The following is a 45,479-nucleotide window of genomic DNA, read 5'->3' as shown; positions in this document are numbered from 1 at the left end:
CGGGAGGGGCCGCGGGTCGTGCGACGGACTAGCTCGGGCTGGCTGTCGCCGACGCCGTCGGGCTCGCCGTGGGGCTCGGCGACGGGCAGGTCTGGAGCAGCGACGGGCTGCAGCTGGGTGACGGGCTCGGCGCAGCAGTCGCCCCGTCGGTGGTCAGGTAGCCGACCACGTCGACGATCAGGTGCGCTGTCGGTGTGCCGGAGCCGCCGACGAACAGCGTCACCTGCCGGTTGCTGCCCAGCGCACTGGTCACCTCGTTGGCCTGCGTCCCCGCCGACGCCGGCTGCGTCGCCGTCGCCTGCCGCTCGGCCCGGAAGTTGACGTTGGACGTGTCCGGGCGGGTGCTGCCGGTCGGGTAGACCGTCACGAAGCCGGGGCGGGTGCCGTTGGTGGCCGTGACGTTGAGGATCACGCCGGTGGCGTTCGACGGGACCGTGGACGGCATCGTGACCTGGACGTCCCCGTTGCGTCGCGACCCGTTGTCGTCGCGGGTGTTCAGGGCGCGGGTCGGCTGCTGCAGCGGCGTGAAGACCTGGGTGCCGGATGCGGAGCCGGGAGTGACCGCCCCGACGACGTCGACGATCAGGGCTGCCGACGCCGAGTCGACGAACAGCGAGACCTGGCCGGCCTTGCTGCCGGTGCCCACGCGGGTGACCACCTCGTTGGCCTGCGTCTGACCCAGCTCGAAGTTGACGTTGCTGGTCTCCGGTCGCTCGGTGCCGGTCGGGTAGACCACGACGAAGCCGCGGGCACTCGGCCCGGTGACGGTGACGTTGAGGATCGCGTCGGTGCTGCCCTCCGGGAGCCGGTCGGACAGGTCGACGACGACCTCGCCCGTGCGCCGCTTGACCGTCTTCTCACGGGTGTCGAGCTCCCGCACCGGCGCGCTGGTGGTGACCCGGCCGGTGTCCGCCGCGTCCGTCGTGGTGAAGAAGCCGACCAGGTCCACGATCACGTGGGCCTTGGCCGAGTCGACGAACAGCGAGACCCGCTTGTCCACCGGCAGGCCGACGACGACCTCGTTGGCCTGCGTCTGCGCCGGGTCGAAGTTGACGTTGCTGGTCCCGGGCTTGGTGTTGCCCTTCGGGTAGACGACGACGAAGCCGCGGGCCGAGGGGTTGGTCACCGTGACGTTCAGCACCGCGGCGGTGGCGTTCGGATCGGTGATCCGGGTCGACAGGTCGAGGACGATCTCACCTGTACGCGGGGAGCCGCGGTCGTCGCGGGTGTCCAGCGCGCGCACCGGGCTGCTCAGGCCGGCGTAGCGGGCGTTGCTGCGCAGTCCGTCGGCCGGGGCGCTCGGCGACGGCGAACCGGAGGCGGTGACCGTCAGGCAGCCGCTGCAGACCGGACCGGACCTGCCGTCCGTCGTGACCGGCGTGACGTCGCGCTTGCCCGGGGCGGCCGCGGCGGTGGTCTGCAGGTTCACCGTCGCCCCGGTGTCGCTGACGACGTCGACGGACGCGACCGTGACGCCCGAGCCGGACACCGCGAACTCGATGCCCTCGGAGAAGTGGGTGCCCTTGATCGTGACGGTGCGGGAATCGCTCTGGCTGATGGTGTCCGGGTCCAGGCTGGCGACCGTCGCCGGCTGCGGCTGCGCGATCGAGAAGCGGCAGTCGCAGGCGTTCAGGCTGCCGTCGTCCTGCGTGAGCGTCGGCTGGTAGGCCTTGGAGCCGGGCGCGGCGTTGCGGACGTCGTAGTCAGCGGTGACGCTGTTCGGCCCGTAGCTGACGTTCGTCCCGACGATGGTGAGGTCGCTCCGGCTAGCGCTGCCGGGGCTCTCCGCGACGTAGACCAGGCTCGGCGTCCCGGACTTGGGCACCGCCGGGCCGGTGAAGGTGAGCGTGACCGTCGGTGTCGCCGAGGGGCTGTTGCTCGCGACATTGGGGTCGACGCCGGTCAACGCCGCGCCGTTGACGGTGAAGCAGTCGGTGCAGGTGGCCGTGCTGCCGTCGGTGTTGGTGACGCGCAGGCCTCGGGGGCCGGTCACGGCCGCCGTCTTGACCTGGAAGCGCCGCAGCATCTCGGTGGCGGTGGTGCGCTCCGCGACCTCGATCGTGCAGCCGGGCGCTTCCTGGCGCGCCGCACACTGCTCAGCTGTGCCGGTGGTCGTGGGGGCGGCGATCGTGACGTTGGGATCCACCGCGCCGTCCAGCAGCACCTCGAGGCGCGTGCCGCGGGCGAAGCCGGTGCCCGCCACGGTGATGTTGGCCTCCCCGCCCTGGGCCACGGCGTTCGGCGTGGTCGACGAGACGGTCAGCGCCTGTGACGAGATGACTGTGAAGCAGCTCTGGCAGGAGTCACTCGCGCCGCTCTTCGGGTCGGTGATCGTCGCGTTGTAGACGCCGGGGTTGGCCGGGCCGTCGTTCGCCCCGCTGCCGGTGTCCGCGAAGTTGAACTCGGCCCGGGACTGCGTCAGCACGCTCGTGCCGGTCGTGTTGGCGGTCAACGTGTCCGTGGTGTTGGGGCGCGTCAACTCGACCCTCGAGTCCGGGGTGAAGGAGCTCTGCGTGGTCAGCGTCAGGACCTCGCTGGGGTCGTTGTTGATCGCAAAGTTCGGATCGATGTCCACGATGTTCGCGGCGCTGGCCGCCGGCGCGATCAGGAGACCGGCCAGCAGGGCTGAGGTCGTGGCGAGGACACCCACCGCGAGGCGGCGGCGTGTGGCGATCTTCATGGGACTCCTGTGTGGGTCGCGTGGGGTCGCGGCACCGTAGGCGGGGGCGGCTCGCACCGCGGTGGAGGAGGGCTTACTGCTCAGGACGCCCGAACCTACTCAGGGTTCGCCGCCCGGCCGCAGGTTCCTGCCCCGGCGCCCGAGACCCGGGCGCACCCGGCGCAGCGGCCGAACACCGCGAAGTGCCCCACGTCGACCTGGAAGCCGCGGGTGGCCGCGAGCTCCTGCACGATCGGCGACACCAGCTCCGGGGGCGCCTCGTCGATCCCGCCGCAGTCCCGGCAGACCAGGTGCACGTGGTCGTCGTCGCTGGCCACCGAATACGTCGGCGCACCGTGCCCGAGGTGCGTGTGCTGCACCAGGCCCAGCTCCTCGAGCAGCTCGAGGGTGCGGTAGACGGTCGAGATGTTCACCCCGCTCGCGGTCTGCCGCACCGCGGTGACGATGTCCTCCGGGGTCGCGTGGCCGAGCCGCCCCACGGCCTCGAGCACGAGCTGCCGCTGCGGTGTCAGCCGGTAGCCGCGGGCACGCAGCTGTGCCTGCCAGTCGCCCTGGACCGCCCCGCCCTTGCCCATCCCCGGACAGTAGCCTCCGACGGGTGACCTCCCCGGTGCTCGCCCTGCTCGGCGACCCGCCGCGCCTGGTCGACCCGGCGACACCCGTCCTGCGCGCGGACGACCTCGGCGTCGCCCGCGGCGAGGCGGTCTTCGAGACGCTGCGGATCGCCGCGGGCCGACCCGCCTTCCTCGACCTGCACCTGGCCCGGCTGCAGCGTTCGGCCGAACGGGTCGCGATCGCGCTGCCGGGTGGCTGGGTCGAGCTGGCGCAGACGGCGACCCGGGCGTACGGCGACGGCGACGGCGACGGGATGCTGCGGCTGACCTGTTCCAAGGGGGCCCCCGGCGCCGGCCCCGTCGGCTTCGCCGTCGCCGGTCCGGTCCCCGTGGAGGTGGTGCGTGGCCGCGAGCACGGCGTCACCGCCGTCACGCTCGACCTCGGCATCCCTGCCGACCTGCGGGCCGCCGCCCCGTGGCTGCTCGGCGGGGTCAAGAGCACGTCGTACGCCGTGAACATGGCCAGCCTGCGCGCCGCCGAGGCACAGGGGGCGCAGGAGGCGATCTGGGTGAGCGGCGACGGTCAGGTGCTCGAGGCGCCGACCGCCACGGTGGCCTGGGTGCGGGACGGCGTACTCGTCACGCCACCCGCCGACGAGGTCGGGACGCTGCCGGGTACGACCGCGCATGTCGCCCTGGCGCGCAGCCCGGTGCCGGTGGAGGTTCGGCGGGGCACCGTGGCGGAGCTGCGGGGCGCCGAGGAGGTACTGTTGCTGTCCAGCGTCCGCGGGGTGGCGCCGGTGGTCCGGCTGGACGGCCGCGACCTGCCGGTCGGTCCGGTCACCGCCGCCCTCCGGGCCGCCTTCGAGTCGGCGGTGCGGGAGTAGGCCCGGGCGTCGGCGGTCAGCTGCTTGCGGCCTGTTCGTCGAGCGTCTGCTGCAGGGCGGCCAGTGTCTCGGCACGTGACCCCTGCGCCACGGCGACACCCTCCACGGCCAGCAGGTCCTGAGCCGCCCAGATGTCCAGCGCCAGCGCGCGCGCGAACTCCCGCAGGGTCAGCCGTCCGGCACGGTAGGCGTCCAGCGCCTCTCGCTTGTCCAACTCGCGCAAGGCCAGGTCGACGAGCTGCCGGATCGCCGTGGACCGGTCCTCGAGTCGCGACTGCGCAAAGGCATCGATCCGGGCCAGCAGATCGGTGTCCAGGGTGGCGTTGACGCGGACGGTCTCGCTCACGACAGCTCCTCCACATAGGCGTCGGCCAGTGCTGCCGTCAGGCGCCCGGCATCTCGCAGGGCCACGATGACGGCACGTGCAGCAGGGGCATCGAGCCGGCCCGAGCGGTGTGCCAGCACGACGAGATCAGCGGTACGAAGCCACCGGACTCCGACGTTGCGCGCGCGCCGACCCAGGGCCAGGTCGTTGGTCAGGAGCAGCCCCACCGAGGCTGCTGCGCGCAGCACCCTGGCGTCGACGCTACCGATCGGATCGACGGGATTCAGCTCATGACCGGCAACAGCCGCCTCGATCGCGGCCGCGTCAGCATGGCCCCCAGCACGGCCCGCGTCCACTGCCTCCGCATGCACGACGTCGAGCAACACCGGCGTCAACCCGCTGAGCTCCAGGATGCCCAGATGGCCTGCGCGCGCGAGGGAGACCAAGGTGGAGGTGTCCACGACCGCACGCATTTGACCAGCGTAGTGCACACGCTGTGTGCACTACGCCGCTATGCCGGCTGGGAGACCTCCGGCCGCGGCGCCGGAATCTCGGTCGCGAACAGCTCCTCGCTGCGCGGGCCCAGGACCAGGTCGAGCAACAGCGACAGCGGGACGCCCCTGTGCAGCAGCGACATCGCCGCCTGGGACGGGCAGCGGGTGGCGACGAGCGATGCCGTGCTCACGGTTCCTCCTGAGGGCACTTCGACTGACATGCAAGGGTGATCGTCCGGGCGTGTGGTCCGCACGACAGCCGGACGGGTGAACGGTCCGGCCGTCGCGCAGTACCGCGATCTTGACCGCCGGGCCACGCCCCGTCCGGAAGGCGCGCCGAGAACTCGCCGGCAAACGCGGTGACAACTTCCCGATGGCGACCTACTCTTGTCCGCACACTGGAGAGGAGGTGGTCCGAGGCTTGAGTATTCATCGGACAAGTGAGGTGGCTGTCCGCTAGGACGCCGTAGCAAGGACCGTTCGCTGGTCTTCGATCGCGCGCCTTTCTGCGGCGTACGGCGAATCCAGAACAGGCACCCGACCCCGGGCCGCCGGCCGTGTCCAGCCGGCCCACTTCCCGCCGCTCGCGGCAGGACAGTGGAAGTGGCCCGGGGTCTGCCATGCCCGGACGCGGCCGACGCGCACGGTTACGCTCCCCGCTGATGACTTCAGCCTGTGTGGTCGGCCTCGGCTACGTCGGGCTGCCGCTCGCCGTCGCGCTGGCCGAGGCCGGCGTCGCCGTCGTGGGCTACGACGTCGACCCGCTTCGGGTCGCCGAGCTGCGCTCCGGCCGCAGCGGCATCGAGGACGTCCCGGACGCCGCCGTCGCCGGGATCGGGTTCACCGCCGACCCGTCCGACACGGCCGGCTGCTCGACGTACGTCCTGTGTGTCCCCACGCCGCTGCGCGAGGGGATGCCGGATCTCGGTGCGGTGCAGGCCGCCGCGCGCGCGGTCGCGACCGTCCTGTCACCCGGCGACCTGGTGGTGCTGGAGTCGACGACCTACCCGGGCACCACCGAGGAGGTCGTTGCCCCGCTGCTGGACGCCGGCTCCGGGCTGGCCGCCGGCCGCGACTACCTGCTGGCCTACTCGCCGGAGCGGATCGATCCCGGCAACCCGACGTACGGCATCCGCAACACCCCGAAGGTCGTCGGCGGCCTGGATGATCCGTCGACGAAGGCAGCGGTGCGGTTCTACGAGCAGATCTGCGACACGGTGGTGCAGGTCGACGGCACCCGTGAGGCCGAGATGGCCAAGCTGCTGGAGAACACCTTCCGGCACGTCAACATCGCGCTGGTCAACGAGATGGCCGTGTTCTGCCGCGAGCTGGGCATCGACCTGTGGCAGGTCATCGAGGCCGCCCGCACCAAGCCGTTCGGCTTCATGCCGTTCTACCCGGGGCCCGGCGTCGGCGGGCACTGCATCCCGGTCGACCCGTCCTACCTGTCCTGGCGGGTCCGCAAGCTCGGCTTCAGCTTCCGCTTCGTCGAGCTCGCCCAAGAGATCAACGCACAGATGCCGAGCTACGTCGTCACGCGCCTGGCCGACCTGCTCAACGAGGCGGGCCTCGCGCTGTCCCGGTCGCGGGTGCTGTGCCTGGGCGCCGCCTACAAGCCGGGGGTGGCCGACGTGCGGGAGTCGCCGGCGATCGAGGTGATGCGGCAGCTGCGCCGCAAGGGCGCGACGGTGTCCTACGCCGATCCGCACGTCGCCGACCTGGTCCTCGACGCCGAGCGACTCTCGGCGGTGTCCCTGGACGCCGCGACGCTCGACGCCGTCGATGCGGTGGTGGTCCTGACACCCCACGCCGGCTTCGACCTCGAGCTCGTACGCGCGCAGGCGCCCCTGGTGCTGGACACCCGCGCCGCCGTTCCGGCCGGAGACAACGTCTTCCGGCTGTGAGGCGGCGCGGCGGACGCGCGACGCGGAGCGGCGAGCCGCCGTCGTCGACTCCCTGGCCCGCTGGTCGTTGATCAGCGTCACGGAGTCGAACGATTCGGACCCTGCCAGGACGGCGACGTCGAGGTCCCGCGCCTCAGGCACGGCGCACGCCGCGCTGCCGAAGACGGTCAGCGGCTGGATCCCGTGCCGCTCGCACAACACGTCGAGCCCGCCACTCGCCGCCGCGTCCCGCAGCCGCGCCAATCCCTCCGCCGGAGTCGCCACCTCCGCATCGTGGCACGCAGCCGCTCCGCGGGATCCGACCGCCGCCGGCCGCTGCGTGATCTTGGTGCCGTGCGGGAGCGCGAGCCGGGCGGTGGCGGCACCAAGATCAGTCGAGGTGGCTCCGTGTTCAGCAGCGGGGTGTCCGGCGCCGCTGCTGCACCAGCCTCAGGGCACCAGCAGGCTGAGCGCCCCGCGGAGATCCGCGCTACCCGCCAGGCTCCTCCTGGATCGTCACCTCGGCGCTCGCGAACTGGGACTCCAACGATGACCTCCATGCCGGAAGATCACTGGCCAGCGTGAGCCACGTCAGCTCGCGGTTGATCTCGTCGTACTGGTGGATGATGAAGTTGCGGTTCGCGACAGCCAATGCCCGGTCGACCCCATCAGGTGCAAGGGCGCCGAGTCGCGCCAGCCGGTTGGCTGCCTTCGCCCTGCCTCCGCTGGCGTCGGGATGCTGCGACGGCCTACCGACCGAGCCGCGGCCGGAACAGGTACGCCCGCGGCGCCCGCCCGGCCGTCCACTGCTCGTGCTCGACCACTGCCTCGGCCTTCTCCCGGATGCCCGCCAGGCCGTGCCAGCGCTGCTGCCGTTCGTGTACGCGCACACGGTCTTATACGCCCTGCTCGGCGTCAGCAAGAGCCTCGGAGTGCTCCCCCGGTCTGCGGGCGCGCCATCAGGCGTGGCCGCGGCGTTCAAGCCTTCACGCTGTCGTTGCCGTCGCTGGTGAGGGTACGGGCAGTGCGCAGCACGTCGACGAGCGAGCCCGCGAATAAGGCCCGCCATCGAGATCTCGACCTCCAGTCCGTTGACAACGCGATGATCCAAGGGCCCGGTGGAGCACTCGTCCTGTCCTTGCTCAACCGGCTGGGCTACCCGGTTGACGACGGCGCCTACGTCGAGGTCTGGATCAGTGCGCTGACGCTCGCGGCCACGCAGTGGGCCGTGCAGCGCTGCTTGGACACCTTCACGTGGAGCGGACGCCGCGGACAGTGCCGGACCGACACCGGCCTGTGCTGTCAGGCGGTGTACACCACAGGTCAACAATCTGAAAATGTTGATCTGTGGTGTACAGCCGCTGTGCGGCACATGGCCGCCGCGGCCGGACAAGGCACCGCTGGCCCGGGCGTGGAAGATCCATGGGGCGTCGAGCCGCCGGACCAGGGCGGGCTGGCCGCCGTCGACGGCACCGGTGTGCTCAGTCCACCCGGCTCAGCCGGGCGGACAGGTGCGGCTGTAGCCCCTGGTCGACCGCCGCCATGTCGATCGCGTACGCCAGGTCGCCCTCCACCAGGCCGTAGAGCCGGTGCAGGGCGTTGACCGGCTTCGCGGTCTCCGTACGCGCCACGACGTCGGTCTGCAGCTCGATCTTGGTGAAGACGACCTCGCCGACGTAGACCTCCACGATGCCGGTCGGGTGGGACAACATCACCTCGACGTCACGCGGCTCCTTGCCGGGTCGCCACCAGCCGGCCTCGCGGGCGCTGCTCTTCACCCGCGCGCCGTCGGCGTCCAGGATCCAGGCCCGCGAGCTGTACTCCAGGAAAGGCCGGCCGTCGTGGGCGAAGACGACCTCCTGCTCGTAGCGCTGCTCCTCGATCGTCGGGTAGCCCACGACGCCGAGGCCGCTCCAGGTGCCGACGAGGAAGGCCAGCGGCTCGAGCCGCTCGTGCAGGTCAGGAGAGGTCACCCGGCCATTGTGCCGGTGGCCGACCGGAACGTCACCGCACCCGCGGGTGGTCGCGCAGCCAGGACCAGATCGTGCGGGTGGCGTCGACGCCGTGCTCGTCCCGGGTCATCCAGTGGTGGCCGGCCCGCGGCACGACCTGCAGCCGCACCTCGCCGCCGGCCCGCCGGAACGGCTCGAGCGAGGAGTCGACGGGCGGGAAGGTGACGTCCAGCTTCTCGTTGCGGCCGCCGTTCAGCGGAACGATGCTGTCGCCGGCGCCGTGCAGTACGAGCACCGGCACCGGCAGGATTGGGGCGCAGGGCGCGAGGAGCGGGCCGGCGACCACCGCGACCGCCGCGACGGTCTCGGACCGCTCGCAGGCGTAGCGCAGCGCCATCATGGCGCCGTTGGAGCCGCCGGTGACGTAGATGCGGGCGGGGTCGATGAGCGCCTTCGTACGGCTGATCGCGACGACCTCGTCCAGGAAGGCGACGTCGTCGACGCCGACCACGCTGCCGGGAAAGCAACACCCGCCGGCGTTCCAGGAACCCGACGCGCCCTCGGGGAAGGCGACGACGAAGCCCTGCTCGTCGGCCAGCGCCTCGAGCCGGCTGTAGGCGCGGATGGCGTCGGGCTTCTGACTGTGGGCGTGCAGCGCGACGACCAGGGGTGCGGGGGCCGGCAGGCCGTCCGGGACGTGCAGGACGAACGGGCGGGGCTCGCCCTCGTACGACCTCGTGGTCGGCACCGTGACAGAGTCGGGAAGCATGACGTCGGCGGGCGGGACAGCCCCGACATCGGAGGCGACAGCGGCGGACTGCACCTGGGCCGGGACGGCCGCGCGCTCGGCGCCGAGCGCGCCAGGGAGTCCAGCCACCAGGCACAGCAACGCCCCGGCGCCGACGAGCAGGGGGCGGCGCAGGTCCATCCGGCTAACGCTGGCCCTGATACAGCTTGTAGACGACGTAGACCGAGAACCAGCCGATGACGGCGAACGCCGACACGAGGATGCCGGCGAAGACGAACTCGAGCACGGGGGACCTTCCGGGTCGGCGGGGCGGGAGCAGCCTACCGGTCGGGCTGCCTCCGGCACCGGGTGGTCACGGCGACGAGCGCCGGTTGTGGCGGCGGGTCAGCAGGACGACGCCGAGCGACACCACCACCGCAGCGAGCAGCCCGGCCGCGACCGGGACGACGATCCGCGGGTTCTGGACCAGCGGGACCGCGGTCACCGGATCAGCCGCCGAACCGGCGGCGTCCGGGAAGGTGATCGTGCCCTCGACCGTCCGCTCCAGGCGACCGCTGCGCAGCGTGAGCACGGCCCGCCACGGACCGCCCTGGATGGCCTCCTCCAGGACGACGTCCACCGCACTGCTGTCACCCGGAGCCAGCGTCGTCCCCAGCTCGGCGGGGAAGGGCCCGGCGGACAGCCCGCCCGGTCCCTCGGACAGCTCGAGCGTCCCGCTCATGTCCAGCGCGCGGTCACCGGTGTTGCGTACCTGCGCGGTGACGGCCGGGCGGCCGTCCGGCCGGCGTACCGCCTGCAGGGTGCTGATCTCGAGGTCGCTGGCCGGCTCGGCCGGGCCGCCCACGCTGAGGTAGACCCGGACGCCGACCCGGCTGGCCACCGCGATGCCGGGGGCGGCCGACCTGGTCGTCATCTCGGCCATCAGCGCGGCGTAGCGCTCACCACCCCCTGCTCCGGCCGGTACGTCGATCTCGACCGTCGCCACGCCCTTCTGCCCGGGCGCCAGGTCCAGGGTCGCCGGCGTGACCCGCATCCAGCCGGTGAGGTCGTTCTCGCCCCGCCCCGGCCGTACACCGAAGGAGCCCTCCGCGATCTCGGCCGCCGCCGGATAGAGCGCGACCTGCCCCGCACTCGCCGTGCCGTTCACGACCTCGACCCGCCGGGACAGCGAGGCTTTCGGCTGGACATGGTCGACGATGTAGACCTGCGCCCGCGGGTCGTCGCGCCGGTCGCCCGGTGCGTCCAGCAGCCGGATCCCCAGCCCACTGGTGGCAGGGTCGGACGGCGTGCTCTGCGCCGTCGCCGGCACCGCACCCCCGCCGAGCAGCACGGCCAGGATCAGCCATCCGAACCGCATCACGCTCCCTGCCCTCCGGACACGACGGTACGGGGCAGGCCAGTGGCCTGCCCCGTATGGGTTGATCCGGATCAGACGACGGTGTGGGTGATCGTCGCGCTGTAGGTGCCGGCCACGACGTCGCTGTCGATGGTGACCTGGACCTCCGGCGTGTACTCCACCGAGTTGCTCGCCGTCGTCGTGGCCGTCACGAACGTCTGGGCGGTGCCGCTCAGCACGATGCCGGTGGAGGGGTCGACCGCGGTGGTGGCCGGTACGGCGGACAGCTCCGCCGAGGTCAGCGTCGGGCCGTTGCCGGCCGGGATGTAGGCCTTCGCCTTGGCCGCGGCGATGGTCTCGGTCACGCCGTCGACCGTCGCGGTGAAGTCGGTGGAGGCGACCTCGCTGGTCCAGCCGGCGGTCGACCCGCGGTCGTCGGTCACCGTCACCTTCGGTAGTACACCGGTGAGGGTGCTACCGGTCGAGCTGGAGGTGGCGGTGCCCAGACTGGCGCTGGTGGCGGCCGAGGCCACGGACAGGGTGCCCCCCTCCACCGTGAGGGTGGTGGCCACGCTGTCAGCGGCGGCCGGAGCTGCGGCGGCGACCACGGCGAGCAGGGACACCGCAGCGGTGCCGAGGGCGAGGGCGTGGGGGGTGCGCATGGGATGTCCTCTCGATTCTGCAGGCTCGCTGCCGGCGTGAGACACCGTCCACGAGATAACTGTCAGTAGTTTGTCCGTGACGGGGCGTTCGCGCATGACCAGGACTAGTCATTTCCGCACTAGTTCCTTCGTGCGGGGGACAGCAGCGACCGGCGCAGCGGACCGGCCGCGCAGCACGACGGCCCGGCCCCCGAACGGGGATCGGGCCGTACGCGCTGCAGCGTTTCCTGCTTCAGGTGGGCACTCGACTCAGGCGGGCACCTCGACGGCCGCCTCGACGGCCGTGCCCTTGGCCGCCTGTACGGCGGTGTCGACCGATCCGCCCGGGTAGAGCGTGCGCAGCGTCCACTCGCCGTCGGCGGCGTAGAAGCGGAAGTAGCCGGTGGCGGAGGCCTGCACCTCGGCGGTGAAGTCGCCGGTCGAGCCGAGCAGCCGGACATAGGCGCCGGGCAGCGGTGAGCCGTCCCGCCGCACGAAGCCGTGGATGACCGCCTCGTTCTGCGACACCTCGAGCGCGGGGAGCGTGTCCTGGTCAGGCGCGCCGCACATCAGACGTCCTTCTGGATCGGCACGCCGATGAGCGAGCCGTACTCGGCCCAGCTGCCGTCGTAGTTCTTCACGTCGCCCTTGCCGAGGATCTCGTGCAGCACGAACCAGGTGTGCGAGGAGCGCTCGCCGATGCGGCAGTACGCGATCGTCGGGGTCCCGTCCTTGAAGCCCTCGTCGCCGTAGAGCTTGGCCAGCTCCTCGTCGCCGCGGAAGGTGCCGTCGTCGGCGGCGGCCTTGCTCCACGGAATATTGATCGCGGACGGCACGTGGCCGGCCCGCTGGCTCTGCTCCTGCGGCAGGTGCGCCGGCGCCTTGATCTTGCCGCTGAACTCGTCCGGGCTGCGCACGTCGACAAGGTTCTTGCTGCCGATGCTGGCCACGACCTCGTCCCGGAACGCCCGGATCGACAGGTCGGGGGCCTTGGCCCGGTAGCCGGTGGTCGCGCGCTGCGGCACGTCCTTCACCAGCTCGCGGCCGTCGAGCTCCCACTTCTTGCGCCCGCCGTCGAGCAGCTGGACGCTCTGGTGCCCGTACAGCTTGAACTGCCAGTAGGCGTAGGCGGCGAACCAGTTGTTGTTGCCGCCGTAGAGCACGACGGTGTCGTCGTTGCCGATGCCCTTGGCGCTCATCAGCTTCGAGAAGTCGTCCTGGTCGATCAGGTCGCGGGCCTCCGGCTGCTGGAGCTCGGTCGTCCAGTCCAGCCGGACGGCGTTCTTGATGTGCCCGCCGTCGTAGGCGGACACGTCCTCGTCGACTTCGACGAACACCACCTTCGGGTCGTCCAGGTGGGCCTCGGCCCAGTCGGCATCGACGAGCACGTCGGCGCGGCTCATGCGGTAGCTCCTTCACGGTTGGTGGTGCGCTTGACGAGCAGATACATCTCGCAGCCCAGGCAGATGCCGAAGGCCGCGTTGAGGAAGGCCGCAGCCAGCGCCGCGCCGGTCGCGAGCAGCCCGACGACGGTCGCGCCGGCGGCGAAGCCGACGAGGGCCACGAGGGCGAACACGAGCCCGACCGCCTGGGCGAACCGCGGCGGCGTTGCCGGCTCGAGCTCGGCCGGCGGCGTGCGGTGCACGCCGAGCCTCGGCAGGCCGTGCTTCCAGAACAGGGCGTACGGATTGCGGCCAGCTGCGCCCAGCGCGAAGACGACCGCCTGTGCGGCGAGCAGGTACGCGTTGCCGGTGATCAGCACCGCGGCGAGCACGAACGTGGTGATCCAGGCCGCGAAGCGCGGCCCTCTCGGGTCGATCATGGGTCTCTCCTGAGTGTGTCGGTCCTCCGGCCAGGTCAGGAGGACGGACACAGGCAGCTGTCGACGCGGCAGAAGTCCACCACGCGACGCTTGACCAGGACCAGCATGGTGCTCACGGTAGCGCGGAACCGAGCGCGGCGAGCACGTCGGCCTTGCGGGGCTGCCCGGAGGCCCGCCGGATCTCGACGGCTGCCGCGTCCAGGACAAGGGTGGTAGGGGTTTTCAGGACCCCGAGCCGGCGCACCAGGTCCAGGTGCTGCTCGGCGTCGACCTCGACGTGGGTCACGCCGGGCACGAGCTCGGTCACCTCGGTGAGGACCCGGCGGGTCGCCCGGCAGGGGGCGCAGAACGCGCTGGAGAACTGCAGCAGGGTGGCCCGCCGGCCCGGTTCGGCGCCCAGCCCGGCCAGGACGCTGCGCAGGCTGGCCTCCGATGCCCGGTCGAGGCGCATCCGCCCGCTGCGGGCCCGGTGCACGAGCCCGACGGCGGTGCTCAGCACGAGCACGCCCGCGAGGATCTCCAGACCGGTCACGCTGTTGCGCAACGCTCGCCCACCCGGGGCGCTTCCCGTACCGGAACGGCGACCAGGTCACGGCCGGCTGGCTCAGCCACCCGCGGGTGCATACATGCAGATCCTTGCGTATGCTGATCTGCATGAGGACCACGCTGAACCTGCCCGACGGGCTCGTGGAGGCCGCGAAGAGCCGCGCAGCCCGAGAGGGCCGCACGTTCACCAGTCTCGTCGAGGAAGGACTGCGCGCGGTGCTACGTCCCTCCGCGTCGCCCGCCCCCGTCCAGCTCCCGGCGCACGGCACGGGCGGCGGCCGGGTGCTCGTCGACCTCGACGACCGCGAGGCTCTCGCGGGGGCGATGGAGTGATCCTGCTGGACGTCAACGTGCTGGTCGAGGCCGGGCACCGGGACGCTGCGAGGCATGCCGCGTCCGCGCGGTGGTTGCAGGAGGTTCTTGCAGGCCCGCGGCCAGTCGGTCTTGCCGATGTCGTGCTCACCGGCTGTCTACGCGTCCTGACGCACCGGCGGGTGTTCTCCGACCCGGCACCGCCTGCCGTCGCGCTCGACTTCGTCGAGGCCGTTCGCCGGGCGCCAGCGGCCGTACAGGTGCCGGCCACCGCTGCCACCTGGCAGACCTTCGGAGCCTTGCTGCGCGACGACGACGGGCTGCGCGGAAACCTGGTTCCGGATGCCTGGCTGGCGGCACTCGCGCTGTCCCACGGCGCCTGGCTCGCCACCCGCGACCGCGGCTGCGCTCGCTTCCCGGGGCTGTCGCTCATGGCGCCGCCGTGACCGCCTCGGGCGCCGGTGGGGGTGCGGGAGATGCGGCAGAACCTGCGGCGCGTCTTCAGCGCCCGCGCAACACCGTCGGGCCCGAGCTGGCGAGGAAGACCAGGCCCTCCGCCTGCACCTCGACACCGGTGACCTGCAGGCCGTACGGCAGCCCGGTCACCGGTATCCGCAGGTCCAGCCGGCCGCGCAGAGCTCGGGTGAGCAGCTCGTCCACCGCCTCGTGACCGACCTCGAAGGACTGAGCACTCACCACCAGGTCGCCCTCCACGACCTCGACGTCGGACAGGGCGGTGGCCGATACCTCGCGCCCGAGCACCTGGACGCTGCCAGTCACCCGCAGCTGCCCACCGGCCGGGGAGACGACCAGTTGCCGGTCACCCGAGCGCCGGGACAGCTCGTCGTAGCCCACGACCGCCCGGGCCCGGATGCCGTCGACGGGCACCTGCTCGACCGAGCCGGACAGCGCGTCGGACAGCGGTACCTGCGCGCCGTCCAGCGTCGCCTCCAGGCGGTTCAGGGTGATCTCGCCGGCGGTCACCACGTCCGCACGGACCTCCACCCGGGTGTATCTCCCGGCCAGCGCCTGCGTGAGGAACGGGAAGCCGCCGACGTCGACGTCGGGCTCCGACCGCAGCCCGGCAGCGGCCTGCGCCTGCGCCGCGACGGCCTGCGCCGCGAAAGCCGCAGCGGCCCGGTCGGCGACGAGGAGCAGCCCGAGCAGGACGACGAGGGAGATCGCGATGCGCTTCACGGCAGGACCAACCGACCGGCGAGCAGGGCGATCGGCCCGAGCACGGCGTACGGGAGCAGGAGCGCGGTCGGGCGCAGAGCGGCTACGCGGCGGGCGTCGCGCCAGCCGGCCCGAAGCTCGGCCGCGCCGAGGTCGACGGCGAGATCGGCTGTGGCGACGGTGGAGGCGATCACGAGACCGAGCAGGGCAGCCGAATGCAGCGGCAAGTTCCCGTCGCCCAGGCCGGCATCCGCGACGGCGACGGCGACCGCCATCCCGGCGCCGAGGCCGAGGAGCAGCCCCGGCCAGCCGCGGGTCGAGCCGACGGCGAGCATCGGACGCGGCGCAATCCAGTCGCCGATCCGGCCGAGCAGCAACACCCCGCCGGCCGCGGCCAGGCTGACCAGCAGGACCTGCTCACCACCGTCCACCTGGCGTAGGGCGAGCAGGCAGGCGGCGGCCACCGAGACGACGAGGACAACCAGGGTGTCGGCCAGGGACTCGGTGACCCGGCTGCGTCCCCTGCGGACCAGCTGGTGCACCAGCGAGGCCACCAGCCCGAGTCCGACCACGCCGGCCAGCCCCGTGATCCGGCCGTCGCCGGTGAGCACGACCACGTCGGCGGCCACGGTCGTGGCGGTCGCGACGAGGAAGGCGCCACCGGAGGCGGGTGCGTCGAGCAGGGCGAGGGCGCCGAGGACGAGGAAGACCTGCAGGCCCAGCACCGCGACCGCGAGCGGCAGCAGCCCGAAGACGGTGGCGGCGAGCAGCGCGCCGGCCAGCAGCGCCGGCCACAGGCCCTGGACGACCATGGCCGGCCGCCGGGGCGGCCCGGTCGCGCGGACGACCGACCGCGGCCCCGATCCGCCGGTTGCCGATCGGTTGGTTGCCGATCCGCCGGTTGCCGATCCGTTGCGTGGCCCAGCCGACGCGCCCACCGGCCCGATCGTGGTGTCCGCTGGGGACGTCGTGGTGCCCACGGCCGAGTCGCCGGCGCCCCGACCGCCTGTGGCCTCGCCGGCCGGAGCGACGCCGGTACCGGGGCCGGCAGCGACATCGGGCCCGGCGGAGTACTCCGGCGGCTCGGGCTCATTGCTGCCGACCCAGTCGCGGGCGGTCCGGTCTGCGCCGGTACCACCGCGACGGGCGGCATTCGCCGGGGTGCGCTGCTCCTCGCTCACCGGGGCGATCCTGCCAGAGTGCCGGCGCGGCGCGAGGAGGCGGCGGGCCTGTGTCCGGTCAGCGAGGTGTGCAGGAGAGGTCAAGAATCGCGCGGATATGACCTCTCCTGCACAACGCGCTGCGGAAGAGTGCCGACCAGCGGGCGGCTGCACCGCGCACTGCAGAAGAGAGTCACCCAGCGGAGGCCTGCACCGCGCTTCCGGGACAGCGCGCTGCGGTCAACCGCCGGCGAACGGCGGCAGCACGTCGACCAGGCCACCGTCGGCCAGCGGCACCGCGGCGGGGTCACGCATCCCGACAGGGTCGCCGTCGACGACGAACGAACAGACATCGAGCACCGTCGAGAACCGCTCGCCGCGGCCCGAACGCGCCAGCAGCAGCGCCTCGGCCAACGTGTCGGCGGACGTCTGCTCGGAGGCGACACCCGCAGCCGCGCGGGCGCCCGCCCAGTACCGGATCGTCGTGCTCATCCGAGTGCCAGTGAAGCGGGCGAGCCGCCGCGGGCGGTGGCGCCCGGGACGTCCGGCAGCGAGGGCGACCCGCCCCGGGCGGTGGCGCGCAGGAGACTTAGGGATACGAGCACGGCCCCATCCTGCATCAGGGTCTACCCTGCGCTGACGAGGCAACGGCGCCTCTCCCACGAGGGCCGCTCGGGCGGGCCAGAGGAGGATGCCCGTGTCCACGCTGCTGCTGCTGACCAACGCGCTGACCCCCTCCTCCGAGGTGCTCCCGGCGCTGGCCCTGCTCGGCCATCCGGTACGCGTCGCGCCCGCCGAGGTCTCCGCCCTGCTGAGCGCCCCCCCGTCCGACGCCGTGCTGGTCGACGCCCGCAAGGATCTGGCCGCCGCCCGCTCGCTGTGCCGCCTGCTGCGCACGACCGGGCTGACCGCACCGCTGCTCGCTGTGCTCACCGAGGGCGGCCTGATCGCGTTGACGGCCGAGTGGGGAGTCGACGACGTGCTGCTCGACAGCGCCGGTCCGGCCGAGGTCGACGCCCGGCTGCGGCTGGCCACCGGGCGCAAGACCGAGGCGGCGCCGGCCAGTGACCCCGGGGTCGTGCGCGCCGGGGAGCTGACCATCGACGAGGGGACCTACACTTGCCGGCTGCGCGGGCGGGTGCTGGACCTGACGTTCAAGGAGTTCGAGCTGCTGAAGTACCTCGCGCAGCACCCGGGGCGGGTCTTCACCCGGGCGCAGCTGCTGCAGGAGGTGTGGGGCTACGACTACTACGGCGGCACCCGTACGGTCGACGTGCACGTCCGGCGGTTGCGCGCGAAGCTGGGTGCCGAGCACGAGCAGCTGATCGGTACGGTCCGGCACGTGGGCTACAAGTTCGTGACACCGCCGATCTCGGCGCTGGCCGAGGACGAGCCCGCGCTGGTGTAGCCCGACGTCTCAGCTGAGTGCGACGCTCGCGGAACCCTTGCTGGTGCCGTCCTGGCTCACTCCTCGATCTCGAAGACCCGGCGCAGGCCGGTCAGCGACAGCAGCCGCAGCACCCTGGGCGAGCAGCCGCACAGGACCAGCACGCCGCCGGCCCGCCAGACCCGGCGGTGCACGTCGACCAGCATCGTCAGGGCGCTGGCGTCGATGAACGGGCAGTCACTCAGGTCCACCACCAGGCGCGCCGGCTTGCAGCTCAGCGCGTCGTGCAGCCGCTCCCGCACCCGGGCCACCGAGGCCAGGTCCAGGTCGCCGCGTACCTGCACCGTCACGGTGGCGTTCTGCAGCGGGGTGGCGGCGGTCATGCGGGCCTGCCGATCGTCCGGTCCGGCGGTGCGGATTCCCGCCGGCAGAGCCCACCGTGCCGGGAGCAGGTGGCGGTCACCGGTCCCTCCTGTGACGGTCCGGTGACGGTCCGCGCGCACCCCGTCGCCGTCATCCAACCGTCACACGACGGCACCCGCTCCGTCGCACGGCGCAGCAACTATCTGCGCCGTGTTCACCCTCGCGCTCGATGCACCCGCCGCCGGCGCTGCCCGGCTCCGCCTGTCCGGTCACCTCGACGACTCGGCAGCCCGCGACGTCCTGCACGCCGCGGCCGACGTCGTGAAGTGCGGCTGCTCGCGCCTGGTCGTCGACCTGGGCGGGCTGATCTCCTACGACGACGAGGCGGCGTTCGCCGTGGTCGGCTGTCACCGGCTGGCCCGCTTCCTGCCCGACGGAGTCGACGTCGTGGCGCCCGACGGTCCCGGCTCGACCCTGGCGGAGACCGCCGGTGTGGCCGCCGGCGTGTCCGCCGGTGTGGCCGCCCAGCCCGCGGCGGCGCACGCACCTGGCAGCATGGCCCCGTGCCCCGCCTGCTGATCATCGAGGACGACGACCGGATCCGCCTGTCCCTGCGTCTCGCCCTCGAGGACGAGGGCTACACGGTGCGGGACATGGCGACAGCCGAGGAAGGCCTGGCCGAGCACCGGGCGAATCCCGCAGACCTCGTGCTGGTCGACCTGATGCTTCCTGGCATGGACGGCTTCGACTGCATCCGCTCGCTGCGCCGCCTGGGCGACGTGCCGGTCGTCGTGGTGAGTGCCCGGGACGACACGCACGACGTGGTGGCAGCGCTCGAGGCCGGCGCCGACGACTACGTCGTGAAGCCGGTTGCGGTCAAGGAGCTGTCCGCCCGGCTCCGGGCGCTACGCCGACGCGCGAGCGGCAGCGGCGAGGACGCCCCGAAGGTGCTGAGCTTCGGCGAGATCGAGCTGCGGCCCGAGGCCGGCGAGGTGTTGCTCGGCGAGGAGCAGGTGCACCTGACCCGTACCGAGTTCCGGTTGCTCTGCGAGCTGGCCGATCAGAGCGGTCGGGTGCTGAGCCGCCAGCAGCTGCTCGACCGGGTGTGGGGCTACGACGTCTACGGCGACGAACGGCTGGTCGACGTGCACATGGGCCGACTGCGCCGCAAGGTCGAGCGCGACCCGGCCAACCCCACCCACCTGGTGACCGTCCGGGGCCTGGGCTACAAGCTCAGCCCGTGAGGCACAGCGGTGGTGACCGCAGCCGGGTGACCGGGGCCCGGTGAGGCGCACCGGCCTGCGGGCCCGGATCACCGCCGTCTTCGGCGTCGGCGCGCTGGTGCTGTCGACGTCGCTGGCTGTCGCGACCTACTCCCTGACCCGCGAGGCGCTGCTGGACGAGCGGGAGCGCGGCGCGGTGCGCGCGGCCTATCTCGACGCGGCCTACATCCGGCCGGACCTGGGCGGGGACAACCCCGACATCGAGGTGGCCCTGCGCAATCTCGACACCGGCGACGTGCGCCGGCCGCTGGTGCGCCGCGACGGGCAGTGGTACTCCCGCGGCGCCGACAACGGCCTCACCGGCGCGATCCCGCCGGCGCTGCAGCGGATGGTCGATGACGGCACACCGGCCGTCCAGCGCGTTCCGCTGCGCGAGAGCCACGCGCTGGTCGTCGGTGTCCCCCTGCCGACGGTGTACGCGTCGTACTACGAGGTCAACCCGCTGACCGAACTCGAACGCACCCTGCGGGTGCTCGCGACGATCTTGGGGCTGGTCGCCCTCGCCACCACCGTTGCCGGCGCGTCGGTCGGCTGGTGGATCAGCCGGCGGGTGCTCAGCCCGCTGGCCTCCGCCGCCGCGGCGGCCGGCAGTATCGCCTCCGGCGACTTCACGGCACGGGTCGCCCGGGAGACCGACCCTGATCTGGACAAGCTGGCGCGGGCCTTCAACCGGATGGTCGACGAGGTGTCCGCGCGCTCGGAGGCCGACCGGCGCTTCGCGGCCGACGTCAGCCACGAGCTGCGCTCCCCGTTGCAGACGCTGTCGGCGGCGACCAGCGTGCTCGACCGCCGCCGCAGCGAGCTGGACGGGCGGAGCGCGGCCGCGGTGGACCTGCTGAGTGCGGAGGTGGCCCGCTTCGAGTCGCTGGTGACCGACCTGCTCGAGCTGGCCCGCTCCGACCGCCCGGCCGAGCGCCGGCCGACCGACGTCGTCGCCCTGACCCAGGCGCTGCTCGCCGTGCACCGGCTGCCCCCGGAGGTGCTGGACACCGGTGGCACCGCCGAGGTTCTCGACGTCGACCCGCGGAGGTACGAACAGGTGCTCGCCAACCTCGTCGAGAACGCCGCGAAGCACGGCGGGGGCGTGGTCCGGGTCGGGCTGGACATCCGGGACGACACGCTGGTGCTCGAGGTGGACGACGAGGGGGCGGGCGTCCCGCTGGACGAGCGCGAGCTGGTCTTCGACCGGTTCGCCCGTGGGCGCGCCTCGAGCATGCGTGGCGGCAGCGAGGGGACCGGCCTCGGGCTGGCCCTGGTGGCCCAGCACGTGCAGGCCCATCGCGGCACCGTCGAGGTGCTCGACCGGCCCGGCGGTGGTGCCCGCTTCCGGGTCACCCTCCCCGGGGAGCCGTCATGAGGCAGCTCACACCGGTCGTCGCGCTGGCGCTCCTGCTGGCCGGCTGCGGCGTCTCCGAGGACGAGGGACCGCGCGCCCTGGACCCGGCCGCGGCGCCCTTCAACTTCTACCGCTCACAGGAGCCGGAGCCGCCACGAGGGGACGGGCTGGTGCCGCTCTACTTCGTCCGCGACGGCCAGGTGGTGTTCACCACCCGCGCCGTCGAGCGCCGGCCGTCGATCGACGAGCTGCTCGCCCTGCTGCTGGAGGGTCCGACCCAGGAACAGATCGCCGAGGGCACCGGCACCCGGCTGCCCGGCAGCTTCACGGTCGAGGACGTCGAGGTCGGGCCGAGCGGAACCGCCGTGGTGACCCTCGGCGAGACGGCGACCCAGAACACCACGCCGCCGCTGGGGTACGCCCAGATCGTGACGACCCTCACCGCGCCCGGGCGCGCCCGGGCGGTGCGCTTCCGGGCCGACGGGGTGGACCTGCAGGTGCCTCGCGGCGACGGCCTGCTGTCCTTCGGCCCCTTCACCCGCAAGGATTACGAGGAGCTGCTCGCGCTGCCCCCACCGGCTCCACCGGCTCCGCCGGCCACCCCCACCGGCTCCGGCTGAGCCTGCGACTAGCGTCGCCCCATGTCCACGAGCTGCGAGGTGCTCGGACGCCTCACCCCCGAGGACGTCCGGGCCGTCCACCAGCTCGTCGCGCAGGCCGAGGCAGCGGACGGCATGCCCCCGCTGTCCGAGCACGTGCTGCTGCACCTGCCGTACGGCGGCGACGAGGAGGTGCGCAACCTGCTGGTCCGCAAGGGCGGGGAGGTGCTCGCGTACGCCCATCTGGACGTCACCGACCAGGTGGAGGGCCCGAGTGCCGAGCTGGTGGTCGCCCCCGCCGCCCGTGGCCGCGGGCTGGGGCGGGCGCTGGTGACGGCGCTGAGCGGGCAGACGCCCGACGGCCGGCTGCGACTGTGGGCGCACGGCGACCTGCCGGCGGCGGCGACGCTGGCGAGCGGTCTGGGTTTCGCGCGCAGCCGGGTGCTGCTGCAGATGCGCCGGCCGCTCACGACGCCGCTGCCCGAGCCGGTGCTCCCCGCCGGTGTCACGGTGCGGGCCTTCGCACCCGGGCGGGACGAGCAGGCGTGGACGGAGCTGAACAACCGGGCCTTCGCGGAGCACCCGGACCAGGGCGGGTGGGGGCTGCACGAGGTCGAGCTGCGCGAGAAGGAGCCGTGGTTCGACCCTGAGGGCTTCTTCCTCGCGGAGCGGGTGGTCGACGGTCAGCACCGGCTGGTCGGCTTCCACTGGACCAAGGTGCACGGGGGGCACGACGGTGGTGCACCGCACCAGCACGACCGCGAGCCCGAGGGCGGGCAGTCCCACCCGCATCCGGCCCACCAGCACCACGACCACCCGCCGATCGGCGAGGTCTACATCGTCGGCGTCGACCCCTCCGAGCAGGGCCGCGGGCTCGGCCCGGCGCTCACGCTGGTCGGCCTGCACTCGCTGCGCAACCGTGGGCTGGCCTCGGTGCTGCTCTACGTGGACGAGTCCAACGCCCCCGCCGTCCGGACGTACGAGCGGCTGGGCTTCCGCCGGCACGCCGTCGACGTGCTGTACAGCCGGGGCTGAGGGGCGGGCGCGCTGGGTCAGCCGAAACGGCCGGTGATGTAGCCCTCGGTGCGGGCGTCGTCGGGGTTGCTGAACAGCTTGCGGGTGTTGTTGACCTCCACGAGCAGGCCGGTGCGCTGGCCGGTCGTCGGGTCGGCCTCGGCGGTGAAGAAGGCGGTGCGGTCCGAGACGCGGGCGGCCTGCTGCATGTTGTGGGTCACGATGATGATCGTGTAGTCGCGCTTGAGCTCCTCCATGAGGTCCTCGATCTTCGCCGTGGCGATCGGGTCGAGGGCCGAGCAGGGCTCATCCATCAGGATGACCTCGGGCTTGGTGGCGATCGCGCGGGCGATGCACAGCCGCTGCTGCTGCCCGCCGGACAGGCCGTAGGCGTTGCTCTTGAGCTTGTCCTTCACCTCCTCCCAGAGGGCTGCCCGGATCAGGCTCTCCTCGACGATGTCGTCGAGGAGAGCCTTCCGCACCCCGTTGACCTTGGGACCGAACGCGATGTTCTCCCAGATCGACTTCGGGAACGGGTTCGGCTTCTGGAAGACCATGCCGATCCGGCGGCGCACCTCGATGGCGTCCACGTCCGGCGCGTAGATGTCCTGGTCGTGGTAGGTCACCGAACCCGACACGCGGGCGGACGGGATCAGGTCGTTCATCCGGTTCAGGCAACGCAGCACGGTGCTCTTGCCACAGCCGGACGGACCGATCAGCGCGGTGATCTCGAAGCGGGCCATGTCCAGGGTGACGTCGCGCACCGCGAGGGCCGTCCCGTAGTGGACGTTGAGGTTCTTCACCGACAGCACCGGGTCGGGCACGGTGGCCGTGCCCGACCAGGTGCCGTCCGGCGTCGGCGCGGCCACGTCCTCGACGTGTGACCGGTGCGGGCCGACGGAGACGCCCAGAGCGGGCAGCGGAGTCTCGGTGGGGGCAGCGGAGGGATCCGGCACGTCATTCGCCTCGGAGTCGTCGGTCATGGTTCAGGACTCTGCCAGGTGCCCCGGACGCGGGGACTACCACCTGCGTTGGTACTTGTTGCGGATCAGGATGGCGGCGGTGTTCATCAACAGAAGGATGACCAGCAGCACCAGAATTCCCGCTGCCGCGACGGTACGGAACTCGTCCTGCGGCCGGCTCACGTAGTTGAAGATCTGGATCGGGAGCACCGTCGCCTGGCTGAGCAGGTCGGTGGGGTTGCGGGTCAGGAAGATCAACCCGCTGGCGGCGATCAGGACCGGCGCGGCCTCACCGATCGCCCGGGACAGCGCGAGGATGGAGCCGGTGGCCGTGCCGGGCACGGCGTTGGGCAGGATCTGCCGGCGCACCGTCTGCAGCCGGGTGGCGCCCAGGGCGAGCGAGCCCTCACGGATGCTGGTCGGGATGGCCCGGATCGCCTCGCGGCACGAGATGATCACGATGGGCAGCACCAGCAGCGAGAGCGTGAGCGCGATCGTCAGCACCGAGCCCTTGAAGCCGGCCGCGCGGTTGAAGAAGGCCAGCCCGAGGATGCCGTAGACGACGCTCGGCACAGCCGCGAGGTTCTGGATGTTCAGCTCGATCGCCCGGTTGTACCAGCGGGACTTGTCGGCGTACTCCTCCAGGTAGACCGCCGCGGCGATGCCCAGCGGCAGCGTGATGACGGCGACAGTGGCGATCACCCAGATGGTGCCCATCATCGCCGACTGGATCCCGGCCCGGGCCGGTCGACCGGACGGCATGTTCTGGATCAGCGCCAGGTTGAAGCGCGGCCAGCCGTCGCGGACCACGTCCAGGAGCAGCACCGCGAGCACCAGCACGCCGAAGGCCAGGCAGCTGAGGAGCAGGAGCTCGAACAGCTTGCCGGACAGGCGCTCCGATGCGCGGGCGCGGCCGAGCATGCTGGCCTCGCGGTCGCCGCGGGCGGCCTCGACCCCGGCGTCGATCCCGTTACGGGCGGTCACTCGTACACCTCACGGAAGCGGCGGACCAGGCGGATGCTGAGCACGTTGACGAGCAGGGTGATGAGGAACAGCAGCGCCCCGACGGCGAAGAGGGTGTTGTAGCCGAGCGAGCCGGTCGGCTGGTCGCCGGACGCGGCCTGGGCGATGAAGGCGGTCATCGTTTGCATCGGCTCGCGCGGGTCGGCGGTCAGCTGGGCGATCGAGCCGGCGGCGATGACGACCACCATCGTCTCGCCGATCGCCCGGGACAGGGCGAGGACGAAGGAGGCCGTGACGCCGGACAGGGCGGCCGGCAGGACGACCTTGCGCGCAACACGGGTGCGGGTCGCGCCCAGCGCCAGCGCCCCGTCACGCATCGCCTGCGGTACGGCCGACAGCGCGTCCTCCGACAGGGAGGCGATGATCGGGATGATCAGCACGCCGATGACCAGCCCGGCCGACAGCGCGTTGGTGATGCCGATGTCCTCGGCCCCGAAGATCGGCCGCAGCAGGCTCGGAGTGACGAAGCTGATGGCGAAGAAGCCGTAGACGACCGTGGGAATGCCGGCCAGCACCTCGAGGACCGGCTTGAGGATCTTGCGGGAGCGCTCGCCTGCGTACTCCGAGAGGTAGAGGGCGGCACCCAGCCCCAACGGGGCGGCCACCACGATCGCGATGCCGGTGATGAGCAGCGTCGCCGACAGGATCGGCAGGACCCCGAACTCGCCGTTGGCGAACAGCGGGGTCCAGACGGTGCCGAACAGGAAGTCGGTGAGCGGGATCTCGCGCAGGAAGTCGACGGTCCCTTGCAGCAGCGAGAGCACGATGCCGATCGTGGTGAGCACCGACAGCGCGGCCGCCAGGAAGAGCAGCCCCTCCACGAGACGCTCGCCGTGGCGCGGCGAGCTCCGCTTCAGCGACCGGGCCAGCTCGGCCGTGCTCGGTCCCGGCGAGCTGCCGGCGTACGGGAGGGATGTCACGTGCGCTCCGGGGTTGCAGGGTCGTCGAGCAGTCTGGCGGATGCCGTGCAGGTCGCACGACCCGGGCACCGCCGACGGCCCGGCCTGCGCCCTCGGCGGGCGGGGCCGGGCCGGTCAGCGGTCAGCCCTTGAGCGTCTCGATCTTGGCCAGCGCCTCGGACTTCTGCTCGTCCGAGAGCGGGACGAACAGCGCCTGCTCGGTGATCGCGTCGTTCTCCGAGATGTAGAACTCCAGGAAGGCCAGGCCCTCCGGACGCGCCACCGTCTCGGTCGTCGCGTAGATGAACAGCGGCCGGCCCAGCGGCGTGTACGTGCCGTCGAGCACCGTCTCGACGCTCGGTTCGACGCAGCCCGCGCCGCCGTCGATCGCGATCGCCTTCACGGCGTCGGCGTTCTCCTCGACGTAGGACAGGCCGAAGAAGCCGAGACCACCGGGGTTGCCCTGCACGCCCTGGACGGTGACGTTGTCGTCCTCCGAGGGCTGGTAGTCGGTGCGGATGGCGCCGGTCTCGCCGTTGATCTCCTCGGTGAAGTAGTCGAAGGTGCCGGAGTCGGTGCCCGCGCCGAAGAGCTTGATCTGCTGGTCGGGGAAGGAGGGGTCGAGCTCTTTGAAGTTGCTCACCTTCGAGCCCGGGGCCCACAGCTTGGTGAGCTGCTCGACGGTCATGCACTCGATCGGGTTGTCCGGGTTGACGACGACGGCCAGGCCGTCGTTGGCGACCTGAATCTCCTCGTACTGCACACCGTTGGACTCGCAGGCCGCGGCCTCCTCCTCCTTGATCGGGCGGGAGGCGTTGGAGATGTCGGTCTCGCCGACGCAGAACTTCTCGAAGCCGCCACCGGTGCCGGAGGTGCCGACCGCCACGGTCACTCCGCTGTGCTCGTCCTGGAAGCCTTCGGCGGCAGCCTCGGACAGCGGGGCGACGGTGCTCGACCCGTCGATCTGGATGGTGCCGGACAAACCACCGTCCTCGCCGCCGGAGCCGCCGCCGCCGCAGGCGGCCAGGGTGAGGGAGCAGCCGACAGCAGCGGCCGCGAGGCGGCTGCGCTTGGTCAGGGAGAACACAGGGGGTTCCTCTTTCGGTCCGTGGAAGCGCGTCGGGAGGCACGCTAGGCAGCCAGAACGACCCACAGCCGGCCTCCTGGTGAACGGGACATGAATGCATCATCGCGCCCGGATCACGCTCCGGAGTGAGGCAGATGAACGGACGATGAACGGGCGCGCGGGGTCCCGCTCCTCAGGAACAACAGTCCGCGGGAAGATCTAGATTCAACGTGTGCTGATGTCAACGACGCCTGATGCGTTACGCCTGCTGGCCGATCCGCTGCGCTCCCGGATCGTCGAGCTGCTGGCCCGCGAGCAGCTGTGCACCTGCCACCTCGCCGACGCGCTGACCGCCAAGCAGCCGCTGATCAGCTATCACCTCAAGGTGTTGCACGAGGCAGGGCTGATCGAGAGAGAACCGTGCGGCCGCTTCACCTACTACCGCTTGCGACCCGAGGCTCTCGAGGCGGCGGCCGCCGGGTTGACGGCGCTGGCCGACGAGGCCCGCCGCGCCGTCAAGCGGGCCTGTTGATGAGCGACGTCGTCACCGAGCAGCCGGTCGCCGGTAGGACCGTCGCCACCCGGCTGTCCACCCTCGACCGCTTCCTGCCGGTGTGGATCGTGCTCGCGATGGCGGCCGGTCTGCTGCTCGGCCGCGGGGTCGACGGGCTGGACGGGGCGCTCGAGGCCGTGCAGGTCAAGGGCGTCTCGCTGCCGATCGCCCTCGGCCTGCTCGTGATGATGTACCCGGTGCTGGCCAAGGTCCGCTACGGGGAGCTGGGTGCGGTGACCTCCGACCGGCGGCTGCTGGTCGCGTCGCTGGTCCTCAACTGGGTGCTCGGCCCGGCGCTGATGTTCGCGCTGGCCTGGCTGCTGCTGCCGGACCTGCCGGAGTACCGCACCGGTCTGATCATCGTCGGCCTGGCCCGCTGCATCGCGATGGTGCTGATCTGGAACGACCTGTCCTGCGGCGACCGGGAGGCCGCCGCCGTGCTCGTGGCGGTCAACTCGCTCTTCCAGATCGTCGCCTTCGCGGCACTGGGCTGGTTCTACCTGGAGGTGCTCCCGGGCTGGCTCGGCCTGCCGTCCGACGGCATCGACGTCACGGTGTGGTCGATCGCCGGTTCGGTGCTGGTCTTCCTCGGGATCCCCCTGTTGGCCGGCTACCTCACTCGCCGCCTCGGTGAGCAGGCGCGCGGCCGGCAGTGGTACGAGGAACACCTGCTGCCCCGGCTCGGCCCCTTCGCGCTCTACGGACTGCTGTTCACGATCGTCGTGCTCTTCGCCATGCAGGGCGAGGCCATCACCTCGGCCCCTGCCGACGTCGCCCGGATCGCGCTGCCGCTGCTGGCCTACTTCGCGCTGATGTGGGGCGGGTCCTTCCTGCTCGGCCACCGGCTCGGACTCGGCTATCCCCGGACGGCCACCCTCGCCTTCACCGCCGCCGGCAACAACTTCGAGCTCGCCATCGCCGTCGCGGTCGGCGTTTTCGGCGTCACCTCCGGGCAGGCCCTGGCCGGCGTCGTGGGGCCGCTCATCGAGGTGCCGGTGCTCGTCGCGCTGGTCTACCTCTCGCTCGCCGCCCGTACCCGCCTGTTCCCTCCGGAGGACCGATGAAGGAGCGACCCGAGGTGCTGTTCGTCTGTGTGCACAACGCAGGCCGGTCACAGATGGCGTCCGCACTGCTCGAGCACCGGTCGCAGGGGCGCATCCTGGTCCGGTCCGCCGGCAGCGCGCCGACGGGCGCGGTGAACCCTGCTGCGGTGCAGGTGATGTCGGAGCTGGGAATCGATCTGGCGCAGGCCTTCCCGAAGCCGCTGACGACCGAGGTCGTGCAGGCCAGCGACGTCGTCGTCACGATGGGCTGCGGCGACGCCTGTCCGGTCCACCCCGGCAAGCGCTACCTCGACTGGCAACTCGACGACCCGGCCGGCCAGCCGCTGGACGTGGTGCGCCGCATCCGCGACGAGATCGATGCACGGGTGCAGGCCCTGGTCGCGGAGCTGCTGCCGGTCGGTTGAGCGGGCCCAGCCCCTCGACCGCCGGGTCGCGGTGTGCGGTTCATCAGGGGTTCACGGGCTTTCCGCGTCGCGGCCACCCCGGCTTCCTAGGTTTCACGGCGACCGGCGGAGGAGCCGCCGTCAGCGCACAGGGAGACCCTGCATGACCGAGCTCAGCCATCGACCCGCGGACCTGCTCGACGACGAGTACGACGCGGACGACCTGTCCACGAACCCGTCCATGGCGGCGAGCTTCGCCGAGGTCGCGCACGCGCGGCTGTCGCGGCGGGGCGTCCTGCGCGGTGGCATGCTCGCCGCGGCGGGCTTCATGACCACCAAGCTCTACGCCGACACTCCTGCGGCGTACGCCGCCCCGAAGGTGCAGCCGGCTGCAGGCGGCAGTGGGCTGCTGGGCTTCCGCCCGATCCCGCTGAGCGCTGCTGACGACGTCGTCGTGCCGCGGGGCTACACCGCTGTCCCGTTCATCCCCTGGGGCACGCCGCTGCACCCGAGCGGGCCGCGCTTCGTGCCGGGTAGTCCCGACGTCGTGGGGACCGGGAACACCGCCGCCGACCAGGAGCGACAGGTCGGCATGCACCACGACGGGATGCACTTCTTCCCGCTGGGCGAGGACAAGCAGGCCAGCCGGCACGGCCTGCTGGCCGTCAACCACGAGTACACCGACGAGAACTACCTGCACACCGGCACGACGACCCGACCGACGCGCGAGCAGTACACCGCCGACATGGTGCGCAAGTCGCAGGCTGCGCACGGCGTGAGCGTCGTCGAGGTCCGCGAGGACCAGCCCGGCCGGTGGAAGGTGATGCCGTCCAAGCGGAACCGCCGCATCACCGCCAACACCCCGATGACCTTCTCCGGCGCCGCTGCGGGCAGCCGGGAACTCGACACCGGCGCACCCGCGAACGGCAGGAACCCAGTCGGGACGATCAACAACTGCGCGCACGGCGTCACTCCGTGGGGGACCTACCTCACCTGCGAGGAGAACTTCAACGGCTACTTCCGCGTCGACCAGGGCAGCTACACCCCTGCGCAGCAGCAGCTGCTGACGCGCTACGGCGTCGGCGGCGACCGCTACCACTGGAGCACCCACGACCCCCGCTTCGTCGTCACGCCGGCCACGCCGAACGAGCCGAACCGCTTCGGCTGGGTCGTCGAGATCGACCCCTTCAGCGCGAGCTCGACGCCGGTGAAGCAGACCGCGCTCGGTCGCATGAAGCACGAAGGCGCCTTCGTGCACGTCGCCGACAGCGGGCAGGTCGTGGTCTACATGGGCGACGACCAGGTCAACGAGTACGCCTACAAGTACGTCAGCGCGCGACCCTGGCGCGACATGGTGAGCCGCGGCCAGAGCCCGCTCGACGACGGCACCCTCTACGTCGCCGTCTTCCACGAGGACGGCAGCGGCAACTGGGTCCCGCTGGTGCACGGCCGGGGCCCGCTGACCCAGGCGAACAGCTTCGCCGACCAGGGCGACGTGCTGCTCAAGACGCGGCTCGCGGCGGACGAGGTGGGTGCCACCCGGATGGATCGCCCGGAGTGGACGACGGTCGACCCGAACACCGGCATGGTCTACCTCACGCTGACGAACAACACGTCGGGCAGCAAGGTGGAGAACGCGGCCAATCCGCGCACACCCAACATGTGGGGCCACATCGTCCGCTGGCAGGAGGACGGCGGCGACCACACCGCGACCACCTTCGCCTGGGACCTGTTCCTGCTCGCCGGCCAGGGCCGGGAGACCGGTGACGGCTCCACGATCGACGGTGAGGACGCCTTCGGCTCACCCGACGGGCTCTGGGCCGACCCGGCGGGGCGCATCTGGATCCAGACCGACGGCCGGCAGCCCCAGGCGGCGAACAACCAGATGCTCGCCGCCGACCCGGGCGTCGTGGACGGCGACGGCCGGCCGGAGGTACGGCGCTTCTTCACCGGCGTTCAAGGCTGCGAGGTCACCGGTGTCATCACCACGCCCGACCAGCGGACGATGTTCGTGAACGTCCAGCACCCGGGCGGAACCAGCACCTGGCCGCAGACGGACGGCCTGAGCACCCCCCGGTCCGCCACCGTGGTTGTCACCAAGGACGACGGCGGCGTGATCGGCACCTGACCCTGTCGTCCTGACTGACGGCCCGGCGGCGTTCCCGCCGGGCCGTCAGTGCGTCCGGGCGGCTCGCCTCGGCACGCCGGGCCGCCCACACCGGTGAGCGCCCCGACGGGCGCAGGTCACAGGCGCGCCATCCGGCGGACACGGAACCCGGTCAGGCTGTCGGCATGGACCCCGCCTTCTCCCTGTGCCGCCGGATCGCGCTGATCGCGCACGACAACAAGAAGTCGGACATGCGTGACTGGGCGCGCTACAACCCCCACCTGCTCTTGCAGCAGCAGCTGTTCGCGACGGCGATCACCGGCCGGATGTTGCAGGAGGATCTGTCCCTGGACATCACCTGCTTCCGCAGCGGCCCCTACGGCGGCGACCAGCAGATCGGGGCGCGCATCGTCGACGGCGACATCGACGTGCTCGTCTTCTTCTGGGATCCCCTCGAGCCGCAGCCGCACGACCCGGACGTCAAGGCACTGCTGCGGGTCGCTGTCGTCTACAACATCCCGGTGGCCTGCAACCGCGCCACGGCCGACTTCATGATCTCGTCCCCTTTGATGTCGCAGGCGCACCGACCATCACCCACGTCGGCCGCGCCGAGCACGCCCGCTCACGAGCAGCAGGAAGCGGTGGCCTGAGTCACAGCCCGAAGCCACCAGCCCTGACCGGCGCCACCACGCCATCGGGGGTGATTGATGACGATCTCGAGATTGCCGCCGTTCTCGGAGAGGAGATGTCACCCGAGCGGCTGACGATGATGTTGTCGACGCCCGTGAGCGTCGCGTCCTCGCCGATCGCTTCGGGTCGTAGAGCACGGCGAGCCCCTGGGCGGCGACGTCGAGGTCCCAGGCCCGGTGGTCGCCCTTGGTCGTGAAGTAGACGTGGTCGCTGTCGAACCACACGCCCTCACCGCCGTCGAACACCGCGGAGCCCCGCGACGGCCTCGTGCGCGAACATCCGAGCGCCGGCTTCACGACGCCTTGGCCGGCGCCCTCGACCTCGCACTCGAAGACCTGCCCAAGGGGGTTCTCCTCGCAGGACAGCCAGGTCCCCCACGGGGTGGGGCCGCCGGCGCGGTTCTGGTTGGTCCCGGCCAGGATCCGGTAGGCGACGGCGATCTCGCCGTCAGCGCCGAAGCGCCGCGCTCCTGAGCCGCCGCCGACCGGGATCCTCGCTGTCGCTCGTGTAGACCCACCCGCCGTCCGGCTGTGGGAAGGTGGCGCCGCCGTCCAGCTGCACCCTCATCCGCACGCTGCACCTCGGCGGTGCGCCTTCAGCTGGTCAGGGGCCGATCAGTTCGACGTGGCGACCTGCTGCGGAGGCGAGACGAGACACGTCGCCAGGGTCTGAGGTGACGATGTCGTCGCCGTCTGTCGACAGCAGCACGACCGCAGCGTCGATGACGTCGGGGAGGCCTGCTTTGCCGAGCAGTGCACCAGCAGCACGTCCGAGGCGCTCGTCGATGGGTCGCACCTCGATCCCTTGCAGGGCCTGCGCCAGCCGCGCCTGGCGTGGATCGCTGCGCCACACCTGACCGAGGACGCCAGCGTGGGTGAGCGGCACGTCGCCCGTCAGCTGCGCCGCCTTCAGGCGCGTCCACATCGGCCGCCCGTTCCGCTCGAGGGCGATGAGCGCACCGGTGTCCAGCACGAGTGTCACCCAGACGCCGCCTTTGCCCTGCCAGGAACTCTCCCGGCCGCACGGGTTCCGCGGCTGCGCACGACCACGGCATCCTCCCGATCAGCACGAGCCTGGTCGACCATCTCCTCAGCCGTGATCTCACCGAACTCTGCCTCGTAATCTGCGATCGCCACCCGCAGGTGCCCCAGCTTTCGCTCCCTGTCGACCTTCTCGGACAGGGCCGCACTCACCCAGCCGCTGACCGAGTCCGCCTGGCCGTCGGCGACGGCGCGGCTTGCGGCTGCAACCAGCGCCGGGTCGACAGTCACCGTGAGTCGCTGCTTCCGCTCTGTCATACACCTATGGTAACAGCAGTAGGACTCTCAGCCCATCGACCGGAGCCCGCGGTCCGGGACGGGCTGGTCCGCCACGACGAGGAGGTCACATGAGTCGGGTCAGCTCGGAGACAGGTCGACCTCGTGCAGCACCCGGCTGGCGACGTCGCGCAGCTGCACGGTCATGACCCCGCTGCCCCCGTCGATGCGAACATGTCCGAGGAACTGCAGCCCATCGGTGGGCGGCTGGTTCGGCCGCTCCGCGCTACGCGAGAACATCACCCGCGGGCCGAAGGTGCCGTCACGCTGGTTGGAACCGAAGGTGCCGGCGTGCAGTGTCGGGATCTCGTAGCGCCCGTCGTGAATGGTGTTCTCCTGCCGCAGGTCCGGCAGCCGCTCGGTCGCCCGCAGACTCTTGAGCTCGACCAGCGTGAAGTCCTCGGTGAACCAGCCGGTGACGTCACGCCCGTCGATCCGCTTGGTCGTTCGGCGGTCGGCGAACTGCGTGCGCCCGGCGACGTCCGTCGTCTCCGAGATCTCGTTCTCGTGCCGGGCGACCAGCACCCGGTCCTTGGTGGCCACCAGGTCGGGCTCGATGAAGTCGGCCCCCAGGTCGATCGCCAGCTGGTAGGACGCCAGTGTGTGCTCGGGCCGGTAGCCACTCGCGCCGCGGTGGCCGATGACCAGCGGCCCGTCTTCGGCGGTCGAACCGGTCCGGTCTGGCTGCTGCCCCTCGCTCGGCCGCGGCCGGTACGGCGACCGCGAGGGCCACCAGCGGCACGGTGAGCAGGGCGACCAGGCGTGGAGCGTGCTTGCGCAGGCGCATGCGAATTCCTTCAGGAGAGACGGGATGCCACGCCGTGCGGCGGACGTCTCGACTCAAAACGCCGCCAGGGACCGGAGAGCGAAACGGACACGACCTGCTCGTGTCGGGTTCGTGAAAAGCCGGAGCGGAGCACGCAACAGCGGTGCCCAATCCGCCCTGCTCCACATGCGACCTACCGCTGCATGCCGGGCCGACCGAACGACGGACATCAGGCCCGGAGACGCTGCTCCTGCGCGGTGGCGACCGAGGCCATGTGCCGGTACCGGGCAACCGGAGTCATGCCCATGAAGTGCAGCGCGTGCGGAGCCCTGACCTGCGGACGGTCGAGGTAGGAGGCCGGCCCGCTGTTGAAGGACCCGCTGTCACAGCGGCCGTCGAGGTAGGGCATGTTCCAGCCGGGCGGCAGCCAGCTCGTCCGGCAGGAGAACGCGTTGCCGGCGCCGGGCCGCGCCCACCGGTGGCGGTCATCGCCGCGGTCCCACCCGAGCGCATGGAGCACCGCTCCCTGGTCGGCCCAGGGCCCCGGCTGCTGCCCGGCGTCTTCGACCGCGTCGAGAAAGGCGAACGACTGCGCGCAGGACCGCAGCAGCCAGACCCCGGTGTTGGGAGTGACGCGGTGCTCGGCAGGCACCTGCTCCAGAACGAGTGCCTGGAAATCCTGCGGGTGCAGATGCGACAGGTCCTGGACCACCACGGTCCAGTCCCATACCTCTGCGTACCGGCGAAAGGTCGGCAGCGCGAGGTCGTGGAGGGCGGCCCGCATACGCGGACCGGCGGCCGTGATGATCGCGCCGCGGGAGCGGCCACGCCGCAGTCCGCCGGATCGTCGTGCGAGAACGGACATGCGCACCTCCGGAGCCGGATCGGTCCCGTCAGCACAGCGGACCCAGGTGTCCGGCACACCACCGCAAGATGTCGTGTCCCCCAACGGGACCTGCCTGATCGGCGGAGGGAGACGCGGCCTCCCGTGCGCCCCTCAGCGACATCCGACGAGCAGGTCGGGGGTGCCCAGCCAGCGGTTCAGCTGAGCCCGGTCCGTGCTCGGCCGGCCGATCAGGTACCCCTGGGCAGCGTCGACGCCGAGCGAGGACAGGACGTCCAGGTCCGCCGCCGTCTCCACACCTTCGGCAATCAGGCAGGCGCCGAAGTCCAGGGCCAGCAGCACGAAGGCGGAGACGATGCTGCGCTGGGCCTTGTTCGCCGACACCCCGTCCACGAGGGACCGGTCGATCTTGATGATGTCCGGCTCCAGCTCGACGATGTGGTGCAGCGAGGCGAACCCTGCACCCGCGTCGTCGATCGCCACGCGCAGGCCCCGCTTCCGCAGCGGATCCAGCCGCTCCCGCAGCTCGCGGTAGTCCTGGATGGAGGCGTGCTCGGTGATCTCCAGGGCCAGCCGGTCGAGGGGCTGGTCCGACAGGTCGGCCGCCACTGCGGCCAAGGCCACAGCGGCGGCAGGGGTGAGGTTCACCGCGAGGTACTGCTCCGCGCGCAGTAGCGGGAGCAGGTCCACCACAGCCTTGCGCACAGCCAGCCGCTCCAGCTCGACTCCGAGGCCGACGGTCGCCGCCTGGGCGAACACGACGTCCGGCGGGCCGGTGTCGAAGCGGGACAACGCCTCGAAGGCCAGGCAGCGCCCGCTCGCGAGGTCCACGACCGGCTGCAGAGCCAGGGTCAGCCGCTCGTCCCGGAGAGTCCGCGCGATGCTGTCGCGCAGCGCCTCCAACTCGCGCTGGGCGTCGAGGTCCTCGGTCAACAGCTCCGCGAGCATCGCCATGAACGCGGCGTCCCGCTCGTCCAGGTGCGGTTCGGCGTCGTGGCCGAGGCAGCAGAACGTGCCGTACAGCGTCCCGTCGGAGTAGCGGAGCGGGACGCCGGCGTAGGAGCCGATGCCGGCGCTGCCGGTCATGGCCAGGGCGCTGGTCAGGCTGTTGGCGGAGGAGTCTGGAACGACATTGTCGATCTTGCCCTGCATCAGCAGGTTGCAGTACGTCGTCTCGACGGCGTCGGCGCCGCCCACCCGTAGGCCGAACGAGGCGGCATCGCCGTGCAGCACGCGGTAGTTCTGCCTGCCCTCGTGGAGCTCGGAGATGAAGGCGACGTCCATGCGGAGGTGGCGCCGGGCCAGCTCCATCACACGCTCGACCCGCGGGCCCGCCAGGGCGTTCGGTCTGCCGGAGCCCTGCGCAGGGTCCCGCTCCAAGGGCACCGGGCGGCCCGGCATCGCTTGCACGGGCTGCAGCAGAGCACATGCCCCGGCCACCCGCGAGTTCGGCCCCGTCGACTCAGGCAGCGGCGGGGCGCGCCGCCAGCGCCAGCCGCACCGTCGCCGGTACGTCGGTGATGACGGCATCGACACCGAGGTCGGCGCAGCGGCGCACCGCACGGCGCGAGTTCACGGTCCAGGGCACGACGGCCACGCCGCAGGAGTGTGCGGTGGCGACGCAGTGCGGTCCGCCGAGCAGGTCGCTGACGTGCGGCTGCACCTCGTCGTGACCGTCGCGGAGCGCCTGGCGAAGGACGGCGAGCGGCAGGCAGCCGGAGTCGCCGAGCAGGGCCGTCCGCACCTGCAGGTACGCCGGCGCGGTCAGCCGGAAGGCACGCAGCAGCACCGGGTCGAACGACGACACCGTCACGTCCATCGGCAGGCCGACGGTGTGCAGGTGGACCAACCGCTCGACCAGGACCTCCGCGATGCGTGCCGGCCCGGGCTTCAGCTCCAGGACGAGCGGCCGGCCACCGGCGGCGGCCAGCAGCCACTCCAGCCGGGCCAGCGGCACTCCGCAGGCGTCGGCGGTCGCCCGCAGCCCGGCCCACGGCGTATCGGCCACCACGAGCCGGCGTCCCGTCAGCCGGGCCAGGTCGGCGTCGTGGCAGGCGACCAGGATGCCGTCCGCGCTGAGACGCAGGTCGACCTCGGCCCCGTCGGCGTAGGCAGCCAGCGCCGTACTGACCGCCGGGACGGTGTTCTCGATGCTGGTGGTGTCGGGCGAGCCGCGGTGGGCGAGGATGCGCACGACCTGCACGGTGCCGGTCGTCGATGACGCGGGGCCGCCCGTGAGATGTACGGCAGGAGCAGAGCAGGCGACAGCAGACTCCGCCGGGTCGTTCCGGGTCCTGTTCGACCCTGTGCGTGAAGCATGCTCAAAGGCCCGGTCAGGGCGTCGGCGACGGGACCGCAGTCGGCGGCGGTGCAGGGCGACTGGACGGCTGCGGCAGCGCGTTACGGAGTGCCTGCAGCAGCGGGGCGCCGTCGCGCACGCTCGCGCCCGGCGGTGGGTTGACCACGACGTCGATCCCGAAGTCGTACAGCTCGAGCCGGGTCGTCACCGTCAGCGGCGGGCCGTCTGCCTGCGGGACCTCCACCGTCTGCGTGAGCCGGCGCAGCAGGCCGGCGCGGTCGAGGAAGACGTCGTACTCGGCCGTCGGCACGGTGGCCGCCGCACCGAGGGAGGAGCGCAGCGCGGCCGTCTGCACGCCCCGGGCCCCGCGCAGGGCGCGCGCGACGTCGTAGCTGCCGCGGTAGTGGGTGGTCGGCTCGCCGCGTACGTCCTCCTCGCCGACCCGCTCGGCCTCGCCCACAGCGGCCAGTGTGTGCAGCTGGGCGGTCGGGGCGACGGTGCCGCCGAGCGGGCTGCTCGCGACGTCGGCGACCTTCAGCTTGAAGAACTGCCCTTTCTGCTGCGGAAGCGTGAGGTACAGGTCGGGGCCGACCAGCCGCTGCTGCACCGCGCCGACCTTGACGTCATAGGTCGTCTGGCCTCGGTCGGCCTTCCAGTCGTAGATCCCCTCGCCGGCGAACACGACGTCCGCGCCGTCGACGGTGGTGGAGGTGGTCAGCGAGTAGCGGGCGGAGCCCTGCCCGTCCGTCTCCGCGGCGGCGGCACGCACGAGTGCCGTAGCGGACGGTGCGTCAGGGGAGGACTCCGAGGCGGCGCCGGGGGCGGCGTCCCCACTGCAACCGGCCAGCAGCGCGGCGGCGGCGGCTCCGGCGAGCACGGACGTCAGGCGGCGGGACAGGCGCATGCGGGCGGGGCTCCGTACGGGGCGGGTGTTGTCGGACCCCTCCAGTGTCACACCTGCCCGGACGCGCCTCCCCTGTCGTCCGAGGCATCGGCTCTGCAGCCCCTCTGACGTTCGAGGTCAGCAACTGTGGGCCGCCAGGGACTCGAACCCTGAACCCGCGGGTTAAAAGCCCGCTGCTCTGCCAGTTGAGCTAGCAGCCCTGGTCGAGGAGAAGGTACGCCGCTCAGAGTGCCTGCAGTCTGCCACCAGATGCAGACGTGCTGCACCGGCCCGGCTTGCGGTTAGTAGCCTCCGGCGGGTGCACGTCCTCGTCACCGGCGGAGCCGGCTTCATCGGCGGCCACGTCGTCACCGCGCTGCTGGACGCCGGGCACACGGTGCGCGTCCTGGACGCCCTGCTGCCCGAGGTGCATGGCGGCGGGTGGCCGTCCTCGCTCGATACGCGCGCGGAGCGGGTGCACGCGGACGTCCGCTCCGCCGACAGCTACAAGCAGGCGCTCGACGGGATCGACGCGGTCTGCCACCAGGCGGCGATGGTCGGCCTGGGGGTCGACCTGCAGGACCTGCCGCGCTACGTCGGCCACAACGACCTCGGCACGGCCGTCCTGCTCGCCGCGATGGACCGGGCCGGCATCGGGCGCCTGGTGCTGGCCAGCTCGATGGTCGTCTACGGCGAGGGCCGCTACTCCTGCGCGGAGCACGGGGTGGTCCGGCCGGGGCCGCGGGCAGAGAGCCAGCTCGCGGACGGGCGGTTCGAACCGCCCTGCCCGGTCTGCGGCCGCCCGCTGCAGCCCGGCACGGTCCCGGAGGATGCCCCGCTCGACCCGCGCAACGTCTACGCCGCGAGCAAGACCGCGCAGGAGCACCTGGCGGCGAGCTGGGCCCGCGCCGGCGGCGGGACCGCCGTGGCGCTGAGATACCACAACGTCTACGGCCCGCGCATGCCCAAGGACACGCCGTACGCCGGGGTCGCCAGCCTGTTCCGCAGCGCCCTGCAGCGGGGCGAGACGCCGCGGGTCTTCGAGGACGGCGGTCAGCGCCGCGACTTCGTGCACGTACGCGACGTCGCGCAGGCCAACCGGCTCGCTCTGACGGCCGGCCGGCCGGGAGCACTCGTCGCGTACAACGTCGCCAGTGGCGTCCCGCACACGGTGGGCGACCTCGCCCGGGAGCTGGCCGCGGCCTGCGAGGGGCCCGCGCCGGTGGTGACCGGGCAGTACCGGCTGGGCGACGTCCGCCATGTCGTGGCCTCGGCGGAGCGGGCCCGCGCGGAGCTCGGCTTCACGGCGCGGATCCCGTTCGCGGACGGGATCCGCGAGTTCGCCACGGCGCCGCTGCGCGGCTGACGGAGCACGACCCGCGTGTATATGGAACTGCCGGCGCCGGCGCCGGCAGTTCCATAAACACCGGCACACCTACCTCGCACCCGAAGCCGCCGGCCAGCAGCCGCCGCCATCCAGCCTGCCACGGCAGGCGAAGATGACGCGTGCCCGACGTCGTCCTGCCCTGCCTCGACGAGGCCGCGGCGCTGCCGTGGGTGCTGACCCGGATGCCCGCCGGCTACCGGCCGATCGTCGCCGACAACGACTCGAGCGACGGCTCGGCGCAGGTCGCGGAGGGGCACGGCGCCCGCGTCGTCCAGGCCCGCCCGCGGGGCTTCGGCGCGGCCTGCCATGCCGGACTGCTCGCGGCCGATGACCCGGACGGGATGGTCTGCTTCCTCGACGCCGACGGCTCCTTCGACCCGCAGCAGCTCCCGCGCGTCGTCGCCCCGCTGCTCACAGACACCGCCGACCTCGTCCTCGGCCGGCGCCGTACGGCGAGCCTGCGGGACTGGCCGCTGCACGCCCGGCTGGGCAACCGGGAGGTCGCCCGCCGGCTCGCCCGCCGTACCGGACTGCAGATCTCCGACCTCGGCCCGATGCGCGCCTGCCGGCGCGAGCCGCTGCTCGCGCTCGGGCTGCAGGACCGGCGGTTCGGCTACCCGCTCGAGATGGTGACCCGCGCCGTGGCCGCGGGCTGGCGGGTCGTCGAGGTCGACGTCGACTACCTGCCACGCACCGGCCGCTCCAAGGTCACCGGCACCGTCGGCGGCACCGTCAGGGCGGTCCGGGACATGTCCCGCGTGCTGCGGGAGATCCCGTGACGGCAGAACGCGTGAGAGCAGAGCGCCTGCGAGCAGATCCCCGGATCGAGGTGCAGGTCCTCGTGCTGGCCAAAGCGCCGGTGCCGGGGCGGGTGAAGACCCGGCTGTGCCCGCCGCTGACTCCTGACGGCGCGGCCCGGGTCGCCGCCGCCGCGCTCGAGGACACGCTCGACACGGTGCGTGCGGTGGCGCTCGCGCGGCGGGTCCTGGTCCTGGACGGGAGCTGGGACGCGGCCGGCTTCCAGATCCAGCCGCAACGCGGCGGCCCGATGCCGGACCGGCTGGCGGCAGCCTTCGACGACTGCGGAGACCTGCCCGCGCTGCTCGTCGGGATGGACACCCCACAGCTCACACCGGCGCTGCTGCAGCAGGCGGTCGACGCGTTCCGCCGGTACGACGCCGTCCTCGGCCTCGCTCCGGACGGCGGCTGGTGGGCGCTCGGCCTGCGGCGCCCGGACGGGGACCTGCTGCGCGACATCGCGACCTCGCAGGCCGACACCGGGGCGCGCCAGCTGGACCGGCTGCGGGACGCCGGCCTTGACCCGTACCTCCTGCCGGAGCTGAGGGACGTCGACACCGCCGACGACGCGCGTGCGGTCGCAGCGCTGGCACCAGCCGGGCGCTTCGCCGCGGTGGTGCGCGAGCTGCTGCCGTGAACGGTGCCGGGCGCAGGGTCCGCTATGCTTTTGCGGTCCCCGACGGCACCCACGGCGGTGGCAAGCCGCCCACCTCCGGTAGCCATCCGGAAGGTGCGAGCGTCCCCATCGTCCAGCGGCCCAGGACTCCACCCTTTCAAGGTGGCTACGCGGGTTCGAATCCCGTTGGGGGCACAGCAAGAAGGTCTGGTTCATCCCAGGCCCCGTAGCGCAGTTGGTTAGCGCGCCGCCCTGTCACGGCGGAGGTCGCGGGTTCGAGTCCCGTCGGGGTCGCAGCACCTACCTGGTCAGGTAGCTCAGCTGGTAGAGCACACGCCTGAAAAGCGTGGGGTCGGCGGTTCGATCCCGTCCCTGACCACCCCCTCTTACCCCCTCTGACCTGGTCGCGCCGGTGCATCCGGTCAGGACAACAACTGCGGCAGCAAGCGGAACTAGACGCATACCTCTGTGACCCGTCCGCAGCCTGTCTGGTTCCCCGCATGCCACGCCCAGTCAGGTTGCGACTCCCCGCCGCTGATGCCTGTACAGCGGGACAGGTGACAGGGCCGCGCTTCTGCACCGCTTGACTTGAAACGGACATGACCGTCTCGTGGAACGGGGCGTCGTCGGAGCAGCGCCCGTGGTCGGGCTGGTACCGCGGCTGCGCGTCGTGTTCAGTCGGTGAGCTCGCTGGTGGGTCGCATGCTGGTGGCGATGTCCTGGAGCTGCTGGCTGGTGAGCGGCGGGGGGTAGCCGCGGTTGCAGATCATGACGGCGTTGTCGTCGGTCTCGCGCCACCGCAGGCAGGTGAGATCGTCGAGTCCGGCGGTCTCGGTGACCACGCCCTGGTGGCCGCGGACCGTCGGGCGGTCCACCACGACGGAGGGGCCGGTCGGCTCGTCGCTGCCGGGGACCTTGCCGGGGTCGCCCTGGTAGACCTCGATCTGGGTCTGCGGGTCGGGGCCGGCGTAGGTGTGGACGGTGACGTCGTTGCCGGCGTCGTCGGTGCCGCCGTAGCCGACGGTGAGCTTGCCGGGCAGGCGGTAGCCGTCGGGCAGCGCTGTGGGCTGGAGCAGCGTGCCGGTGTCGAGGACGTCGAGGCGGTCGCCGTCAGCGTCGACGACGCGCCGGCCGTCGAGCGGGACGCCGAGGTCGAGGCGGTGCTGCTTCGGCGGCGGCAGCGCGAGGGAGCACCCGGAGTTCGGCGGCGGCGGGTCCTTGGGCTTGTACGCGGACGCGTCGAGGGTGACGGTGCTCGCGTCCTGGGCGACGACGCGGACGACGGCGTTGTCCGAGCAGTACGGGTCCGTGCCCGCGCGGCCCGAGTAGACCAGGACCGCGGTCGGGTCCTCGGGGTCGGTGTAGGCGCCGGTGATCGGGGCGGGGCCCGTGCGGCGCAACGCGAGCCCGTCCTGGGTCATGTCCTCGGGCGGCGGCCCGTCCGCCGTGGCCCCTGCGGCCAGGTCGGCCGGGAGGCGGTCGCGGTCCGTCATCAGGGACGGCACGAACACGACGCCGGCAGCCGCCGCGGCGGCCAGGACGACGGCCGCCGCCGAGCGAGCGCGGACCTTGCGTGCACGGCGGGCCTCCAGCGCGGCGAACGGAGGCACCAGGTCGGGCCGGTAGGCGTCGATCTGCGCGTCGACGGCGCGGTCGAGGGCGTCAGGCATCGCGGGGGTCCTCTCGGAGCAGGGGAGCGAGCGCGGCGCGGGCCCGCGCGAGGCGTGACTTGACGGTGCCGACGGGTACGCCGAGGGCGTCGGCGATCGCCTCCGGGTTGAGGCCGAGGCGGTGCAGCACGATCACGGCGCGCTGCTGCTCGGGCAGGCCGGCGAGGGCGCGTTCGGCGTCCACGGTGGCGGGCGTCGGCTCGGGGACGTCGGGCTGGGGGCCGTGCTTGAGGGCTGCGCGCAGGCCGTTGAGGGCTTTTCGGCGTCGGTTGCTGACCTGGCGGAGCGCGACCTTGCGGACCCACGCCTCCGGGTCGTCGTATCGAGACACCTTCGGCCAGCTGCCCATGAGCCGGACGAACGCGTCCTGCACGGCCTCCTCGGCCTCGTCGCGGTGGCGGCAGACCGCGCCGACTTGCCCGACACCGCCGGCCTGCCCGTGGAACGGGCGTCGGCGCTGACGGATCTGCCGACGGGCTCGGCGATCCGGGCGTGCCGGCGGGTCGCGACACCGGCGAGCATCCGCTCCAGCACCACCTGCTGCAGCACATCATCGGCAGCGAAGTGCGCATAGGAGGCCAGCGACACCTCATGCCCGTCGACGGTCCGGGCCCGCGGCCGGGTGACCGGGACCCGACGACCCCCGAGGGTGACCGAGCCCTTGCCGGCGCCGTGTCGCACTGCCGTGCGGGCCGAATCGTGCTTGCCCTTGGGCCCGGCCACCGCGGTAACCTCGGCCTCGAACATCGCATGCATCACCGACAGGCCGGTCGCAACGCTCAACGCGAGCAACCCGTCCCTCGCGACGCCGGCGATATCGGCCAACGCCACGCTCAGCGCCTCGGGAAGATCCCCCAGCTCTGGCAGCTCGTCGTGCGCGACGACCTGGACGTTCCTCGGTACGGTCTTCATGGCGGTCCCCTTGTTCTGGTCGGGTCGACTTGGCGGTCGCCCAACACCTACCGCGAGGCAGGCATCAGGCGGGGGACCGCCACCTCAACTTCCACGAAGACCGGGACAACCTCCGACGGGCGGCACGGCGCGATGCTGGCGAACGACCTGACCAACAAGGCCGATCGCTGCTCGTTCTCGGGGGCGACGAACATGGCCGTGTTCCTGACGTCGGACGGCGGGCGGACATGGACCCGCTCCACCCACTGCGCCGCGGTGTGCGGGTCGGTCGCCCTGGCGGACCGCCGGACGGTGATCGTCGGGCACAACGAAGGCAGCACGCTGCGGACGACCGACTTCGGGCGGTCCTGGCGGCCGGGGCCGCGGCTCGCTCCGCCAGGCGGCCGGGTCGAAGCCGTGATGCAGACGTTCTGGCTGCAAGGCATGGACTTCGCCAACAGCAAGGTCGGCTACGCCTCGACCAAGGGCGGCGGCACCTGGCGCACCGACGACGCCGGACTGACCTGGACGCGAGAGGCGTCAAGCGACTCCGCGCACCAGCTCCTCGTGAGCGGCGACGTCGTAGCGCTAGACACGGAAAGGGCCGTGATCGCCGGCCCCGCCGTCGTGTCAGTCCGCAGGACCGCACCCGTCTAGCGCCATTCGGCGTTGGACACCGGCTGCGCCGCGGACAGAACCGCGCTTACGCAGCCCGGGCGCCGCGAGCAAGAACGGCTTCTGCTCGGCGGCCAGCCGCAGGGGAAGGGTCTCCCGCTCGGTCTTACTAAGCAGGGCGTTAGTAAGTCGAACTAGATTGCGTTGATGTAAGCCAGATTCGGGTCGCCGAAGAAGCCGCGCACGATGTGGGGCATCGCTTGCAGGCGGCGCAGGGCGGCGACGGCGAGCGCTTTGAACTGGTCGGGGCCGGTGATGATGCTGCGGCCGACGCGGTCGTGCTTGATGTTCTTCCACACCCACTCGTCGGGGTTGAGCTGCGGGGAGTAACCGGGGAGCTGGAACAGTCGCAGCTGCCCGTCGGTGGAGGCGGCGAAGGTGGTGACCTTCTTGGACCGGTGCACCGGGTGGCCGTCGACGACCAGGAACACCGGGCCGTCAGTGTCGGCGATCAGCCGTTTGCAGAACTCGATGAACTTGTCGGCGGTCAGCGAGCCGGTGAAGGTGGAGAACCGCAGCAGCCCCTGCGCGGTGACCGCGGAGATCATGTTGAGGCTGAAGCGTGCGCCGGTGGTCTTGACCACCGGAGTGGTGCCGATCGCGCCCCAGGTGGTGCCGCCGTGGTGGTCGGAGCGGATGCCGGCCTCGTCGGCGAAATAGACCGTGGCGCCGAGCTTCTTGGCCTGCTGGGCTATCGCCGGGTAGTCGCGTTCCTTCCAAGCGGTCACCTTCTCGGGGTCGGCCTGCCAGGCCCGCCACAACGGCCGCTGCGGGGACAGCCCGAGCCGGTGCAGCATCCGGCCTACCGCCGAGGGCGACATGCGCACGCCGAACTCACGGCGGATGAGTTCGCGCACCAGTTGGCGGGTCCACAACGCGAAGTCCAACTGCAGCTGCTGCGGATTCTGGCCCACCACCAGGTCATAGACCCGCTGCGCCTGCGTGGCAGTCAGCTTCGGCGGGTGCCCCGGGATGGGCTTGGCCTTCAACGCCTCACGGCCGCCGGCACGAGCCGCGGCGACTCAGCCGTACACCGTGTGCTCGTGCATGCCCAACGTGCGAGCCACCTCACGCGGATCGGCGCCTTGATCCACCCGCTCAACCGCCCGCAACCTCAGCGCCTCAAGCGTGCTGTGGTCCAGCTTCCGGCCATCGTCCTCGCGCACACTCCGAGTGTCCCAGGCGCCGACCCGAAAGTGTTCGACATACTTACGCGTGTCTTAGTAAGACCGGTTCTGCTTGCACGCGAGCTGCGTCGGGGCCCCCGCTGCAAGCTCGCCGGGGACCGACTGTTCAGCCGGTCGCGACGACCAGGCGCTCAACCGGCTGGCCGGTGACCTCGGCGATCAACTCGAAGTCCTTGTCGAGGTGGACGACGGTCAGGCCGGCCAGTTCTGCGGTGGCGGCGACGATCAGATCCGCGACGGAGGGAGCGCGGTGGTGTCCGAGGTCTGCCAGGCGCAGCTGCACCTCGATGGCGCGGTCCTCGATCGCAGGCGTCTGGTACTCCACGGGCATCGACGCCAGCGGCGGACGCTGCGTCGCAGCTCGCAGCTCGTGACCAGATCGGGCTGAGTAGCCGATCTCCAGCCGCGTGACGGTGCTGATGCGCACCAGCCCCCGCTCGATCCGTTCCGCCCACCCCGCTGCTTCGGGCGACCGCGAGAGCAGAGCGAGAGCCGAGGTGTCGATGAGCCAGGAGGTCAAGTCCAGGCGCCCTTCATGACCTCCGGGTCGGCCAGATCGGCGAACGTCTCTGCGAAACCGTCAAGATCCTCGGTGGTTGTCGGCTGCTCGCTGCTGGTCGCCTCCTGAGCCAGCCGTCGACGCAGGTACTCACTGCGGGAGAGCCCAAGGCGGGCAGCCCGCGCATCGAGTGCGGTGATCACCTCATCTGGCACGTCTCGTACGAGGACGTCAGTCATGCCGGCACACCTCCAGGACCGATAGCACACGATAGCGCACCAGCCGTTGAACTGGCCGGACGCGGCAGCGGGTCCGGCGCAGCCGGCCCAAGGCCAAAGCCGTTCCGCTCGTGAGCCGGGGGGGGGGGGGGGGGGGGGGGGGGGGGGGGGGGGGGGGGGGGGGG

54 protein-coding genes, 4 tRNA genes and 3 pseudogenes are annotated in these 45,479 nt (G+C 72.0%); 22 read left to right on the top strand and 39 right to left on the bottom strand.

All coding sequences use genetic code 11. The annotated features are described in order from the left end of the window. Positions 1 to 28 precede the first annotated feature (28 nt). The gene (locus WD794_00305) at positions 29 to 2,680 is read right to left on the bottom strand and encodes a hypothetical protein (protein ID MEX2288752.1); all 2,652 of its coding nucleotides are present in this window, start codon (positions 2,678 to 2,680) and stop codon (positions 29 to 31) included. 95 nt (positions 2,681 to 2,775) lie between these two features. Further along, on the bottom strand, positions 2,776 to 3,255 hold the full coding sequence (locus tag WD794_00300; GenBank protein MEX2288751.1) for a Fur family transcriptional regulator: 480 nt from the start codon (positions 3,253 to 3,255) through the stop codon (positions 2,776 to 2,778). Between the two features lie 23 nt (positions 3,256 to 3,278). Here WD794_00300 and WD794_00295 point away from each other — a divergent pair, with 23 nt between their 5' ends. Next, the gene (locus tag WD794_00295; protein ID MEX2288750.1) at positions 3,279 to 4,121 is read left to right on the top strand and encodes an aminotransferase class IV; all 843 of its coding nucleotides are present in this window, start codon (positions 3,279 to 3,281) and stop codon (positions 4,119 to 4,121) included. Between the two features lie 16 nt (positions 4,122 to 4,137). Here WD794_00295 and WD794_00290 read toward each other — a convergent pair whose 3' ends face one another. From WD794_00290 to WD794_00280, 3 genes are read right to left on the bottom strand one after another with little or no spacing between them, the layout of a single operon-like run. Continuing rightward, a complete protein-coding gene (locus WD794_00290; GenBank protein ID MEX2288749.1) occupies positions 4,138 to 4,467 on the bottom strand; it encodes a hypothetical protein in 330 nt (109 codons plus the stop codon). Further along, positions 4,464 to 4,919 carry a hypothetical protein gene (locus tag WD794_00285; GenBank protein ID MEX2288748.1) on the bottom strand — a complete coding sequence of 152 codons (456 nt, stop codon included), beginning with the start codon at positions 4,917 to 4,919 and terminating at the stop codon, positions 4,464 to 4,466. Before WD794_00285 ends, WD794_00290 begins: the two co-directional genes overlap by 4 nt. A gap of 38 nt (positions 4,920 to 4,957) precedes the next feature. Continuing rightward, on the bottom strand, positions 4,958 to 5,131 hold the full coding sequence (locus WD794_00280; protein ID MEX2288747.1) for a hypothetical protein: 174 nt from the start codon (positions 5,129 to 5,131) through the stop codon (positions 4,958 to 4,960). A gap of 471 nt (positions 5,132 to 5,602) precedes the next feature. Between WD794_00280 and WD794_00275 the strand changes: the two genes are divergently transcribed. Continuing rightward, the gene (locus WD794_00275) at positions 5,603 to 6,844 is read left to right on the top strand and encodes a nucleotide sugar dehydrogenase (GenBank protein ID MEX2288746.1); all 1,242 of its coding nucleotides are present in this window, start codon (positions 5,603 to 5,605) and stop codon (positions 6,842 to 6,844) included. A 469-nt stretch (positions 6,845 to 7,313) separates the two neighbouring features. Here WD794_00275 and WD794_00270 read toward each other — a convergent pair whose 3' ends face one another. From WD794_00270 to WD794_00225, 10 genes are all read right to left on the bottom strand, one after another. Then, positions 7,314 to 7,475, bottom strand: coding sequence for a HepT-like ribonuclease domain-containing protein (locus tag WD794_00270; GenBank protein MEX2288745.1), 162 nt, complete (start codon positions 7,473 to 7,475; stop codon positions 7,314 to 7,316). Between the two features lie 97 nt (positions 7,476 to 7,572). Continuing rightward, positions 7,573 to 7,713, bottom strand: a complete 141-nt coding sequence (locus tag WD794_00265) for a hypothetical protein (GenBank protein MEX2288744.1) — start codon at positions 7,711 to 7,713, stop codon at positions 7,573 to 7,575. Between the two features lie 591 nt (positions 7,714 to 8,304). Then, on the bottom strand, positions 8,305 to 8,796 hold the full coding sequence (locus WD794_00260; protein ID MEX2288743.1) for an FABP family protein: 492 nt from the start codon (positions 8,794 to 8,796) through the stop codon (positions 8,305 to 8,307). Positions 8,797 to 8,827: 31 nt separating this feature from the next. After that, entirely contained in the window at positions 8,828 to 9,703 is an 876-nt protein-coding gene (locus tag WD794_00255) for a PHB depolymerase family esterase (protein ID MEX2288742.1), read from the bottom strand. Positions 9,704 to 9,875: 172 nt separating this feature from the next. Further along, a complete protein-coding gene (locus tag WD794_00250; protein MEX2288741.1) occupies positions 9,876 to 10,880 on the bottom strand; it encodes a peptidase in 1,005 nt (334 codons plus the stop codon). 71 nt (positions 10,881 to 10,951) lie between these two features. Then, positions 10,952 to 11,521, bottom strand: a complete 570-nt coding sequence (locus tag WD794_00245) for a hypothetical protein (GenBank protein ID MEX2288740.1) — start codon at positions 11,519 to 11,521, stop codon at positions 10,952 to 10,954. A gap of 249 nt (positions 11,522 to 11,770) precedes the next feature. Beyond that, positions 11,771 to 12,070 carry a DUF1416 domain-containing protein gene (locus WD794_00240; GenBank protein ID MEX2288739.1) on the bottom strand — a complete coding sequence of 100 codons (300 nt, stop codon included), beginning with the start codon at positions 12,068 to 12,070 and terminating at the stop codon, positions 11,771 to 11,773. Then, on the bottom strand, positions 12,070 to 12,903 hold the full coding sequence (locus tag WD794_00235) for a sulfurtransferase (protein ID MEX2288738.1): 834 nt from the start codon (positions 12,901 to 12,903) through the stop codon (positions 12,070 to 12,072). Before WD794_00235 ends, WD794_00240 begins: the two co-directional genes overlap by 1 nt. Then, positions 12,900 to 13,322 carry a DUF4395 domain-containing protein gene (locus WD794_00230; GenBank protein ID MEX2288737.1) on the bottom strand — a complete coding sequence of 141 codons (423 nt, stop codon included), beginning with the start codon at positions 13,320 to 13,322 and terminating at the stop codon, positions 12,900 to 12,902. The genes WD794_00235 and WD794_00230 overlap by 4 nt, the downstream gene beginning before the upstream one ends. A gap of 112 nt (positions 13,323 to 13,434) precedes the next feature. Continuing rightward, a complete protein-coding gene (locus WD794_00225) occupies positions 13,435 to 13,854 on the bottom strand; it encodes a thioredoxin family protein (protein ID MEX2288736.1) in 420 nt (139 codons plus the stop codon). 122 nt (positions 13,855 to 13,976) lie between these two features. Between WD794_00225 and WD794_00220 the strand changes: the two genes are divergently transcribed. Then, a complete protein-coding gene (locus WD794_00220) occupies positions 13,977 to 14,201 on the top strand; it encodes an antitoxin (GenBank protein MEX2288735.1) in 225 nt (74 codons plus the stop codon). Then, positions 14,198 to 14,626, top strand: coding sequence for a TA system VapC family ribonuclease toxin (locus tag WD794_00215; GenBank protein ID MEX2288734.1), 429 nt, complete (start codon positions 14,198 to 14,200; stop codon positions 14,624 to 14,626). The genes WD794_00220 and WD794_00215 overlap by 4 nt, the downstream gene beginning before the upstream one ends. A 55-nt stretch (positions 14,627 to 14,681) precedes the next feature. On the opposite strand, the gene WD794_00210 is transcribed toward WD794_00215, so the two are convergent. From WD794_00210 to WD794_00200, 3 genes are all read right to left on the bottom strand, one after another. Continuing rightward, the gene (locus WD794_00210; GenBank protein MEX2288733.1) at positions 14,682 to 15,377 is read right to left on the bottom strand and encodes a DUF2993 domain-containing protein; all 696 of its coding nucleotides are present in this window, start codon (positions 15,375 to 15,377) and stop codon (positions 14,682 to 14,684) included. After that, entirely contained in the window at positions 15,374 to 16,537 is a 1,164-nt protein-coding gene (locus WD794_00205) for a hypothetical protein (protein ID MEX2288732.1), read from the bottom strand. The genes WD794_00210 and WD794_00205 overlap by 4 nt, the downstream gene beginning before the upstream one ends. Before the next feature lie 219 nt (positions 16,538 to 16,756). Then, positions 16,757 to 17,008: a MoaD/ThiS family protein gene (locus WD794_00200; GenBank protein ID MEX2288731.1), complete on the bottom strand. Its 252-nt coding sequence runs from the start codon at positions 17,006 to 17,008 to the stop codon at positions 16,757 to 16,759. 205 nt (positions 17,009 to 17,213) lie between these two features. On the opposite strand from WD794_00200, the gene WD794_00195 reads away from it, so the two are divergent. Continuing rightward, positions 17,214 to 17,924 (top strand): response regulator transcription factor, encoded by a 711-nt coding sequence (locus WD794_00195; GenBank protein MEX2288730.1) that lies wholly within the window; start codon positions 17,214 to 17,216, stop codon positions 17,922 to 17,924. Between the two features lie 56 nt (positions 17,925 to 17,980). Here the strand turns inward: WD794_00195 and WD794_00190 are convergent, their stop codons facing one another. Beyond that, positions 17,981 to 18,286, bottom strand: coding sequence for an STAS domain-containing protein (locus tag WD794_00190; GenBank protein ID MEX2288729.1), 306 nt, complete (start codon positions 18,284 to 18,286; stop codon positions 17,981 to 17,983). Positions 18,287 to 18,476: 190 nt separating this feature from the next. Here WD794_00190 and WD794_00185 point away from each other — a divergent pair, with 190 nt between their 5' ends. Genes WD794_00185 through mshD form a run of 5 tightly spaced genes read left to right on the top strand, consistent with a single transcriptional unit; the run spans position 18,477 to position 22,519 of the window. Further along, positions 18,477 to 18,845 carry a hypothetical protein gene (locus WD794_00185; protein ID MEX2288728.1) on the top strand — a complete coding sequence of 123 codons (369 nt, stop codon included), beginning with the start codon at positions 18,477 to 18,479 and terminating at the stop codon, positions 18,843 to 18,845. Beyond that, positions 18,830 to 19,510 (top strand): response regulator transcription factor, encoded by a 681-nt coding sequence (locus tag WD794_00180; protein MEX2288727.1) that lies wholly within the window; start codon positions 18,830 to 18,832, stop codon positions 19,508 to 19,510. The genes WD794_00185 and WD794_00180 overlap by 16 nt, the downstream gene beginning before the upstream one ends. 40 nt (positions 19,511 to 19,550) lie before the next feature. Beyond that, complete coding sequence (locus tag WD794_00175; protein MEX2288726.1) at positions 19,551 to 20,906, top strand: HAMP domain-containing sensor histidine kinase; 1,356 nt, start codon at positions 19,551 to 19,553, stop codon at positions 20,904 to 20,906. Next, positions 20,903 to 21,505 (top strand): GerMN domain-containing protein, encoded by a 603-nt coding sequence (locus tag WD794_00170; GenBank protein ID MEX2288725.1) that lies wholly within the window; start codon positions 20,903 to 20,905, stop codon positions 21,503 to 21,505. Before WD794_00175 ends, WD794_00170 begins: the two co-directional genes overlap by 4 nt. Positions 21,506 to 21,526: 21 nt before the next feature. After that, a complete protein-coding gene (gene mshD / locus WD794_00165; protein MEX2288724.1) occupies positions 21,527 to 22,519 on the top strand; it encodes a mycothiol synthase in 993 nt (330 codons plus the stop codon). 17 nt (positions 22,520 to 22,536) lie between these two features. On the opposite strand, the gene pstB is transcribed toward mshD, so the two are convergent. From pstB to WD794_00145, 4 genes are all read right to left on the bottom strand, one after another. Next, positions 22,537 to 23,481 (bottom strand): phosphate ABC transporter ATP-binding protein PstB, encoded by a 945-nt coding sequence (gene pstB, locus WD794_00160; protein ID MEX2288723.1) that lies wholly within the window; start codon positions 23,479 to 23,481, stop codon positions 22,537 to 22,539. A gap of 36 nt (positions 23,482 to 23,517) precedes the next feature. Then, positions 23,518 to 24,444: a phosphate ABC transporter permease PstA gene (pstA, locus tag WD794_00155; protein ID MEX2288722.1), complete on the bottom strand. Its 927-nt coding sequence runs from the start codon at positions 24,442 to 24,444 to the stop codon at positions 23,518 to 23,520. After that, entirely contained in the window at positions 24,441 to 25,403 is a 963-nt protein-coding gene (gene pstC / locus WD794_00150) for a phosphate ABC transporter permease subunit PstC (GenBank protein MEX2288721.1), read from the bottom strand. Before pstC ends, pstA begins: the two co-directional genes overlap by 4 nt. Before the next feature lie 121 nt (positions 25,404 to 25,524). Continuing rightward, positions 25,525 to 26,469, bottom strand: coding sequence for a PstS family phosphate ABC transporter substrate-binding protein (locus WD794_00145; protein MEX2288720.1), 945 nt, complete (start codon positions 26,467 to 26,469; stop codon positions 25,525 to 25,527). Positions 26,470 to 26,686: 217 nt separating this feature from the next. Here WD794_00145 and WD794_00140 point away from each other — a divergent pair, with 217 nt between their 5' ends. The 5 genes and pseudogenes from WD794_00140 (at position 26,687) to WD794_00120 (ending at position 31,205) form a co-directional block, all read left to right on the top strand. Then, positions 26,687 to 26,980 (top strand): metalloregulator ArsR/SmtB family transcription factor, encoded by a 294-nt coding sequence (locus WD794_00140; GenBank protein MEX2288719.1) that lies wholly within the window; start codon positions 26,687 to 26,689, stop codon positions 26,978 to 26,980. After that, a complete protein-coding gene (gene arsB, locus WD794_00135) occupies positions 26,980 to 28,065 on the top strand; it encodes an ACR3 family arsenite efflux transporter (protein ID MEX2288718.1) in 1,086 nt (361 codons plus the stop codon). Before WD794_00140 ends, arsB begins: the two co-directional genes overlap by 1 nt. Beyond that, a pseudogene (locus WD794_00130) lies at positions 28,065 to 28,469 on the top strand (arsenate reductase ArsC). Before arsB ends, WD794_00130 begins: the two are co-directional and overlap by 1 nt. Before the next feature lie 142 nt (positions 28,470 to 28,611). After that, entirely contained in the window at positions 28,612 to 30,576 is a 1,965-nt protein-coding gene (locus WD794_00125; protein MEX2288717.1) for a PhoX family phosphatase, read from the top strand. A 164-nt stretch (positions 30,577 to 30,740) separates the two neighbouring features. Next, positions 30,741 to 31,205, top strand: coding sequence for a methylglyoxal synthase (locus tag WD794_00120; protein MEX2288716.1), 465 nt, complete (start codon positions 30,741 to 30,743; stop codon positions 31,203 to 31,205). Here the strand turns inward: WD794_00120 and WD794_00115 are convergent. The 9 genes from WD794_00115 to WD794_00075 all read right to left on the bottom strand — a co-directional run bounded on the left by WD794_00115 (position 31,146) and on the right by WD794_00075 (position 37,574). After that, positions 31,146 to 31,664 (bottom strand): alkaline phosphatase PhoX, encoded by a 519-nt coding sequence (locus WD794_00115; GenBank protein MEX2288715.1) that lies wholly within the window; start codon positions 31,662 to 31,664, stop codon positions 31,146 to 31,148. The two genes, WD794_00120 and WD794_00115, sit on opposite strands and share 60 nt — an antisense overlap. Before the next feature lie 184 nt (positions 31,665 to 31,848). Continuing rightward, positions 31,849 to 32,217: a hypothetical protein gene (locus tag WD794_00110; GenBank protein MEX2288714.1), complete on the bottom strand. Its 369-nt coding sequence runs from the start codon at positions 32,215 to 32,217 to the stop codon at positions 31,849 to 31,851. Between the two features lie 5 nt (positions 32,218 to 32,222). Beyond that, the gene (locus WD794_00105; GenBank protein MEX2288713.1) at positions 32,223 to 32,543 is read right to left on the bottom strand and encodes a hypothetical protein; all 321 of its coding nucleotides are present in this window, start codon (positions 32,541 to 32,543) and stop codon (positions 32,223 to 32,225) included. 99 nt (positions 32,544 to 32,642) lie between these two features. Next, positions 32,643 to 33,140: a glycerophosphodiester phosphodiesterase family protein gene (locus WD794_00100; GenBank protein MEX2288712.1), complete on the bottom strand. Its 498-nt coding sequence runs from the start codon at positions 33,138 to 33,140 to the stop codon at positions 32,643 to 32,645. Positions 33,141 to 33,556: 416 nt separating this feature from the next. Further along, the gene (locus tag WD794_00095; GenBank protein ID MEX2288711.1) at positions 33,557 to 34,192 is read right to left on the bottom strand and encodes a hypothetical protein; all 636 of its coding nucleotides are present in this window, start codon (positions 34,190 to 34,192) and stop codon (positions 33,557 to 33,559) included. A 132-nt stretch (positions 34,193 to 34,324) separates the two neighbouring features. After that, positions 34,325 to 35,482 (bottom strand): EAL domain-containing protein, encoded by a 1,158-nt coding sequence (locus tag WD794_00090; protein ID MEX2288710.1) that lies wholly within the window; start codon positions 35,480 to 35,482, stop codon positions 34,325 to 34,327. Positions 35,483 to 35,633: 151 nt separating this feature from the next. Continuing rightward, positions 35,634 to 36,365 carry a glycerophosphodiester phosphodiesterase gene (locus WD794_00085; GenBank protein ID MEX2288709.1) on the bottom strand — a complete coding sequence of 244 codons (732 nt, stop codon included), beginning with the start codon at positions 36,363 to 36,365 and terminating at the stop codon, positions 35,634 to 35,636. Between the two features lie 139 nt (positions 36,366 to 36,504). Next, positions 36,505 to 37,374 (bottom strand): hypothetical protein, encoded by an 870-nt coding sequence (locus WD794_00080; GenBank protein MEX2288708.1) that lies wholly within the window; start codon positions 37,372 to 37,374, stop codon positions 36,505 to 36,507. Positions 37,375 to 37,501: 127 nt separating this feature from the next. Beyond that, positions 37,502 to 37,574, bottom strand: a tRNA-Lys gene (locus WD794_00075). A gap of 98 nt (positions 37,575 to 37,672) precedes the next feature. On the opposite strand from WD794_00075, the gene WD794_00070 reads away from it, so the two are divergent. The 6 genes from WD794_00070 (at position 37,673) to WD794_00045 (ending at position 40,533) form a co-directional block, all read left to right on the top strand. Further along, positions 37,673 to 38,719 carry an NAD-dependent epimerase/dehydratase family protein gene (locus tag WD794_00070; protein ID MEX2288707.1) on the top strand — a complete coding sequence of 349 codons (1,047 nt, stop codon included), beginning with the start codon at positions 37,673 to 37,675 and terminating at the stop codon, positions 38,717 to 38,719. 140 nt (positions 38,720 to 38,859) lie between these two features. After that, a complete protein-coding gene (locus WD794_00065) occupies positions 38,860 to 39,519 on the top strand; it encodes a glycosyltransferase family 2 protein (GenBank protein MEX2288706.1) in 660 nt (219 codons plus the stop codon). Positions 39,520 to 39,530: 11 nt separating this feature from the next. Next, a complete protein-coding gene (locus tag WD794_00060) occupies positions 39,531 to 40,175 on the top strand; it encodes a TIGR04282 family arsenosugar biosynthesis glycosyltransferase (GenBank protein MEX2288705.1) in 645 nt (214 codons plus the stop codon). 101 nt (positions 40,176 to 40,276) lie between these two features. Next, positions 40,277 to 40,349, top strand: a tRNA-Glu gene (locus WD794_00055). Positions 40,350 to 40,374: 25 nt separating this feature from the next. Further along, positions 40,375 to 40,448 (top strand) — tRNA-Asp (locus WD794_00050). Positions 40,449 to 40,460: 12 nt separating this feature from the next. Next, positions 40,461 to 40,533 (top strand) — tRNA-Phe (locus WD794_00045). Between the two features lie 295 nt (positions 40,534 to 40,828). On the opposite strand, the gene WD794_00040 is transcribed toward WD794_00045, so the two are convergent. The 3 genes and pseudogenes from WD794_00040 to WD794_00030 form a co-directional block, all read right to left on the bottom strand. Continuing rightward, positions 40,829 to 41,824: a hypothetical protein gene (locus WD794_00040; protein MEX2288704.1), complete on the bottom strand. Its 996-nt coding sequence runs from the start codon at positions 41,822 to 41,824 to the stop codon at positions 40,829 to 40,831. Then, positions 41,817 to 42,290, bottom strand: coding sequence for a sigma-70 family RNA polymerase sigma factor (locus WD794_00035; GenBank protein ID MEX2288703.1), 474 nt, complete (start codon positions 42,288 to 42,290; stop codon positions 41,817 to 41,819). Before WD794_00035 ends, WD794_00040 begins: the two co-directional genes overlap by 8 nt. Further along, positions 42,239 to 42,736, bottom strand: a pseudogene (locus tag WD794_00030) (IS256 family transposase). Before WD794_00030 ends, WD794_00035 begins: the two are co-directional and overlap by 52 nt. 132 nt (positions 42,737 to 42,868) lie before the next feature. Here WD794_00030 and WD794_00025 point away from each other — a divergent pair. Then, entirely contained in the window at positions 42,869 to 43,372 is a 504-nt protein-coding gene (locus WD794_00025) for a hypothetical protein (protein ID MEX2288702.1), read from the top strand. A 152-nt stretch (positions 43,373 to 43,524) separates the two neighbouring features. Here the strand turns inward: WD794_00025 and WD794_00020 are convergent. The 4 genes and pseudogenes from WD794_00020 to WD794_00005 form a co-directional block, all read right to left on the bottom strand. After that, positions 43,525 to 44,394: pseudogene (locus WD794_00020) on the bottom strand (IS630 family transposase). A gap of 18 nt (positions 44,395 to 44,412) precedes the next feature. Beyond that, positions 44,413 to 44,556, bottom strand: a complete 144-nt coding sequence (locus tag WD794_00015; protein ID MEX2288701.1) for a helix-turn-helix domain-containing protein — start codon at positions 44,554 to 44,556, stop codon at positions 44,413 to 44,415. Positions 44,557 to 44,683: 127 nt separating this feature from the next. Next, a complete protein-coding gene (locus WD794_00010; protein MEX2288700.1) occupies positions 44,684 to 45,103 on the bottom strand; it encodes a PIN domain nuclease in 420 nt (139 codons plus the stop codon). After that, a complete protein-coding gene (locus WD794_00005; protein MEX2288699.1) occupies positions 45,094 to 45,315 on the bottom strand; it encodes a ribbon-helix-helix protein, CopG family in 222 nt (73 codons plus the stop codon). The genes WD794_00010 and WD794_00005 overlap by 10 nt, the downstream gene beginning before the upstream one ends. Positions 45,316 to 45,479: the final 164 nt, after the last annotated feature.

The organism is Mycobacteriales bacterium (assembly GCA_040902655.1).
Taxonomy (GTDB): domain Bacteria; phylum Actinomycetota; class Actinomycetes; order Mycobacteriales; family SCTD01; genus SCTD01.
This window is presented reverse-complemented; position numbering and strand designations above follow the sequence as displayed.

What these genes read in the sequence shown, in the direction of transcription:
- WD794_00220 (MEX2288735.1), top strand. Translation starts at nt 13,977, where the DNA reads ATGAGGACCACGCTGAACCTGCCCGACGGGCTCGTGGAGGCCGCGAAG.
- WD794_00190 (MEX2288729.1), bottom strand. Translation starts at nt 18,286, where the DNA reads ATGACCGCCGCCACCCCGCTGCAGAACGCCACCGTGACGGTGCAGGTA.
- WD794_00025 (MEX2288702.1), top strand. Translation starts at nt 42,869, where the DNA reads ATGCTGGCGAACGACCTGACCAACAAGGCCGATCGCTGCTCGTTCTCG.
- WD794_00245 (MEX2288740.1), bottom strand. Translation starts at nt 11,521, where the DNA reads ATGCGCACCCCCCACGCCCTCGCCCTCGGCACCGCTGCGGTGTCCCTG.
- WD794_00090 (MEX2288710.1), bottom strand. Translation starts at nt 35,482, where the DNA reads ATGGAGCTGGCCCGGCGCCACCTCCGCATGGACGTCGCCTTCATCTCC.
- pstB (MEX2288723.1), bottom strand. Translation starts at nt 23,481, where the DNA reads ATGACCGACGACTCCGAGGCGAATGACGTGCCGGATCCCTCCGCTGCC.
- WD794_00095 (MEX2288711.1), bottom strand. Translation starts at nt 34,192, where the DNA reads ATGTCCGTTCTCGCACGACGATCCGGCGGACTGCGGCGTGGCCGCTCC.
- WD794_00300 (MEX2288751.1), bottom strand. Translation starts at nt 3,255, where the DNA reads ATGGGCAAGGGCGGGGCGGTCCAGGGCGACTGGCAGGCACAGCTGCGT.
- WD794_00140 (MEX2288719.1), top strand. Translation starts at nt 26,687, where the DNA reads ATGTCAACGACGCCTGATGCGTTACGCCTGCTGGCCGATCCGCTGCGC.
- WD794_00120 (MEX2288716.1), top strand. Translation starts at nt 30,741, where the DNA reads ATGGACCCCGCCTTCTCCCTGTGCCGCCGGATCGCGCTGATCGCGCAC.
- arsB (MEX2288718.1), top strand. Translation starts at nt 26,980, where the DNA reads ATGAGCGACGTCGTCACCGAGCAGCCGGTCGCCGGTAGGACCGTCGCC.
- WD794_00275 (MEX2288746.1), top strand. Translation starts at nt 5,603, where the DNA reads ATGACTTCAGCCTGTGTGGTCGGCCTCGGCTACGTCGGGCTGCCGCTC.
- mshD (MEX2288724.1), top strand. Translation starts at nt 21,527, where the DNA reads ATGTCCACGAGCTGCGAGGTGCTCGGACGCCTCACCCCCGAGGACGTC.
- WD794_00240 (MEX2288739.1), bottom strand. Translation starts at nt 12,070, where the DNA reads ATGTGCGGCGCGCCTGACCAGGACACGCTCCCCGCGCTCGAGGTGTCG.
- WD794_00285 (MEX2288748.1), bottom strand. Translation starts at nt 4,919, where the DNA reads ATGCGTGCGGTCGTGGACACCTCCACCTTGGTCTCCCTCGCGCGCGCA.
- WD794_00235 (MEX2288738.1), bottom strand. Translation starts at nt 12,903, where the DNA reads ATGAGCCGCGCCGACGTGCTCGTCGATGCCGACTGGGCCGAGGCCCAC.
- WD794_00125 (MEX2288717.1), top strand. Translation starts at nt 28,612, where the DNA reads ATGACCGAGCTCAGCCATCGACCCGCGGACCTGCTCGACGACGAGTAC.
- WD794_00230 (MEX2288737.1), bottom strand. Translation starts at nt 13,322, where the DNA reads ATGATCGACCCGAGAGGGCCGCGCTTCGCGGCCTGGATCACCACGTTC.
- WD794_00105 (MEX2288713.1), bottom strand. Translation starts at nt 32,543, where the DNA reads ATGACAGAGCGGAAGCAGCGACTCACGGTGACTGTCGACCCGGCGCTG.
- WD794_00305 (MEX2288752.1), bottom strand. Translation starts at nt 2,680, where the DNA reads ATGAAGATCGCCACACGCCGCCGCCTCGCGGTGGGTGTCCTCGCCACG.
- WD794_00200 (MEX2288731.1), bottom strand. Translation starts at nt 17,008, where the DNA reads ATGAGCACGACGATCCGGTACTGGGCGGGCGCCCGCGCGGCTGCGGGT.
- WD794_00170 (MEX2288725.1), top strand. Translation starts at nt 20,903, where the DNA reads ATGAGGCAGCTCACACCGGTCGTCGCGCTGGCGCTCCTGCTGGCCGGC.
- WD794_00250 (MEX2288741.1), bottom strand. Translation starts at nt 10,880, where the DNA reads ATGCGGTTCGGATGGCTGATCCTGGCCGTGCTGCTCGGCGGGGGTGCG.
- WD794_00080 (MEX2288708.1), bottom strand. Translation starts at nt 37,374, where the DNA reads ATGCGCCTGTCCCGCCGCCTGACGTCCGTGCTCGCCGGAGCCGCCGCC.
- WD794_00255 (MEX2288742.1), bottom strand. Translation starts at nt 9,703, where the DNA reads ATGGACCTGCGCCGCCCCCTGCTCGTCGGCGCCGGGGCGTTGCTGTGC.
- WD794_00040 (MEX2288704.1), bottom strand. Translation starts at nt 41,824, where the DNA reads ATGCCTGACGCCCTCGACCGCGCCGTCGACGCGCAGATCGACGCCTAC.
- WD794_00005 (MEX2288699.1), bottom strand. Translation starts at nt 45,315, where the DNA reads ATGACTGACGTCCTCGTACGAGACGTGCCAGATGAGGTGATCACCGCA.